The following is a 56,849-nucleotide window of genomic DNA, read 5'->3' as shown; positions in this document are numbered from 1 at the left end:
GCCAGCCAGTGGATCGACGCCGGCCTGCAGAACAAGCTGAAGATGGCCGACACAATCGCCGCCAAGTCGTATGTGAACACCAGCGCCGATGCGATCAACCAGCGCATCCTGGGCCGCTACCAGAACGGCCTGGGCAAGACCTGGGACGACCCCAACCACATGAAGTTCTTCAACGACGGGAAGGTCAACTTCCCGTACCTGAGCGATGGCATGTGGTTCCTGACGCAGCACAAGCGTTGGGGCTTGCTCAAGGACCACCCCGACTACCTGGCCGTGGCCAAGCAGATCAACCAGATCGACTTGTACAAGCAGGCAGCGAGCGGTTTGAAGATGAGCGTGCCCAAGGACGTCATGCGCACCAGCAAGCTGATCGATGGCACCGTGTGGGACGGTACGAATCCTGCGAAGTACGCCGACAGTTTCAAGATCAAAGCCTAAGTCAGGTCAGCAAAGGAGTCCACCATGGTCAGTGCCGTGTTTCACAGTCCCCTCGATGCCAGCGAGGCCCTCAAGGCTTCGAAGGCAGCCGCCGCTTCTTCAGGGTCCACACCAGCGGCCACACCGAAGGCTCCCGCCAATATCGCTGCCCTGCCCTTTGACTGGTCAGGGTTGCTGATGAAGGTGGTGCCGCCCCTGTTCGGTGCGGGCCTGCTGATCGGCATCTGGGCTTTGCTGACCATGAACAGCACCACCTTCCCGACGCCCGCGGCCACGTGGACGGAGGCCGTGAAGCTGTTCTCGGACCCTTTCTACCAAAACGGCCCCAATGACCAGGGCCTGGGCTGGAACATCTGGTACTCGCTGAAACGGGTAGCGCTGGGCTTTGGCCTGGCGGCGCTGGTCGGCATCCCGATGGGCTTCATCATCGGGCGCTTCACCTTCGTCAGCAACATGCTGAACCCGATCATCAGCCTGCTGCGCCCGGTGTCGCCTCTGGCTTGGCTGCCGATTGGTCTGATGGTGTTCAAGTCGGCCGACCCGGCCGCCATCTGGACCATCTTCATCTGCTCTATCTGGCCCATGATCATCAACACCGCTGTGGGCGTGCAACGTGTGCCCGAGGACTACCTGAACGTGGCCAAGGTGCTGAACCTGAGCGAGTGGAAGATCGTCACCAAGATCCTGTTCCCCTCGGTGCTGCCGTACATGCTGACCGGCGTGCGCCTGTCGGTGGGCACGGCCTGGTTGGTGATCGTGGCCGCTGAAATGCTGACCGGCGGCGTGGGCATCGGCTTCTGGGTCTGGGACGAGTGGAACAACCTCAACGTGGCCCACATCATCATCGCGATCTTCGTCATCGGCATCGTTGGCTTGCTGCTTGAACAGCTGCTGATGCTGGTCGCCAAGCGCTTCAGCTACGAATAACCCGACCCCCTTCAGGAGCCCCAACATGAGTCAATTCATCGACATCCACGGCGCCGAAATGGTGTTCCACACCAAAAAAGGGCATTTCCACGCCTTGCGCGACATCAACCTGGGCATCGACAAAGGCGAATTCGTGACCCTGATCGGTCACTCGGGCTGCGGCAAGTCCACCTTGCTGAACCTGATCGCCGGGCTGATCCGGCCCACCGAAGGCGCCTTGGTCTGCGACAACAAGGAGATCAATGCACCCGGGCCGGAACGTGGCGTGGTGTTCCAGAACCATTCGCTGCTGCCCTGGCTGACCTGCTTTCAGAACGTCTACCTGGCGGTGGAGCGTGTGTTTGGTGCCAAGGAGACCAAGGACCAGCTCAAAAAGCGCACGATCGATGCACTGGAGCTGGTGGGGATGGGCCACGCCATTGCCAAGCGCCCGCAAGAGATCTCGGGTGGCATGAAGCAACGTGTGGGCATTGCCCGTGCACTGGCCATGGAACCCAAGGTTTTGTTGATGGACGAGCCCTTTGGCGCGCTGGATGCCCTGACCCGCGCCCACCTGCAAGACGAGTTGCTGAAGATCGTGGCCCGCACCAAGAGCACCGTGGTGATGGTGACCCACGATGTGGACGAGGCCGTGCTGCTGTCGGACCGCATCGTGATGATGACCAACGGCCCGGCCGCCACCATCGGCGAGATCCTGACCGTGCCTCTGGCCCACCCGCGCAACCGCGTGCAACTGGCCGAAGACCCGACCTACGTGCACTGTCGCAAGGAAGTGCTGGACTTTCTGTACACCCGCCACGGCGTGGCCGACCGGAAAGCCGCCTGAATCTGGCATGGCCCTTGCGTACAGGATTTGTGATCGCCTGATTCGCCAGAGCCAGGTGGTCTTCCTCAGCGGGGGTCCGTGGGTCCGCGAAAACCTACCGGCCTCTTCACGCCTTCCGATCTTTGGGTCGGAAGGCGTCTTTTTTGGCCGCGACCCAGATCAGGGCGCCTGCCACGACCATGGGCACGCACAGCCACTGACCCATGCTCATGTTCAGTGCCAGCAAACCCAGGAAGTTGTCGGGCTCACGGAAGTATTCGGCCACGAAGCGGAACACGCCATAGCCCATCAGGAACATGCCCGAAACAGCACCGAGTTGGCGAGGTTTGCGGCCATAGAACCAAAGCAGGGCAAACAGGGCCAGCCCTTCCAGACCGAACTGGTAAAGCTGCGACGGATGCCGGGGCTCCATGCTGCCCGAGTCCGGAAAAATCATGGCCCAAGGCAGCGAGGGATCGGCGAAACGGCCCCACAACTCGCCATTGATGAAGTTGCCGATGCGGCCGGCGGCGAGACCCACCGGCACGCAAGGCGCCACCAGGTCGGCCACTTCGAAGAAGGCCCGACCATTCCGCTTGGCATACAGCCACATCGCCGCAATCACACCGAGCAGGCCGCCATGGAAGGCCATGCCGCCTTGCCAGACGGCCAGGATCTCGGCCGGGTGACTCAGGTAGTAACCGGGCTTGTAGAAAAACACATAGCCCAACCGCCCGCCCAGCACCACACCCAGCACACCAAAAAACAGCAGATCTTCCACCTGCTGGCGGTTCCAGCCGGCCTGCGCAAACGGCGCGCGCTTGGCCCGCCAGGTGGCCAGCAGGTAGAACAAGGTGAAGGCCGCCAGGTAGGTCAGGCCGTACCAGTGGATTTTCAAAGGCCCCAGTGCGAGGGCGATGGGGTCAATGTGCGGATGAACGAGCATGTGGGGGTCAGACAAGCCAATGACGTGGTCGAAGAGAAGCCGGGGCGAACGATAACCGATGCAAGGGCCATTGATAGGATGTGGTCATGAACCCAAGCACCCTGCAAATCGTGGCGACAGCCCTGGTCGACATCGCGAAATGTCCATGACCACCCTCTTACCCTGCGCTCAATGCAAGTCCCCATCATGGCCACAGAAGACCACCCCATCCCCGATGCACTGAGGGCCGAATTGTCAGACTGGCGCCGTTGGGTGTCGCGCGTGGTCGTGCTGAGTTTTGCCGCCCTCGCAGGCCTGAGCGTGGTGCTCATGACCCGTTTGAGCGAGCATGCCCTGGAGGTGTTCTTCAAGGTGCAGCAACAGTGGTTCTGGGCACCTTTGCTGTGGACCCCACTGTGCACCGTCGCCGTGGTCTGGTGCACACGTCGGTGGTTCCCAGGGGCGGCCGGCTCCGGCATTCCGCAAGTGATGGCGGCGCTGGACCCCGACACCCCACCAGCACAGCGCAGCCAACTGGTGTCCCTGAGGCTGGCGCTGGGCAAGATTGGCTTGACCTCGGCGGGTTTGATGGCTGGGCTGTCCACCGGGCGCGAGGGGCCGTCGGTCCAGGTGGCAGCGGGCGTGATGCACCATGCCCGCCGCTGGCTGCCGGATGGTTCGGGCGTGAAGAACCACGAGCTGCTGGTGGCGGGTGGCGCCGCCGGGATCGCCGCCGCTTTCAACACCCCGCTGGGGGGAGTGATGTTTGCCATCGAGGAGCTGTCTCGCCACCCCGAGCAACGCCGCAGCGGCTTGTTGGTCGCCGCCATCGTGCTGGCGGGCTTGATCGCCGTGTCCATCGATGGCAACGGCACCTACTTTGGCGTGATCAAGGTGCAGGCGCTGAGCTGGGCCCTGCTGTTGCCCGGCTTGCTGGTCGCCCTGTCGGCGGGCCTGCTGGGGGGCTTATTTTCGCGGCTGGTGATTCAGTCCTTCAGCGGCAACGCGGGCCGTTTCAGCCTTTGGCGCCGGGAGTACCCCTTGCGGTTCGCGGCAGGATGTGGCTTTGCCGTGGCCGCGATTGGCGTGGCCACCGGCGGACTCACCTTTGGCAGCGGCTACGACACCACCAAACAACTGCTGGAAGGCAAGGACACCACGCCCGGGCTGTATGTCGCGCTGCGCTTCCTGGCCACGTGGCTGTCCACCTGGAGTGGCGTACCGGGCGGCATATTTGCGCCCTGCTTGACGATCGGCGCGGGCATTGGCAGCGACATCGCCAACCTGACCGGCCACCCCTCGCAAGCGGCCTTGATCGCCCTGGGCATGGCCGGGTTCCTGGCCGCCGTCACGCAGGCTCCGATCACGGCATTCATCATCGTCATGGAAATGGTGGATGGGCACAGCATGGTGCTCAGCCTGATGGCTTGCGCCCTGACGGCCAGTGGCGTGGCCCGCCTGCTCAGCCCGCCTCTGTATGGCGCGCTGACTGCCAACTACAAAGCCAGTCCACCCACCCAAACGCCCCCGCCCGCGCCTGACCCCGAACGCTGAGCGACAATGCTGTTTTCGCCTCCAGCACCTTGTCGGCCGTTCTCGGCGCGGGTAAGGTGACTGGTCGTTTGCCCCACAGCACCACCCTATAAGCAGATCCGCCATGAGCCTGAACCGCCGCTCGAAGAACATCACCGAAGGCGTCGCCCGCGCGCCCAACCGCTCCATGTACTACGGCATGGGCTACAAAGAAGGCGACTTCGTCAAGCCCATGATTGGCGTGGCCAATGGCCATTCCACCATCACGCCCTGCAATTCCGGGCTGCAAAAGTTGGCCGACGCCGCCGTTGAAGGCATCAAGGAGGCCGGCGGCAACGCCCAGGTCTTCGGCACGCCGACGATTTCGGACGGCATGGCCATGGGCACCGAGGGGATGAAGTACTCCCTGGTGTCGCGCGAGGTCATCTCGGACTGCGTGGAAACCTGCGTGGGCGGCCAGTGGATGGACGGCGTGATCGTCATCGGCGGCTGCGACAAGAACATGCCCGGCGGCCTGATGGGCATGCTGCGCGCCAATGTGCCCGCCATCTACGTGTACGGCGGCACCATCATGCCCGGCCACTACAAGGGCAAGGACCTGAACATCGTCAGCGTGTTCGAGGCCGTGGGCCAGTTCACCGCAGGCAACATGTCCGAAGAAGACTTCTGCCAGATCGAGAAGCGCGCCATCCCTGGCACCGGCTCCTGCGGCGGCATGTACACGGCCAACACCATGAGCTCGGCCTTCGAGGCCCTGGGCATCAGCCTGCCCTACAGCAGCACGATGGCCAACATCGAAGACGAAAAAACCGTCAACACCAAGGAAAGCGCCCGCGTGCTGGTCGAGGCCATCCGCCAGGACATCAAGCCGCGCGACATCGTCACCAAGAAGGCGATTGAAAACGCCGTGGCCGTGATCATGGCCACCGGTGGCTCGACCAACGCCGTGCTGCACTTCCTGGCCATCGCCCACGCCGCCGAAGTTGACTGGACCATCGACGACTTCGAACGCATGCGCAAAAAAGTGCCCGTGCTGTGCGACCTCAAGCCCAGCGGCGAATACCTGGCCATCGACCTGCACCGCGCAGGCGGCATCCCGCAAGTCATGAAGATCTTGCTGAACGCAGGCCTGCTGCACGGCGACGCGCTGACCATCACCGGCCAGACCATGGCCGAAGTGCTGGCCCATGTGCCGGACGAGCCAAGGGCCGACCAGAAGGTGATCCATTCGATCGAACACGCGATTTACGCCGAAGGCCACTTGGCGATCCTGAAAGGCAATCTGGCGCCCGAAGGTTGCGTGGCCAAGATCACCGGCCTGAAGAACCCCGTGATGACGGGCCCGGCCCGCGTGTTTGACGACGAACAATCCGGCCTGGCCGCCATCATGGCCAAGCAAATCAAGGCGGGCGACGTGATGGTGCTGCGCTACCTGGGCCCCAAGGGTGGCCCGGGCATGCCTGAAATGCTGGCGCCCACGGGCGCGCTGATCGGCCAAGGCCTGGGCGAAAGCGTGGGCCTGATCACCGACGGCCGCTTCTCCGGGGGCACCTGGGGCATGGTGGTGGGCCACGTGGCGCCTGAAGCGGCTGCGGGTGGCTTGATCGCCCTGATTCAGGAAGGCGACTCCATCACCATCGATTCGCACCAGTTGCTGCTGCAACTGAATGTGGACGACGCTGAAATCGCACGCCGCCGCGCGCTGTGGAAGGCCCCCGCCCCACGTTACACCCGTGGCGTGCTGGCCAAGTTCGCCCACAACGCGTCCAGCGCCAGCACTGGCGCTGTGCTCGACAAATTTGAATGAAACACCGCGCCTGAATGCTCAAAGCCACCGCGAGGTGGCTTTTTTAATTGGTCGAAAGGGCATCCAGCCTGGGTCAGCGCTTTTTCTTCTTTGGCCCCAAGCCCAGGGATTCCAGGCTTTTCTGGCGCCGAGCATCACGCCTGGCATCGTCCTTGTCCATGGCTTTGCGCTTGGTCATGCCCGAGGCGTCTGCCCAGGCCCACCAGACGGCGGCCAGCGCGAAAGGCAGCAACATGGCCCACCAACGATCAGCCCAGGTCCATTCGCCAATGGGCCCAATGCCTGCAAAATTCATCAGCAGCATGGCCACGCCGATCACGATAAACCACATGCAAAGCCCCTTTAAAAAATAGTCCCGCCGCGGTCAACCGAAACCAGGCCTGTCCGCGTTACTAGAATACTGCTTAGACTTTACTTCACAGATTGCCCGAGGACCCTCCATGAAATTGCTACCTTCGTTGCTGGCTGGCACCGCTTTCGCCGTGGCCGCCTTGTCGCCCGCCCTGGCGAACCAGGAACTGGCCCAGAAAAAAGCCTGCATGGCCTGCCATGGCATGGACAAGAAGATCGTCGGCCCGGGCTACCTGGAAGTGGCGAAAAAGTACAAAGGCCAGAAAGACGCTGAAGCCAAGCTGGTACAAAAGGTGCTCAAGGGCGGTGGCGGCGTGTGGGGCACGATGGCCATGCCCGCCAATGCGCAAGTCAGTGAAGCTGAAGCCAAGCAATTGGTGAAGTGGATCCTGTCGCTCAAGTAAGACCGTCATCGGCGCTCCGCGCCCAGAAAAAAAGCCCCGCATGGCGACCATGCGGGGCTTTTTGCTGGCGTGTGACCGCCAGCCGGACCTTCAACATCAATCGTTGGCGTAGATGTCCACGTCTTTCGTCTCGCGCACAAACAGCAGGCCAATCACGAAGGTGGCACTGGCAATGATGACGGGGTACCACAGGCCGTTGTAGATGTTGCCCGTCTGCGCCACGATCGCAAAGGCGGTGGTGGGCAGCAAGCCGCCAAACCAACCATTGCCGATGTGGTACGGCAAGCTCATCGAGGTGTAGCGGATGCGCGTGGGGAACATCTCGACCAGCATGGCGGCGATTGGGCCGTAAACCATGGTCACGTAGATCACCAGCAAGCTCAGGATGGCCACGATCAAAGGCTTGTTCATCCTCTCGGGATCGGCCTTGGGTGGATAGCCCGCCGTCTTGAGCGCCCCGCCCACCGCCTTCTTGAACTGACCATCGATCACCTTGACTGCTGCGGCCTTGGGATCCTTGTCAAACGCGGCCAAGGCAGCACCAGACTCCTTGGCGTCCTTTTCGGCGGCCTTGAGCTTGTCTTCAGCTTCCTTGTCCATGGCCCCCATGGCCTTCAGATCCTCCAGCTTTTTGGCTGCGGCGTCCTTGCCTTTGATCGCCGCTTCCTTGGCCGCAGCGATGTCAGCCTCGGCCAGCTCGCCAGGGCTGTACACATTGATGAGCGTTTCGCCCACCTTGATCACGGCCGGGGTGCCAGCGGGTGCGTCCAAGTTCTCGTAGTTCACCGAGTTGTTCGCCAGATACTGCTTGGCGATGTCGCAGGAACTGGTGAACTTGGCGGTGCCCGTCGGGTTGAACTGGAACGAGCACTCCTTGGGATCCGCCGTCACCGTCACTGGCGCAGTGGCTTGGGCGTGGGCCAACGCAGGGTTAGCGGCTTCGGTCAAAGCCTTGAACAAGGGGAAGTAAGTCAAGGCCGCGACGAGGCAACCTGCCAGGATGATGGGCTTGCGGCCAATCTTGTCAGACAGCGTACCGAACACGACGAAGAACGGCGTGCCGATCAGCAGCGCGATCGCGATCATGATGTTGGCCGTGGCCCCATCGACCTTCAGCGCCTGGGTCAGGAAGAACAAGGCATAGAACTGCCCGGTGTACCAGACCACCGCCTGACCAGCGACCAATCCAAACAGCGCCAGGATCACGATCTTGAGGTTGCCCCACTGGCCGAAGGATTCCGACAAAGGCGCCTTGGACGTCTTGCCTTCGGCCTTCATTTTCTGGAAAGCCGGGCTTTCGTTCATGCTCATGCGAATCCACACGCTGACACCCAGCAAGGCCAGGGACACCAGGAAGGGAATGCGCCAAGCCCACTCGCCAAAGGCTTCTTCACCGAAGAAGGTGCGCGTGCCCAGGATCACCAGCAACGACAGGAACAAGCCCATCGTGGCCGTCGTCTGAATCCAGGCGGTGTAGGCACCACGCCTGCCGTGAGGCGCGTGTTCGGCCACGTAGGTGGCCGCGCCACCGTATTCACCGCCCAGTGCCAAGCCTTGCAAGAGTCGCAAGACGATCAGGATGATGGGCGCTGCCACGCCGATCGAGGCGTAGTTGGGCAAGATGCCCACGATGAACGTGGACATGCCCATCAACAGAATGGTGACCAGGAAAGTGTATTTGCGCCCGATCATGTCGCCCAAGCGCCCGAAGACCAAGGCGCCGAACGGCCGCACGATGAAGCCGGCGGCAAAGGCCAGCAGCGCGAAAATGAAACCGGACGTGGGGTCCAGGCCCGCGAAGAACTGCTTGGCGATGATGGCCGCCAAAGAGCCGTAAAGGTAGAAGTCGTACCACTCGAAGACGGTGCCCAGACTTGAGGCAAAGATGACTTTTCTTTCCTCCTTGGTCATGGGGGCGGTGGACGCCACTGCGCTTGAAGCCATGGTTTATCTCCTCATCCTTGGAAAATCTAAGCTCTCGTGAGCTATGCACCCCCCAATCTAGGGGGTACGTTTCGATTTGTAATAAGGGGGAATGCTAGTACCGGCTTTTATTTGTGCAAAACAACACAGTTCAAAGCCGCGTCACCCTGAGGGCAACCCCAAGGTCAATTGGTTTCGGCCAATTGATCGAGGATGGCGGGGTTCTCCAGGGTGCTGGTGTCCTGGGTCACTTTTTCACCCTTGGCCACGACCCGCAACAAGCGCCGCATGATCTTGCCGGAGCGCGTCTTGGGCAGGTTGTCGCCAAAACGGATGTCCTTGGGCTTGGCGATGGCACCAATCTGCTGAGCCACATGGCTGCGCAACTCGTTGGCGATTTGCTTGGCCTCTTCGCCGGTGGGTCGCGTGCGCTTGAGGACCACGAAGGCGCAGATGGCCTCGCCAGTGAGGTCATCAGGACGCCCCACCACAGCGGCTTCGGCCACCAGGGGATGGGAGACCAACGCGGATTCGATTTCCATGGTGCCCATGCGGTGGCCTGAGACGTTCAGCACGTCATCGATGCGGCCGGTGATGGTGAAGTAACCGGTGTCAACATCGCGGATGGCACCGTCGCCGGCCAGGTAGAGCTCGCCACCAAATTCAGGCGGGAAATAGCTGCTCTTGAAGCGCTCCGGGTCGCCCCAGATGGTGCGGATCATGGACGGCCAAGGTTTGCGCACCACCAGCACACCGCCCTGCCCCCATGGCACTTCCTTGCCGGTTTCGTCCACCACGGCCGCGTCGATGCCGGGGAAAGGCAGGCTGCAAGAACCTGGCGTGAGCGCATGGGCACCGGGCAAGGGCGTGATCATGTGGCCACCGGTTTCCGTCTGCCAGAAGGTGTCGACGATGGGGCAACGGCCACCACCGATCTCGCGGTGGTACCACTCCCAGGCGGCGGGGTTGATGGGCTCGCCCACCGATCCGAGCAGGCGCAGGCTGCTCAGATCGAAGTTGCGCGGGTGCACGGCAGGCGTGGTCTCTGCCGCCTTGATGAGGGCTCTGATGGCCGTGGGCGCGGTGTAAAACACGCTGACCTTGTGCGCTTCGATCATGCGCCAGAAACGCGCGGCATCCGGGTAGGTGGGCACGCCTTCGAAGACCACTTGCGTGGCAGCAATGGCCAAGGGGCCGTAGGTGACATAGGTATGGCCGGTGACCCAACCAATGTCGGCTGTGCACCAGAAGACGTCTTCGGGCTTGATGTCGAAGGTCCATTTGGTGGTCAGTGCCGCGTGCAGCAGGTAGCCACCGCTGGCGTGCTGCACGCCCTTGGGTTTGCCGGTGGAGCCGGAGGTGTAGAGCAAAAACAAGGGATGCTCGGCGCCAACCCATTCTGGCTCGCAGGTGCTGAGCTGCGCGGCCACGGCTTCGTGCAACCACAGGTCGCGCCCCGCCTGGAACGCCACATGGCCGCCGGTGCGTTGGTAGACAATGACCTGGCGGACGCTGCCCGTGCCTTCCATGCCCAAGGCTTCGTCAACGATGGCCTTGAGCGGCAGGCTCTTGCCACCGCGCATTTGCTCGTCGGCCGTGATGACCAGGACCGCGCCCGCGCCTTCAATGCGGTCGCGCAAGCTTTGGGCTGAGAAGCCGCCAAACACCACTGAGTGCGTGGCGCCGATGCGTGCGCAGGCCTGCATGGCCACCACACCCTCGACTGACATGGGCAGGTAGATGACGACGCGGTCGCCCTTCTGGACGCCTTGCGCTTTCAGCACATTCGCCAGGCGGCAGACGCGCTCCAGCAACTCGCTGTAGGTAACGCGGGCCACCTTGCCATCGTCGGATTCAAAAATGATGGCGACCTTGTCGCCCAAACCAGCCTCAACGTGGCGGTCCAGGCAGTTGTAGGACACGTTCAGCAGGCCATCGTCAAACCACTTGTAGAAAGGCGCCTGGCTGTCGTCCAGCGCCTGGGTGAAAGGTTTTTTCCAGGAGAGGAACTCTCGGGCCAATCGGGCCCAATAGCCGGCATGGTCGGCATTCGCCTCTGCGCACAGCTGGTCATAGGCCTCGCGGCTGCCGATGTGCGCTCCCTGGGCAAAGGCCGACGGCACTGGGTAGTGGCTGGGGGTGGTGGAGGTGTTGTCAGCTGCTGTTGTCATGGCATGGCTCCGAGGTGTCCACATGTGTACGTGGAGACCTTACCAGAACAAAACCCTGTGCGGACCTCTAGAATTCGGCCCTTCGGACTATCCCCTAAGGCCCCCATGAGTCAGTCGCCAGAACAAAACAGAATGCGCCATCTTCCCAACTGGATATTTGCCAGTCGCTGGCTGCAATTGCCGCTGTACCTGGGTTTGATTCTGGCGCAAGGTGTGTATGTGGTGCACTTCTGGGTGGAGCTGGTGCATCTGGTGCAGGCTGCTTTTGGCAACCAGGAGGCCCTGCAGATCATCTTTGCCGCCACCGGCCAGCAAGCGAGCGCCGCGCCCACTCACCTGACCGAAACCACCATCATGCTGGTGGTGCTGGGCCTGATCGACGTGGTGATGATCTCCAATCTGCTGATCATGGTGATCATCGGCGGGTATGAGACCTTCGTGTCGCGCATGAACCTTGAAAACCACCCCGACCAGCCAGAGTGGCTGAGCCATGTAAATGCCTCGGTGCTGAAGGTGAAACTGGCCACGGCGATCATCGGGATTTCATCGATCCACCTGCTCAAGACCTTCATCAATGCCGAGAACTATTCGGAAAAGGTGCTGATCTCGCAAACCGTGATTCACATCGTATTTTTGTTGTCAGCGCTGGCCATTGCCTTGACAGACAAACTGCTCCATCCCGCAGTGGTGGCCGGGCCCACCCCTCGTCATTGACTGGGTAAGTTGAACGCGGCGGGCTGGACGTGGCGGAGGCATCGCGCGGACAAGTCCGAGGCAAGCCTCAGTTCGGCTCGGGTGGACGTGGACTGGCTGGCGTCACGGGGGGCACTGCGTCTTTTTCAGCCTCGACAGGATCATGCCCCGCCTGGGAGGCCACCCGCAAATGCAATGCAGCCTTGGCCAGCAGGTTGGCCGACACGGGCGCCGTGACGAACACGAAGAACGTGATCAGCACTTCCGGCATGCCGCCGTTTCCACGGGCCAAGCTGTCCAGCAGGCTGGCGACGAGAACACCACCCAAGCCCAGCGTGGACGCCTTGGTGGGCGCATGCAGGCGCATGAAGAAGTCTTTGAAGCGAACCAGCCCGAGTGCGCCCACCAGCAGGAAGGCGGCCCCCACCAGCAGCATCAGGGCCACCGCGAGTTCGGCGATCATGGGCAGGTGGTTCATTCGATCACGTCGCCTCGGGTGATGAAGCGCGCCAGCGCCACGGTGGAGACAAAGCCCAGCATGGCCACGATCAGGGCGGCCTCGAACAGCACATTGCTGCGCCAGCACATGCCCAGCACGATCACCAGGGCCACCACGTTGACGTACAGCGTATCGAGGGCAAGCACGCGGTCAGGCGCATCAGGCCCCCGCCACAACCGCCAGGCGCACAACAACATGGACAAGGTGACCGCCCCAAGCGCCACTGCCAACGCAAATTCCATGATCATCCGAAGATCTCCATCAGAGGTTGCTGGTAGCGCTGATCCATGTCATGCGCCAGAGCCTGCGGGTCATGGCAGTCCAGCGCATGCACCCAGATCAGCGCGCGCTCCTCGTCCACGATGGCAGACACGGTGCCCGGGGTCATGGTGATGATGGACGCCAACAAGGCCTGGGCCGTGGGCGCGGTGAGTCGCAGCGGCAGGCAAACCCAGGCGGGGTGGGGCTCACGGCGAACATCGATCACCAGCCGCGCCACCGTGAAGTTGGAGACGATGATGTCCCAAACCACCGTGAGCGCCAGACGCCCGGCCGCCCCACCGATCCGGGCATGGGTGGCGGCCCCCAGGAATCCCGCCAACGCCCAGGGCAAGACCACCCCGATCAACGCCGCCATCAACAGGTGGGCGGGCGCGAGCGACTGCTGCAGCAAAAGCCAGCACGCGGACAGGGTGGCCGAAAGCACCGGGCGCCGGAGCCCAGGCCAACCGGTCTTGATCGGGCTCATGGTCGGTCCTCCGGCCTGATGGCTGCGGGCATGCGGTAGGGCCGCGTGGTGCGCAAGACCTCGCCGGTGCGCGGATCGGTGCCGAGCACAGCGTGACCATAAGCTTGCCGGTCTTGCAATTGGCGCGCGGCAGCATCGGTGAAGTGCTTGAGAGGGGCGGCAAAGACGCTCATGAGCACCCCCATCACCAGCAGCGACAAGGTGGCAATGATCAGCTCGGCACTCGCCCCCGATGACGAGGAAGGCAAGTCCGGCCGGACGTTCCAGAACAAGAGGCTGCCCGCGCGCGCCAGCGCCACCAGCGAGATGAACCCCACGATCAGCACCACCGACCACACCCACGCCTGCGCGATGCTACCTTGCGAGGCCATCAACACCATGAGCTTGCCCAAGAAACCCGGTAAAGGCGGCAAGCCGGCCATCGAGGCTGCCGCGAGCAACAGCATCAGGCCCAGCCGCACGGGTTGTGCCACCGGGCTGGCGGGCGCCAGTCGATCCCCGACGTCGCCCCGCTGGGCTGACACCAGTTCGACCAGCAGAAACAGGCCGGCCACCGCCAAAGTGCTGTGGGCCATGTAATAAAAAGCCGCCGACCAGGCCGCCACGCTGAACAAGCCCACGGCGGTCAGGATGGTACCCACAGAGGCCACGGTGAGCCAGGCCACCAAGGTGGGAAGCGTGCGCGCGGCCAGGGCGCCCAGCGCCCCCAGCACGCTGGTCCCCATCGCCAAGGGCAGCAACCAGGGTGCCACCACCATGGCGGATTCGCCGCCCCCGTCGCCAAAGACCACGCCATGCACCCGCACGATGGCATAGACGCCCACCTTGGTCATGATCGCGAACAGGGCCGCGACCGGCGCGCTGGCGGCCGCGTAGGTGGCGGGCAGCCACAGGGACAAAGGCAGCAGGGCGGCCTTGAAACCGAACACCACCAGCAAGATGAGCGCCGCGCTTTGAGCCAACACCGCTTCGGCCCCAGTGATCTGGGGAACGCGCAAAGCCAGGTCCGCCATGTTCAGGGTGCCGGTGACGCCGTACAGCAGGGACACCCCTATCAGGAACAGGGCCGAAGCCAACAGGTTCAGCACCACGTACTGCACGCCGACGCGAAAGCGCTCCTTGCCCTGGCCATGCACCAGCAGCACATAAGAGGCGATCAACAATATTTCGAAGAAGACGAAGAGGTTGAACAGGTCGCCTGTGACGAAGGCGCCGCACAAGCCCATCACCTGGAACTGGAAGAGGGCGTGGAAGTAGCGCCCATGGGCATCCCAACCACCGGTGGCGTACCACAGGACCGGCAAGGCCACCGCCTGGGTCAGGACCAGCATCAGCGCCGACAAACGGTCCACCACCAGCACGATGCCGAAGGGGGCGGGCCACTCTCCCAAGCGATAGACGTGAAGCACGCCGGCATCGGTGCGCTGAAACAACCACAGGGCCAGCAACAGCCCCAGTGAAAGCGAGGTCAGGCTGAGCCGACGCGCCCACGTCAACCTCACGTGGCCATGCGCTTCGCCGCCGTCATCGCCCAGCAGCAGCAAGGCCATGGCGCTGAACGCTGGCAGCAAAACTGGCAACACCGGCAAGTGGGCCAGCAGGAACAAACCCAGCGGGCCAGACTGGAAGGTGTCCAACCAGGCGGCCATCATGGTGCAGCCCCATCAGGGCCATCCGGGCGACCATCCACGTGGTCGGTGCCGGATTCATGGCGGCTGCGCAGGGCCATTTCAATGATGAAGCCCGTGGTGGCGAAGCCGATCACGATGGCCGTGAGCACCAGTGCCTGCGGCAAGGGATCGGCCACGCGAGGCAGCCCGACGACGGCCGGCGCGTTCCACCACAGGCGCCCCATGGCGAAAATGAACACGTTGACCGCGTAGCCGACCAATGACAGACCCAGAACCACCGGAAAAGTGCGGCCGCGCAGCATCAGGTAGATGCCGCAGGCCGTGACCCACCCCACCCCACTGGCCACCAAAAATTCAAGACTCAGACTCATGCGTGACCTTTGCGCGCCAGGCGAGGCGAGCCTGATTCCTTGCTGGCGTTGCCCAGCACCGACAACATCAGCATGGTGGCGCCCACCACCGTGATATAGACCCCGAGGTCGAACAAAGCGGCACTGGCCAGGGGCACTTCGCCCAGCACGGCCACGTGCGGGTGCCCATGGGCACTGCTGAGGAAAGGTCGCCCAAACAAAAACGCGCCGACACCGGTGCCCCCCGCGATCAGCAAGCCGCCACCGATCCAGCGGGTGAAACGCCGCCCCTGCGCGCCATGCAAGAGGGCCTCGGCCTGGCTTTGGCCCAGGGCCATGTACTGCAGCACCAAGGCAATGGCCGTGATCAGGCCCGCGATGAAGCCGCCGCCGGGCAGGTTGTGTCCGCGCCAGTAGATGTAGGCCGACACCACCAGGGCCAGCAACAAAATCATCCGGGAGGCCACGCGCAGCAACAAAGGCGGCGCCGCGAAGGCCCAGGCACGCCCCGCTTCGTCCTGGCGCGCACGCCGGGTCTTGAAGCCATCGAGCAGCGCCAACACCCCCACCGCCGCGATGCCCAGCACGGTGATCTCGCCAAAGGTGTCATAGCCCCGGAAATCCACCAGGATCACGTTGACCACGTTGGCGCCCCCGCCACCGGGAAGGGCCTGATCCAGGAAGTACCAGGCGATGGAATCATGGTCACGGGTGAGCACCAACCAGCACAACCAGGCCACGCCGAAACCAGCCAGGCCGGCCAGCGCCGCGTCGCGGCCACGCCGACCCGCCGACGACTCGCGGGGGGTTCGTGCAGGCAGCAATGCCAGCCCCATCAGCAGCAGCACGGTGGACACCACTTCGACCGCCAATTGCGTCAAAGCCAGGTCGGGGGCGGACAGGGCAATGAAGACCAGCGCCGTGACCATGCCAACCACGCCCGTGAGGATCACCGCCTTGAAACGATCATGATGCCCTGTTACCAACAGGCCACCACCGAGTAACACCAAGAGCCACACTGTGACAGCAAGCGGCGAGGCGGGCAGCAGTTCGCGCCCACCGGTGCCTGGCGCGGCGCCTTCGCCCCAGAAAGGCGCGGCCCCTACCACCAGCGCTGCCACCACCATCATGGCGACATACCGCTGCAGCGATCCGTTTTCCAGCACGCTGATCAGGGCCTGCGCCAGCCGCGTGAGCCCGTTCAGGCCGCGGGTGAACAACAGCCGCCCCGTCCAGCCGCGGGGATGGTGCAGGTGCAAGTTCCAATGGCGTTGCAAGCCGACGTAAAGCAAGACACCCCCGCCCACCGCCACACCACTCATCATCAAAGGCAAATTGAGGCCGTGCCACAGGGCCAAGTGATAGGCCGGTGGCGCCGTGCCCAGAACGGCGGTGGCCGCCACCTGCACCAGGGGACCCAGAATGACCGCGGGGAACATGCCCACCGCCAGACACACCACCACCAGAACGGCCACGGGCAGTTTCATGAACAGCGGGGGCTCGTGCGGATGCGGGTTGGGCATGGCCTTGGGCGGCCCGTTGAAAAACACGTCGTGGATGAAGCGCAGGGAATAGGCCACCGAACAGGCCCCGGCAAAGGTGGCGATCACCGGGACAAAAACCCCCCAGGCCAGGCCGGATTGAGCACCCACCGCCTCGGCGAAAAACATTTCCTTGGACAGGAAGCCGTTGAGCAAGGGCAAACCGGCCATGGAGGCCGCGGCCACCATCGCCAAGGTGGCCGTCCAGGGCAGAAGCGAGGCCAGACCGCCCAGTCGGCGCATGTCGCGCGTGCCGGTTTCATGGTCGATGATGCCCGCCGTCATGAACAGGGCCGCCTTGAACGTGGCGTGGTTGATGATGTGAAACACCGCCGCCACGGCCGACAAAGGCGAGGACAGTCCGAGCAGGAAGGTGATCAGGCCCAGGTGGCTGATGGTCGAGTAAGCCAACAAGCCTTTGATGTCGTGGCGAAACACCGCCACGTAGGCGGCGAATACCAAGGTGAGCAGACCCACACTGGACACCACCACCTCGAATAAAAAGGTGCCCCCCAGCACCGGGTACAAGCGGGCCAGCAAGAAGACCCCAGCCTTGACCATGGTCGCGGAGTGCAGGTAGGCCGACACCGGCGTGGGGGCGGCCATGGCCTCGGGCAACCAGAAATGGAACGGCCATTGGGCGCTTTTAGTGAAACACCCAACCAGGATCAGGCCCAAGGCCAAGGGATAGCGGGGATCGGACTGGATGCGGACGCCCTGGTCGAGCATCCCACTCAGGTCGAAGGTGCCCGCGATCTGCCCCAACACCACGATGCCGGCCAGCATGGCCAGCCCACCACCACCCGTGACCGCCAGCGCCATGCGCGCGCCTGCCCGAGCGTCCGCGCGATGCCCCCAGTAACCCACCAGCAGGAAAGACGAGACGCTGGTCAACTCCCAAAACACCACCAGCAGGAGCAGGTTGTCGGACAAGGCCACACCGAGCATGGCCGCCATGAACAGCATCAACAGGGTGTACAGCTTGCTGGGCGAATCGTCCGGGCCCAGGTAATAGTGGCCGTACACCACGATCAAGAAGCCGATGCCCGTGATCAGCAGGCCGAACATCAGCGCCAGGCCATCCAGCCGCAGGCCCAGATTGAGCCCCAACTCAGGCACCCAGGGGAGTTGCGCCAACAAGGTCCGCCCCTGGAAGACCTCAGGGGCCAGGATCAGCAAGCAACCCAAGGCCAAGGCCGTGACGGTGCCAGCCGCGACCGCAGTCCACCCCCGAGCCGCTACCGAAGGAAACCGACCCAGCCAAAAGCAAAGCGTCGTGCCGACCAGCAGGGGCAACAGCACGACCATGACCAGCAACCACGCCATTGACTACCAAGCTCTTGAGTCTGAATGGCGAGATTGTAGGGGGCCGTTGTCGAGACCTTGTCCACCCAAGATCTGGAAGGTGCCACGGTAGAATAGGCGACCAATTTCGAGCCTCACCACACACCATGTCCACGACCATTCACCACGACGATCTCGTTGAAAGCGTCGCAGCCGCCCTGCAGTACATCAGCTATTACCACCCCGCTGATTACATCGCTCACCTGGCCCGCGCCTACGAGCGCGAGCAAAGCGTCGCCGCCAAGGACGCGATCGCCCAGATCCTGACCAACAGCCGCATGTGCGCCGAGGGCAAGCGCCCCATCTGCCAGGACACCGGCATCATCAACGTCTTCCTGAAGATCGGGATGGACGTGAAGTGGGAAGGCTTCGGCCAAGGCAGCATCGCCGATGCGATCAACGCGGGCGTGCGCAAGGGCTACCTCAACCCCGACAACGTGCTGCGCGCTTCGGTGCTCGATGACCCGATCTTCGCCCGCAAGAACACCAAGGACAACACGCCCGCGGTGATCTTCATGGAAGTGGTCCCGGGCAACACGGTCGACGTGACCGTGGCCGCCAAGGGCGGTGGCTCCGAAAACAAAAGCAAGATGATCATGATGAACCCGGGCGACAACATCGTCGACTGGGTGCTCAAGACCGTGCCGACCATGGGTGCCGGTTGGTGCCCCCCGGGCATGCTGGGCCTGGGCGTGGGTGGCACGGCCGAGAAAGCCGTGTTGCTGGCCAAGGAATCGTTGATGGACGACATCGACATGCACGACCTGCTGGAGCGCGGCCCCCAGAACAAGCTGGAAGAAATGCGCATCGAGCTGTATGAAAAGGTCAACGCCCTGGGCATTGGCGCGCAAGGCCTGGGTGGCCTGACGACCGTGCTCGACGTGAAGATCAAGACCTACCCCACGCACGCGGCCTCCAAGCCCGTGGCCATGATCCCCAACTGCGCGGCCACGCGCCACGCGCACTTCGTGCTGGATGGCAGCGGCCCGACTTACTTGACGCCGCCCAGCCTGGACCTGTGGCCCAACGTGCACTGGGCCCCCGACTACAACAAGAGCAAGCGCGTTGACCTGAACACGCTGACCAAGGCAGAAGTGGCCTCCTGGAAGCCCGGCGACACCTTGCTGCTGAACGGCAAGATGCTGACCGGGCGCGATGCCGCGCACAAGCGCATCCAGGACATGCTGGCCAAGGGCGAGGCGCTGCCGGTTGATTTCACCAACCGCGTGATCTATTACGTGGGGCCGGTTGATCCGGTGCGTGACGAGGCTGTGGGCCCCGCCGGCCCGACCACGGCCACGCGCATGGATGGTTTCACGGACATGATGCTGTCCCAAACCGGCCTGATCGCCATGATCGGCAAGGCCGAGCGCGGCCCCGTGGCCATCGAGTCGATCAAGAACCACAAGTCGGCCTACCTGATGGCCGTGGGTGGCGCCGCCTACCTGGTGTCCAAGGCCATCAAGACCGCCAAGGTTGTGGGCTTTGCCGACCTGGGCATGGAAGCCATCTACGAGTTCGACGTGACCGACATGCCGGTGACGGTGGCCGTGGATGCGGGCGGCACCAGCGCCCACATCACCGGCCCCAAAGAGTGGCAGGCCAAGATCGCCAACATCCCGGTCAACGTGGCCTGATGAGATAACGGCATGATGGCGGGCATGAAGAAGAACCCCCACTTCAACCCCGCCAAGAAGCACCATCGGCCAGATGGCTTCCAGAACAACTACATGTCGTTTCGGGGCAAGCGCTGGCATGAATTGCTGCGCTGGAAGTGGCGGGCCTGGCGGGCCGGGCATCCCCGCCCGCCCACCGAGCCCATCGCCATCGTGGCACCTGACCTGGCCTTCATCCACGCCAATGCCCAGGCTGGCGCAGCCATGCAGCCCGCGGCCACCTGGATCGGGCACATCACGGTGCTGGCGCAAATCGGTGGCCTGAACATCCTCACCGACCCGGTGTTTTCAGACCGGTGCTCGCCGGTGCAATGGACCGGCCCCAAGCGCCACACGCCACCCGGCCTGTCGCTGGCCCAGTTGCCGCGCATTGACGTGGTGCTGCTTTCACACAACCACTACGACCACATGGACGAGGCCTCGCTGGTGGCCCTGTCGCGCCAGGCAGGTGGCAGCCCGCTGTTCATCACACCGCTGGGTCACCGGCACTGGTTTGCCCGGCGCGGCATCCACCATGTGATCGAGCTGGATTGGTGGGACACGCACGTGCTGGAAGCCACCGCCCATTCCGCGCGCATGCCCGTGACCTTGACGCCGGCCCAACACTGGTCGGCCCGCACGGCCACCGACGCCTTGCGCAGCCTTTGGGGCGGGTTCGCGGTGCGGTCACCCGACTGCCACTTGTTCTTCGCCGGTGACACGGCTTATTCGAAGGACTTCGTCGACATCCGCCATCACTTCGCCCGAGAGCACTCGCCCGAGCAAGGGGGTGGCTTCGACCTGGCCTTGCTGCCCATCGGCGCTTACGAGCCACGCTGGTTCATGAAGGACCAGCACGTGAACCCTGCTGAGTCGGTTCAGATCTTTCAGGATTTGGGTTGCAAACGGGCCATGGCGGTGCATTGGGGCACATTCCAGCTGACGGACGAGGCGCTGGACGAGCCGCCGCGTGCCTTGCACCAGGCGTTGAAAGCCCAAAACATCAATGGCCAGGATTTTCAGGTCCTGGCCATTGGTCAAACGTGGCACCTGCCATTGCGGCGGGCGCTCGGTTAACTTAACAAGTCATCAGTTTTGGCGACGGCGGCGAGCCACCCAACCCATCACGCCCAAACCTGCCAGCAGCAACAAATAGCTTTGTGGTTCAGGCACGGCAGAGGCGCGGGTGGCACCACCAACGACCAGAGCACCTGCAGCGACCAGACCCAGAATTGCTGGCTCCGGGACAACGGACGCAGTGCTTGCTTGACCAGAGACAGACACGGCCAAACCCAACGAAGCCACTTGAGCTTGCGACGACGAATTAGTGAACACACCCGTCAACACGTCGTTCAGACTCTTGGATTCGTCGGTGCCCGGCGTGGTGATCACCGCATACTCGTACCAACCAGTGATCGGGTTGTAGACGCTGGTGCCATAGGAGGACCCGCCTTGGGCCACGGCCTGGAGGGATTTGTTCTGCAGCGTGTTGTAGGAAGTGGAGCCCCCCTGCATGCCGTAGCTGTAGGACAGGTACAAGGACGCAGAGGCCGAGCCGCTTTCTGTGCCATTGCAATAGTAGTAATAAGAGCAAGCCGGTGCATTCTCGGCCGATGCGGACAACTCAATGTTGGCATTGATCAACAAGAGTGAATTGGCCGACAAGGACAGATTCAAGGGCTGGTTGTAATAGTACGAATTGACATTCGCACCCGTCGCAGCAGACGCGTTGTAAGACGTTTGCGGGCCGGCCGCCGAACCGCTGGCTGACAAGCTTTGCGTGCCGACGGAAGCCTTGACACTGCCGTTGGCCAAACTGACCAAGTAGTCCTTGGTGAACGTGAAAGTGCCCGCGCGTGTGCGCGAAGCGCTTTCACTTTCGCCCAAAGCGCCATCGGCGAGCGAAACCGACAAACCAGTGGAGCCGGTCGTGGTCAGGAAGCTGAAAGAGGCATCAATGCCATCATTCGGGTTCAGGTCGATCAAAGTGAACGACAAGCCGGTGATGGCAGCGGAAGATTGAGAAGCAGCCATGGAGGCCGATGCAGACAAGGCAAGCGCGCAAGCGACCGCAGCCGTTGAGAAACGAAACATGGAAATCTCCCTGAAAGGAATGCAAAAACAACGCTGAATTCAGCAACGTGTTTTTACATTGGTTTCAGAGATTGACACCCCCTTTGTTAAGGGGGTTATCCCAGAATATCGTTTCAATGCACCACACGCCCGAACTGGAAGCCACCTTCCTCGTTCACATCCACCGGGATCACGTCCTTCGGCCCGAACTTGCCCTGCAGGATCAGCTTGGCCACCGGGTTCTCGATCTGCTGCTGGATGGCCCGCTTCAAAGGCCGCGCACCAAAGGCCGGGTCGAAGCCCACCTTGGCCAACTCGGCCAGCGCCGCTTCCGACACGTCCAGCTTCATCTCCATCTTCTCCAGGCGTGACTCCAGGCCCTTGAGCTGGATGCGCGCGATCGATGCGATGTTGGCGCGGTCCAGCGCATGGAACACCACCACCTCGTCGATGCGGTTCAGGAACTCAGGCCGGAAATGCTGCTTGACCTCAACCCAAACGGCCGCCTTGATGTCCTCTGACGGCTCGCCTGCCATCTGCATGATCTGGTGCGAGCCCAGGTTCGATGTCATCACAATCACCGTGTTCTTGAAGTCCACGGTGCGGCCCTGACCATCGGTCAGGCGGCCATCGTCCAGCACCTGCAACAGCACATTGAACACGTCCGGGTGGGCCTTCTCGACCTCGTCCAGCAGCACCACGCTGTAAGGCTTGCGGCGCACGGCTTCGGTCAGCGTGCCCCCTTCTTCGTAGCCCACGTACCCAGGGGGCGCACCGATCAGGCGGCTCACCGAATGTTTCTCCATGAACTCGCTCATGTCGATGCGGATCAGGTGGTCCTCGCTGTCGAACAGGAAGCCGGCCAGCGCCTTGCACAGCTCGGTCTTGCCCACGCCCGTGGGGCCCAGAAACAGGAAGGAACCATAAGGCCGGCTGGGATCAGACAGCCCCGCCCGCGAGCGGCGGATGGCGTCGGACACGGCCACGATGGCCTCTTGCTGGCCCACCACGCGGTCATGCAGCTTGTCTTCCATGGCCAGCAGCTTGTCGCGCTCGCCTTGCATCAGCTTGGACACGGGGATGCCCGTGGCGCGCGCCACCACTTCGGCGATTTCTTCAGCGCCCACTTGCGTGCGCAGCAGGGTCGGACGCGAAGCATCCTTGCCTTTGGCATTTTCCTTATCCTGCGCTTCCTTCAGGCGCTTTTCCAACTCGGGCAGCTTGCCGTATTGCAACTCGGCCACCCTGTTGAAATCGCCCTTGCGCGTGAGCTCTTCGATCTTCTGGCGCAGCTTGTCGATTTCCTCGCGAACATGCTGGCTGCCTTGCGCCTGGGCTTTCTCGGCCTTCCAGATTTCGTCCAGGTCGGCGATCTCTTTTTGCAGCTTACTGATTTCTTCGTTGATCAGCTCGAAGCGCCTTTGCGAGGCCTCGTCCTTTTCACGCTTGACGGCTTCGCGCTCGATCTGCAACTGGATCATGCGGCGGTCCAGGCGATCCATCACCTCAGGCTTGGAGTCCAGTTCGATCTTGATCTTGGCGGCGGCCTCATCGATCAGGTCGATGGCCTTGTCGGGCAGGAAGCGGTCGGTGATGTAGCGGTTGGACAACTCGGCCGCCGCCACGATGGCCGGGTCGGTGATCTCCACGCCATGGTGCACTTCGTACTTTTCCTGCAGGCCGCGCAGGATGGCGATGGTCGCTTCCACCGTCGGTTCGCCCACGAGGATCTTCTGGAAGCGGCGCTCCAGCGCGGCATCCTTCTCGATGTACTTGCGGTATTCGTCCAGCGTGGTCGCGCCGATGCAATGCAACTCGCCGCGCGCCAGGGCGGGCTTGAGCATGTTGCCCGCGTCCATGGCGCCATCGGCCTTGCCCGCGCCCACCATGGTGTGGATTTCGTCGATGAAAACGATGGTTTGGCCTTCGTCCTTGGCCACTTCTTTCAGTACGCCCTTGAGGCGCTCTTCGAAGTCGCCGCGGTACTTGGCGCCTGCCAGCAGCAGGGCCATGTCCAGCACCAGCACACGCTTGTTGCGCAGCGAGTCGGGCACCTCGCCCGCCACGATGCGTTGGGCCAGCCCTTCGACGATGGCGGTCTTGCCCACGCCGGGCTCACCGATCAGCACGGGGTTGTTTTTGGTGCGGCGCTGTAGCACCTGGATGGCTCGGCGGATTTCTTCGTCTCGGCCAATGACCGGGTCAAGCTTGCCCTGCCGAGCGCGCTCGGTCAGGTCAAGGGTGTATTTCTTGAGCGATTCGCGCTGGCCTTCAGCTTCGGGGTTGTCCACCTTCTGGTCACCACGCACGGCCTGCACGGCCGCGTCCAGCGTCTTGCGGTTCAGGCCAAAGTCGCGCGCCACGGAGGCGGTATCGCCCTTGTGGTCGGCCAGGGCCAACAGGAACATCTCGCTGGCGATGTAGGGGTCGCCGCGCTTGTGGGCTTCCTTCTCGGCACCCTGCAGCAAGCTGACGGTCTCGCGGCCGGCCTGCACCTGTTCTCCCCCCTGCACCTGGGGCAGTTTGGCCAATTGCTTTTCAAGGGCGGTGGTCAAACCCGGCACGTTGACGCTGGCACGCTCCAGCAGCGCGCGGGGGCCGTCGTCCTGCTGGATCATGGCCAGCAGCAAGTGTGCGGGCTCAATGTAGGGGTTCTCGCGGGTGACGGCCAGGCTCTGGGCGTCGGTCAGCGCTTCCTGGAATTTGGTGGTGAGCTTGTCAAGTCGCATGGGGCAATCCTTTGGGGCCCTGCATGGGTGGGCCGATTGCTCACGCAGATGGGGCGCCCTGCCCCCATTTCAAGGCCCGAACGCCCGCTCAAGCTTGATGCACATCAACAATCGTTGTCGCCAAAGACCACGCGGTTGCGGCCATTTTGCTTGGCCTCGTACAGGCGCACATCGGCGCGCGACAGGTCTTCTTCCAGCGAACTGTTGGGGCAGTGAAAACTCACCCCAATGCTGATGGTGACCCGGATCGGCCCCACCCGGGTCTCGCAAGGCGTCGACTCGATGGCATGGCGCAGGCGCTCGGCCACGCCGTGGGCTTCCTGGATGGTGTGCACTGGCAGCAGGATGGTGAATTCTTCACCGCCGTAGCGCGCCAGCAAGGCATCCTCGCGCAGGCGTTCGCGCACCACGTGCGTGATGTGCTTGAGCACATCGTCGCCAATCAGGTGACCATAGCGATCGTTCACCGCCTTGAAGTAGTCCACGTCCAGCATCAGCACCGCCACCAGGCTGGGCTGGTGCTCCTGCATGGCCAGCATGCGTTCACCCAATTCGCGCAGACCGCGACGCGACAAGGCACCCGTCAACTCGTCGGACAAGGCTCGCGCGCGCAGTTGCTGATTCAAGCGGTCGTTGATGATGGCAAACACCACCGAGGCCACCGCCAGGGGCAGCAGCGCAAATCCGATCCCGCTGATCGGCAGCAACCAGGCGGGGCTGTGCAGCCAATGCGGCGGATAGGGCCCCGGCACGGTCAGCACATTGGCCAGGAAGAACACCCAGTGCAGGGCGAATCCACCGGCGACGACCAGCAAGGTCAATTCGCTGCCATTGACGCGTGCACTGCGCAAAATCAGCCAACCTTGGTCGATCGCCATGCCCAGGCTCACCAAGGTGAAGCCGATCCCCAAGGCCCGCTCATAGACTTCATCGCTGCCGAAAGCAAAACCCCACAGACCCGCGCCCACGGTCACGGTGATCAAAGTGCCGAGCCAAGGGGGCGTGCGTCGCCCGTTTAATTGACGAAAAGCCCAGCCCAGCAGGGTGACGCCCATGCCGGCAAACCCAATGGCCGCTTTGGTCACCCAGGGAATCAAATCGAGTGGGGCGAAGATGACCCCGCCCAGCGCGGCCAGGCAGATGAAAGCGCAGCGGTACAGGAACAGCGCGTAGGAGACTCGCGGCTGCTCAGTTTGGATGAGCGAGATGAGGCCCAGTCCCACCAGGGAACCGACACCCGCTACCGCATAGCAACTGAAGATATCGACAGAGAACATTCGCCCAGCTTGAAAGCAGTCAGATCAGACCATATCGGCAGTTTGGGCGCCGGGCTTCAATGCCAAATGGTGAAAAGAGGGCGAAATACCGGTCAGGGCGTTGACGGTTCGTTAAGCGAGGAACCAGCGCATGGCCCGAGCACCGACGGCGGCACAAGCCAGCGCGCCCAGCACGTGGGCGGTGGTGTGCAAGGCCGCCAGGTCGAAGCGGCCTTTTTCCAACAACGACAGCGATTCGGCCGAAAAAGTTGAGAACGTCGTCAAACCTCCAAGGAAACCGGTTACCAGCAACAGGCGCAGTGGCTCATTCGGGTAGCGGGCAAAGGCGACGAAGGCCATGCCCGCCAACAAACCACCAATGGCATTGACGGCCAGCGTCCCGATCGGAAAGCCCGCCCACACGGCATTGAGCATCAAACCGGCGCCCCAGCGGAGCAAGGCACCCAACACCGCGCCCATGGCCACGGCCGACCCCAATAGCCAGCTGCTCATGGCAGGGCGCCCCAGCGCGCCAGTGCTTCGTCGTCGCTGACTTTGGCCTCGACCCAGCGCGAGCCCGTGGCCGAGATTTCTTTTTTCCAGAATGGCGCCTGGGTCTTGAGCCAGTCCATCAGGAACTCGCACGCGTCGAAGGCCTGCCCTCGGTGGCTGGAGGCGGTTACCACCAGCACGATCTGCTCGCCCACGGCCAAGCATCCCACCCGGTGAATGACGCGCACGCCGCGCAGGTCAAACCGCCGCTGGGCTTCATCGATCATGGCTTCGATGGCAGATTCGGTCATGCCGGGGTAGTGCTCCAACTCCAGACAAGTGTCCGGGCTGCGCGCGGTGCCATCGGCCGGCAGCCATTCACGCACGGTGCCCACGAAACTCACCACCGCGCCAATCTGGCCATCCTGGGCACGCAGCCGCGCCACCTCGCTCGACAGGTCGAAATCATCCGTCTGCACCGACACACGCGCTGCGGCCATGCTCATCAGCCCCCCGTCACCGGTGGGAAGAACGCGATTTCAGCGCCCTCCGGCAAAGGCTCCTGGGCCGAACACATCAACTGATTGCAGGCGGCGCGCAGCGGCAAGCTGGCGTCCAGCGCCTGGGCATGTGTGGGTGAACGGCCGATCAGCCATTGGCGCAACTCGCCCACGGTGGCGGGCACGCCGGCAGCATCCGCCGGCCAATGCAGGTCTTCACCCGGGCCCAGCAACTCTCTGACCTGGGCGAAATAGCGCACGGAAACTTTCATGGTGGCGGCCTCAGGCTTGGCATTGCGCCGCTGGCGGCTGCAGCCAATCGGACAAGGCCACGAAAGACACCAGGTCGCCGCGCTGCACGGTTTGCCCGGGCGCCAGGTCCACCAGGCCGTCGGCCCACACGGCCGAGGTCAACACGCCCGAGCCCTGGTGCGGGTAGAGGCACACGCCACCGACCGCGTTGCGCCGTGCGCGCACGAACTCGCGCCGCTTGTCGGCCTTCGGCCAGTCAAACTCGGCGCGCAGCCAGGTGGGCACAGGCCAGCACCAGGGCTCGCCCGCCAGCACACCCAACACCGGTCGCACCAGGAGCAAAAAGGTGACGAAACTCGCGGCCGGGTTACCGGGCAGGCCCATGTAGAGCGCGTGCGAGCCATCCAAGCGCCGGATGCGACCGAACACAAAGGGCTTGCCGGGCTTGATGGCGAGTTGCCAGAAATTCAACTCGCCCTCGGCCTGCACGGCGGCTTTGAGGTGGTCTTCCTCGCCCACCGACACGCCGCCGCTGGTCACGATCAGGTCATGGTCTTGCGCGGCCTGGCGCAGCTTGGCGCGCGTGGCGGCCAACTCATCGGGGATGATGCCCAAATCACTGCTGGGCGCACCCGCCGCTTGAAACAAGCCCCGCAGCGTGTGCCGGTTGGAGTTGTAGATGGCGCCGGCCGGCAAGGGCTGGCCCGGCATGACCAGTTCGTTGCCGGTGGTGAACACCGCCACGCGGGGCTGCTTGAACACTGTCAAGTGGGCCGCACCCACTGACGCGGCCACCCCCAAGGCCGCTGGCGACAACCTCAAACCGCGCGACAGCACCATCGCGCCCTGGGCAATGTCTTCACCCCGGCGCCGGATGTTTTGCCCCAACTTGGGTGCGGTCAGGAAACGAACACCCTCGGGGCCGGCTTCGCACTGCTCCTGCATGACAACGGCGTCAGCGCCAGGCGGCACCGGGGCTCCCGTGAAAATGCGAGCACAGGTGCCTGCGGCCAGCTCGGCCCCAAACTGCCCCGCCGCCACGCGCTGCGACTGAAGCAACACAACGCCGTCGCTGGACACGTCCAAGCTTCGAACGGCGTAACCATCCATCGCGCTGTTGTCCAGCGGTGGCACGTCCACCGGGGACACCAGGTCTTCCGCCAGCACGCGGCCCAGGGCCTCGAAGCTGTCGACCACCTCGGTGGCCGGCCGTCCATGCGCCTGCAAGGCTTCGCGCAGCCCCCGCAGTGCATCGTCCAGCGGCATCAGGGGTTTGGGCACGTAGGCAGCCATGGCGCGACCTCAGTCCTGGCAATGGCGGATGACGTAGTCCTTGACCATGTCCACATCGGCCGGCACCACGGTGAAGCGCTTGGGGCGGTCTTCCAGGCCTTCCAGACCGGCGATCCAGTGCGGGCGCTCGGGATGGCGGCCCGTGGCTTCGAAAATGGTCTCGGCAAACTTGGCGGGCAAGGCGGTTTCGAGCACCAGCATGGGCACGCCGGGCGTGAGGTGCTCGCGCGCCACTTTCAGGCCGTCGGCCGTGTGGGTGTCCACCAGCACGTCAAAACGATCAAAGGTGTCTTTGATCGTTTTGAGGCGGTCGGCGTGCGTGCTCTTGCCCGACAAAAAACCGTATTGCGGCACTTGCTTGAACTCGTCAGCGCTGACCTGGAAGGAGCCCTTCACCTCGACCTCGTCCGTGAACAATGCCTTGACGCGCGTGCCATCGCGGCCCAGCAGATCGAACACGAATCGCTCGAAGTTGGACGCCTTGGAGATGTCCATCGAGGGGCTGGACGTTTCGTAGGTCTCGGCGCCCTTGCGCACACGGTAGGTGCCAGTGCGGAAGAACTCGTCGAGCACGTCGTTCTCGTTGGTGGCGGCCACCAAGTGGTGAACCGGCAGGCCCATCATGCGGGCCACGTGGCCGGCGCAGATGTTGCCAAAGTTGCCCGAAGGCACCGTGAAGCTGACCTTCTCGGCATTGGTCTTGGTGGCCTGGAAGTAACCGGCAAAGTAGTACACCACCTGGGCCAGCAAGCGCGCCCAGTTGATGGAGTTGACCGTGCCGATCTTGTACTTGCGCTTGAACTCGAGGTCGTTGGACACAGCCTTGACGATGTCCTGGCAATCGTCGAACACACCCTCAACCGCCAGGTTGTGGATGTTGGGGTCTTGCAGGCTGAACATCTGCGCCTGCTGGAAGGCGCTCATGCGGCCATGCGGCGACAGCATGAACACGCGCACGCCGTGCTTGCCACGCATGGCGTATTGGGCCGCGCTGCCGGTGTCGCCCGAGGTGGCGCCCAGGATGTTGAGTTGCTCGCCACGGCGTGCCAGTTCGTACTCGAACAGGTTGCCCAGCAACTGCATGGCCATGTCTTTGAAGGCCAGCGTGGGGCCGTTGGACAGGGCTTCCAGGTAGACGCCGTCTTCCAGCTTCTTCAAAGGCACGATCGCGTCAAAGCCATACACCGCCTTGGTGTAGGTCTTGGCCGTGATCGCTTTCAAGTCGCTCAAGGGGATGTCGTCGATGTACAGCGAGAGGATTTCGTAAGCCAGCTCGGCGTAGCTCAAGCCGCGCCATTTGGTCAGCGTGGCATCGTCGATCCTGGGGTAGGACGTGGGCAGGTACAGGCCGCCATCAGGCGCCAGGCCCTCCAGCAGGATCTCGGAGAAACCACGCTCAGTTTTGTCGCCACGGGTGCTGATGTACTTCATGCCAGTTCTTCCTTGCGCAGGCGCACGATGGGGGCCAGCACGGTGGGCAGGGCCTGCACCTGGGCCAGGGCCTGGTTCATGCGGCCTTCCTTGGTGTCGTGCGTCAGGATGATCAGGTCGGTCTGGTTGCCGCCCTCGCCGCTGACCTCGTCGGCCTCGCGCTGGATCACGGCGTCGATCGACACCTGCTGCTCGGCCAGGATGCCGGTGATCTTGGCCAGCACGCCGGTTTGATCCGCCACCCGCAAGCGCAGGTAGAAGGCGGTGACCACTTCTTCGATCGGCAGGATCGGCATGGCCGACAACTCATCGGGCTGGAAGGCCAGCGACGGCACGCGCGCGGCGGGCGCGGCGTCCAACAGGCGGGCGATGTCGACCAGGTCAGCCACCACGGCGGATGCGGTGGGCTCGGCGCCAGCGCCCTTGCCGTAATACAGCGTGGTGCCCACGGCATCACCCTGCACCATCACGGCGTTCATCGCACCTTCCACATTGGCGATCAGGCTGCGCATCGGCACCAGCGTGGGGTGCACGCGCAGCTCGATGCCATTGGCCTGGCGGCGCGCGATGCCCAGCAGCTTGATGCGGTAGCCCATCTGCTCGGCGTACTTGATGTCGGTGGCCGACAGCTTGGTGATGCCTTCAATGTGCGCCTTGTCGAACTGCACCGGCACGCCGAATGCGATCGCGCTCATCAAGGTGATCTTGTGCGCGGCGTCTACGCCTTCGATGTCGAAGGTGGGGTCGGCCTCGGCGTAACCCAGGCGTTGCGCTTCTTTCAGCACCACGTCAAAGTCCAAACCCTTGTCGCGCATCTCGGACAGGATGAAATTGGTGGTGCCATTGATGATGCCCGCGACCCACTGGATCTGGTTGGCAGTCAGGCCTTCGCGCAATGACTTGATGATGGGAATGCCCCCCGCCACGGCCGCTTCAAAGGCCACGATCACGCCCTTGGCGCGCGCCGCGGCAAAAATTTCGGTGCCGTGCACGGCCAGCAAAGCCTTGTTGGCCGTGACCACGTGCTTGCCAGCGGCAATCGCTTCCAGCACCAAGGCCTTGGCGATGCCATAGCCACCAATCAGCTCCACCACCACGTCGATGTCAGGGTTGGCAATGATCTGGCGGGCATCGCTCACCACGGTCACGCCCTCGCCGACCACTTCACGGGCACGCTCGACGTTCAGATCGGCCACCATCGAAATCTCGATGCCACGGCCGGCACGGCGGCGGATTTCCGCCTGGTTGCGGCGCAGCACGGCGAAGGTGCCGCCGCCCACGGTGCCGATGCCCAGCAGGCCAACTTGAACGGGTTTTTGCGAAGTGGAGCTCATGGAATCTTTGAAGGTCTTGGTCGTCATTCGGATCGGGGAAAGTGCCGCTCAGGCGTGGCGCTTGCGGTAGTTCTCAAGGAAGCGCGCGATGCGCCCAATGGCTTCGGCCAGGTCATCGCTGTTGGGCAGGAACACCAGGCGGAAGTGGTCCGGGTGCGCCCAGTTGAAGCCGGTGCCCTGCACGATCAGCACTTTTTCTTCGGCCAGCAATTCGTAGGCAAACTGCTGGTCATCGGTGATGGGGTAAATCTTGGCGTCCAGGCGCACGAACATGTACAACGCCGCCTTGGGCTTGACCACGCTCACGCCCGGAATCTTGGACAGCAACTCGTAAGCCAAGTCGCGTTGGCGGCACAGGCGGCCGCCGGGCGCCACCAACTCCTTGATGCTCTGGTGGCCACCCAGCGCGGTCTGGATCGCCAATTGGCCGGGCGTGTTGGCGCACAAGCGCATGGAGGCCAGCATGTTCAGGCCTTCGATGTAGTCGCCAGCGTGCTTTTTCTCGCCCGACACCACCATCCAGCCTGCGCGGTAGCCGCAGGAGCGGTAGTTCTTGCTCAGGCCGTTGAAGGTCAAAAAGAACACGTCGTCGGCCAGCGAGGCGATGCTGGTGTGCGTGTGGCCGTCAAACAGCGTCTTGTCGTAGATCTCGTCGGCGAACACCATCAACTCGTGCTCACGCGCGATGTCGACCATGCCCTGCAGGATGCTGTCGGGGTACAACGCGCCGGTCGGGTTGTTCGGGTTGATGACGACGATGGCGCGGGTAGCGGGCGTGATCTTGGCGCGGATGTCGTCCAGATCGGGATACCACTCGTTAGCCTCGTCGCACAGGTAGTGCACGGGCTTGCCACTGGACAGCGCCACGGCTGCCGTGTAAAGCGGGTAGTCGGGTGCGGGGATCAGCACTTCGTCGCCATCATTGAGCAAGGCGTTGAAGGCCATCACGATCAGCTCAGAGGCGCCATTGCCCAGGTAAACGTCGTCCACCGCCACACCGGAGATGTTTTTTTCCTGGCAGTAATGAACGATGGCCTTGCGCGGCGCGAACAGGCCTTTGGAATCGGTGTACCCGGCCGCGTTGGGCAGGTTGCGGATCATGTCCTGCACGATCTCGTCGGGCGGCTCCAGCCCGAACACGGCCAGGTTGCCGATGTTCAGCTTGATGATCTTGTGCCCATCCTCCTCCATCTGCCGGGCCTTTTCCAGGACCGGCCCACGGATGTCATAACAGACGCTGGCGAGCTTGCTGGACTTGGTGATCGGCTTCAAAACGGGTCTCCGGGAACGGGATTGCGAGGGCATGGCCCGGTCGCAAGGGGCAAAGAAATAGAATTTAACCACACCCCCTCATTTTTGCGCCCCCATGAAACTCCAAGCTGACCTCCCTGAAGGCGTCAATGTCATCAATGCCTACACCCGCCAATCGGTGTCGATCAATGGTCAGGAATACCTGGGCAGCGTGCTGGTGCCCCCCAGCGGCGCGCCGGTGCCTTGGCCGTTGACCAGCATGACTGAACTGACCGAGGCCCATTTCGAGCAAATTTTGCTGATGAACCCCGAATTGGTGGTGCTGGGCAGCGGCCCGACCCTGAAATTCGCCTCGCCCGCCCTGATGAAATCACTGATGAAAAAACGCATCGGGGTGGAAACCATGGACACCCCCGCTGCGTGCCGCACTTACAACATCCTGGTGGGTGAAGGGCGTCGGGTGGTCGCGGCCTTGCTGGTGGAGCCTTGAAAACGCCCTTGAAAAGTGCATTCAGGGCCCTAATTTGGGGGAGATCTCCCCACGCCTTGGGGGTAGACCCATAAGCACTTTATAATCTCCGGTTATTCACGCAGGCTGATCAATAGTAGAACATGACACCCGCCCTCAACAAACCTTTGCCAGAATTCGAAGCTGTCGCCACGGGTGGAGTCAAATTCACTCCCCAGGCCTTCGTCGGTCAAACCGTGGTGCTGTACTTCTATCCCAAGGATCACACCCCTGGCTGCACCACCGAAGCCATGCAATTCCGCGACAAGCACAAGGAATTCATCAAGGCTGGCGCCATCGTGTTCGGTGTCTCCCGAGACAACCTCTTGTCGCACGACAAGTTCAAGGAAAACCTTGAATTGCCCTATGACCTCATCGCCGACACCGAAGAAAAGCTTTGCCACATGTTCGGTGTGGTCAAGAACAAGATCATGTACGGCAAAAAGGTCAAGGGCATTGAGCGCAGCACCTTCCTGATCGACTCCAGCGGCATTCTTCGCGAAGAATGGCGCGGCATCAAGGTGGCCGACCACGTCGACGCCGTGCTCACGGCCGTCAAGGAACTGAACAAAGAAGCGGCCTGACTGAGGTAGGCGAGCCGGTCGGCTTCACAAAGCGTGACAAAGAGGCGTGTTGCACGCCTCCGACACCACCACGCGTCAGGCATGGAGTGTGCATAATCAAGTCATGCTTCTGAGCTTGTACCGACTCAGCCCCCTTTGTGAACCCCGAATGGCAAGCCCTGCTTGCCTGCAAGATCAGCGTGAGGCCGCACAGTGTTCTGTGCGGCCTTTTTGTTTGTGCCCACCCTAGGAACGGAAACACCATGCCCCTGCCCAAGCCGCCTGCCAAACGTGCTGACATGCTGAACGCTGACGACTACTCGTCGCAGCCCAAACCTGCCAAGGCCAGTGCCCGCAGCAGCACTCGCGCCACCCCCGCCAAACCAGCCCGCGCACCGGTGCTGGAGCTGGTGGGCAAAGAGCCTTTGAACACGCCGGCTTTCCAGCAAACTGTCAATGATCTGACCCCGCCAACGCGCACCGCGTCGCCGGCCCGAAAACGTGCCGCCTCCACGCCGGTCGTGGCCGAGAAGATCAGCGATGGCAGTCCATCCTTCCCGATGCGCAACACCCCGGCCTCGGCCTCCAATCCTTCACTGAGTGGCACGCGCCGCCGCAAGGGCGCCGCAGGCCCTGCCAAGCTGTTCGTGCTGGACACCAACGTGCTGCTGCACGATCCGATGTCGCTGTTCCGCTTCGACGAGCACGATCTTTACCTGCCCATGATCACGCTCGAGGAGCTGGATGGACACAAAAAGGGCATGACCGAAGTGGCGCGCAACGCCCGACAGGTCAGCCGCGACCTGGACGCGCTGGCCGCCGACATGGGCCGCGGCCAGTCTGACCCTTCGGTCGGCATTGAGCTGTCCAAGACCGGTCACAAGGATGCGCGCGGCAAGCTGTACTTCCAGACCATGAACCTGGACGCGCAGTTGCCCATCGGCCTGCCCCAAGGCAAAGCCGACAACCAGATCCTGGGCGTGGTGCAAGCCCTGCGCACGCAACAACCTGATCGCGATGTGGCGCTGGTGTCCAAGGACATCAACATGCGCATCAAGGCGCGTGCCTTAGGCCTGCCCGCCGAGGACTACTTCAACGACAAGACGCTGGAAGACGGCGACCTGCTGTACACCGGCGTGTTGCCCCTGCCCGCCGACTTCTGGGAACGCCACGCCAAGGGCATGGAAAGCTGGCAGCAAGGCGGCATCACCTTCTACCGCATCAGCGGGCCGATGGTGCCGGTGCTGTTGATCAACCAGTTCGTCTACCTCGAGACGCCCGGCGCCTCGCCCTGGTACGGCAAAGTCACCGAGATCACGGGCAAAACCGCCGTCATCAAGACGGTGCGCGACTTCAGCCATCAAAAGCAATCCGTGTGGGGCGTGGCGGCGCGCAACCGTGAGCAAAACTTTGCGCTGAACCTGTTGATGGACCCCGAATGCGACTTCGTGACGCTGACGGGTTCGGCAGGCACCGGCAAAACGCTGATGACGCTGGCCGCCGCCCTCAGCCAGGTGCTGGACGACCGCCGCTACACCGAAATCATCGTCACCCGCGTGACGGTGCCCGTGGGTGAAGACATCGGTTTCCTGCCCGGCACGGAAGAAGAGAAGATGTCGCCCTGGATGGGCGCGCTGGATGACAACCTGGAAGTGCTGGCCAAGGGTGGCGACAACAACGCGGGCGAGTGGGGCCGCGCGGCCGCCAACGATTTGGTCCGCAGCAAGATCAAGATCAAGAGCATGAACTTCATGCGCGGGCGCACCTTCCTGAACAAGATCGTCATCATTGACGAGGCGCAAAACCTGACGCCCAAGCAGATGAAGACCTTGATCACGCGGGCCGGGCCGGGCACCAAGATCATCTGTCTGGGCAACCTGGCACAGATCGACACGCCCTACCTGACAGAGGGCAGCTCAGGCCTGACTTACGCGGTGGACAAGTTCAAGGGCTGGCCTCACAGCGGCCACGTCACCCTGGCGCGTGGCGAACGCTCGCGCCTGGCGGACTTCGCCTCCGAGGTGCTCTGATGCCCAGCTGAATCGCTGATTTGATACCAGAAAAGGCCGGGCGGCAACGTCCGGCCTTTTGCTTTGCAGGCATCAAGACTTGGGGGTATGCTTTCCCAAAATCAAATCGCGAGGCCTCATGAGCTCGAACCTCACGCTGTACGTTGACAGTCGTTTCTTCAGCCCTTACGCCATGTTCGTCTTCGTGGCATTGAGCGAAAAGAAGATCCCTTTCGCCATCGAGAAAATCGACCTGGTCAACAACGCTCACCACACCAGCGCTTACCAGCACTTGTCGCTCACCGGCCGTGTGCCCACGCTGGTTCATGGCAACTTTTCGGTGTCCGAGTCCTCGGCCATCATTGAGTACCTGGAGGATGCTTTTCCCGCGCCGCATCACCCCGCCGTGCTCCCGGCCTCCGTGCGCGACCGCGCCAGGGCACGGCAGTTGCAGGCCTGGTTGCGCAGCGATTTGGCACCACTTCGCGAAGACCGGCCCACCACGGTCATCTTCCAGCAACCCAGCGCCCTGCCCTTGTCGCCCTCTGGGCAAGCCGCTGCACAGCAATTGATCACGGCAGCCTCGTCCCTGCTCAATGACATGAGCGACAACCTGTTCGGTGCGTGGTCGATTGCAGACACCGAGCTGGCGCTGATGTTGAACCGGCTGGTGGTCAACCAGGACCCCGTGCCGCCCAAGCTCAAAGCCTACGTGACGAGGCAGTGGCAACGGCCCTCCGTGCAGGCCTGGATCCAGCAACAGGGCTGACCTCCCCGCGAACAAGGGGCACACAAGCTGCACTAGTTCTCATTTCGCAGGTGCAACCCTGACAGAACGACTGTCAAGGTATTTCAAAATGGAAAACACAGGGCCTCGGACAAGCTGAGGCCCTGCTGATCCAGACACTGCCTTGAAATACCTGCCCGAATTCACCTTTTCCGATCTGCACAGCCCCCAGGCACACTACCTGATTGCATGGGCAGTGCTGATCACCGCCGTCGTGGTCTGCGTGACCGCCATGATCCGCTGCAACACCTTGTGGTTGCACCGCTGGTTGAGCCTGGGCTGGCTGAGCGACATCTTGTTCACCCAAGACCCCAAGCAAAAAACCATCGGACTTCGCTACATGGTGGGTGTGGTCAATTGCACGACCGGCCTGGTGGCCTTGAACTATGGCGCGAGCATCGGCGTGATTGATCTTGAGGGCTGCCGACAACTGACGTGGGCTGCCGTGCTGGTCATGGGCACGTTTTACGGTCTGCTGCGCACACGTTGGAACCAGAAGCTGGCCAACCCTTCCATGTCGGAAGCCCAGATGGCCGCGGCCATCGGCTTTCTGGGCTGGGGCTACCTGATCGGGGGGCCCGGCGCACCAGTCGCTTTGATGCTACTTTTCATCATCCTGATGTTCGGCATGTTCACCGCCACCTCGCGCCAACTCATCCGCTCCAGCGTGTTGGCCGGGATTGTGTTTGCCACCGTGTTCCTGATGACCGCGGTGCGCGAATCAGCCTCTCCCACCACCGTGCGGATGCAGATGGTGTATTTCGGCGTGCTGGTGATCATGCTGGTGAGCGTGTGCCTGCTGGTCAACGAAATGGCCCGCTTGCGCGCGCGCCTGACCGAGCGCAAGGCAGACCTGACCGCCGCGCTGGCACAGATCAAGGAGCTGGCCATTCGTGATGAATTGACCGGCCTGTTCAACCGGCGCCACATGGTCAGCGTGCTGAATGCCGAAGGGCAACGGACCGACCGCAGCCAGGGCAGGTTCTGCTTGTGCCTGATCGACGTGGACCACTTCAAGGCCATCAATGACGAATGGGGCCACGGCACGGGGGATGAAGTGCTGCGATCCCTGTCCAACGTGATCGCGGCGGGCCTGCGCGAAACCGACGTGGTGGCGCGTTGGGGCGGCGAAGAATTCCTGGTGCTGTTCACCGAAACCGACTGTGAAGACGCCACCGTGGTGATCGAACGCATTCGGCTGATGCTGAGCAACACAGTGGTGAGTTCCGCCTTGCCAGAACTGCGGGTGACCTTCTCTGCCGGCTTGACCACTTACCAGGTGGACGAATCCATCGTGGCCACCATCGAGCGGGCCGACCAGGCCTTGTACCAAGCCAAGGCCACGGGCCGCAACCGCACCGAGCGGCACACCTTCTGCGGCGGCGATTACCTGGCCTGAGGCTGGGTGCTCAGGCCTCGTCCCGTTCAAACACGGCCATGCTCTCGACGTGCGCGGTGTGCGGAAACATGTTGACCGCCCCCGCCGACACGCAGCGGTAGCCCCCCAGGTTCACCAGCAAACCGGCATCGCGGGCCAGGGTGGCCGGATTGCAGCTGACGTAGACGATGCGCTTGGGCGCGACCCAGCCAGGCGCCAGGCTGGAATCCTGGTGCAGGTCGGCCACGGCCTTGGCCAAGGCAAACGCGCCTTCGCGGGGTGGGTCGACCAGCCACTTGTCAGCGTGTCCATAACTGGCCAGCTCCGTCGGCGTCAACTCGAACAGGTTGCGGGCGACAAAACTGGTGCGCTTGGCATGGCCGTTGAGCAGCGCGTTCTCGCGTGAGCGAGCCACTAATTGCTCGCTTCCTTCGATGCCCAGCACCTCGCGCGCCTGCGTGGCCAATGGCAAAGTGAAATTGCCCAAGCCGCAGAACCAGTCGATCACCCGCTCATCAGGCTGCACCTGCAACAGGCGCAGGGCACGCCCCACCAGCACCTGGTTGATGGCGTGGTTGACCTGGGTGAAATCGGTGGGCTTGAACGGCATGGTCACGCCGAACTCCGGCAGCGTGTAATCCAGGCCAGGCTGGGAGTCGTCCAGCGGCTTGACGGTCTCAGGGCCCTTGGATTGCAGCCACCAGGCGATCGGAAAGCGCCCGCCGTCATGCGCACTTTGCTTGGCCGCAAAATCGCGCAGCAGCTTGATGTCCCGAAAGCTCAAGGCCTCCAGGTGACGCAGCACCAGGGCAGTCACGTGCGACCCGACGGCCACCTCGATTTGAGGCACGCGGTCGCAGTGGTCCATCGCGGCAATCAGCTCGCGCAAAGGCATCAGCAGGCGTGAAACATGCGGCGGCAGGATCTCGCAGGATCGGATGTCGGCCACATAGCGGGATTTGCGCTCGTGGAACCCCACCAGCACCGTGCCCTTTTTGACCACGTGACGCACCGACAGTCGGGCACGGTAGCGGTAGCCCCAGGCCGGGCCTTCAATGGGCCGAAGCAGGGTTTCAGACTTGACCTTGCCCAGGTGCCAGAGGTTGTCCTCCAGCACGCGTTGCTTGACGGCCACTTGCGCCGCCGCGTGGAAGTGCTGCATCTTGCAGCCGCCGCACAGGCCAAAGTGGGTGCATTGGGGCACCACGCGCTGCGAACTTTCGCGGCGCATCTCGGTCATCAAGCCCTGCTCCCAATTGTTCTTGCGGCGGAACACGTTCGCGCGAACCTCTTCGCCCGGCAAGGCGCCCTCGATGAACACCACCTTGCCATCGGCTCGGTGGGCCACGCCCTGGGCTTCCAGGTCCAGGGACTCAACCTTCAACCACTCATCAGACGGGCGAAGGGAAATGGGTGCTTCAGGCATCAAACAGAACGATCAACGGGTAGGCAGTTGGCGCGCCGGGTCAACGGGCTTGCCTTGTTTTCGGATTTCAAAGTGCAGTTGCACGCGCTCGGCATCGGTCGAGCCCATTTCGGCGATCTTCTGGCCCTTGCGCACCGCTTGGTCTTCCTTGACCAGCAAGGTCTGGTTGTGCGCATAAGCCGTCAGGTACTCGGCGTTGTGCTTGATGATGACCAGGTTGCCGTAGCCGCGCAGGCCCGAGCCAGCATAGACCACGCGGCCATCGGCCGAGGCGAAAACGGGGTCACCCGCCTTGCCACCAATGGCCAGTCCTTTGCGCTTACCTTCTTCAAAGCCGCCCAGCAAGGGGCCATTGGCCGGCCACTGCCAATTGGGTTCGTCGGCCTCGCGAGGGTCTTTGGGGGTCGGCTCCTTGGGGGTTTCTGTCGCCGAGGGCGCTTGGCTGGCCGCCGCCGAGGAACCAGAGGCCGCCGAGGCACCGGGCTTGACGCCAGAGGCGGCGGTCGACGCCGGGGCCTTGGGATCAATGGCCCGCGCCTGGATGTTGGGCGAGGCGATGGGCTTGGTGGACGACGCCCCATTGGCGGCGCTGGCCGTGGCTTCCGGAGGCTCCACGCGCAACACTTGCCCGACCTCGATCAGGTTCGGGTTGTCCAGGTTGTTCCAGGCGGCCAGATCACGCCAGTTTTGTCCCGTTTCCAGGCTGACGCGAATCAGGGTGTCGTTGGGCTTGACCGTGTAGTAGCCGGGCTTGCCGACGTTCTCGGCACCCGGCAGCACGCGCGCAGGCGCAGTGGAACCGCCCGTGGCGTTGCCAGAACGGCTGCGGTCTTCAACAGGCGCACGCTGGTTGTGCGTGGCGCACCCCACCAAGGACAACACGACAGCAGCGCTGGCCAACAAGCGGTGATTCAGAATGATTTGCATGTGCGGAAGACTCAAAGCGGGCCGCGTGTCAGCCACGGCCAAGGCATCAGGTGATGCCGGATTTTAAGGGAACGAACAGGACCGCCCCAGACGAAGTCTGTTGGAGCCGACCATCGAGGTGTCGATCGACCACGGTGAGCACCTGCCCTTGGCCTCGGCCATCGTCCATGGGGGCCACCAAGCGCCCCCCTGGGGCCAACTGGTCCAACCACGCCTGGGGCAGGCTGCGACCACCTGCCGCCGCGATGATCGTGTCATAGGGCGCAGAAGGGGCATGGCCCAGCATGCCGTCACCATACACCAGTCTGACATCGGGCGAACCAGGCAGCTGCCGCCGGACCGAGTCGAGGTTGTGGCGGGCTTTCAGGTGCAGATCGCGCAAGCGTTCGATGGAGATCACCTGGCGGGACAGGTCGGCCAAAAGCGCCGCCTGGTAGCCGCAGCCCGTGCCAATTTCCAGGCACATGCCCAAGGGACGCGTGGCATCGGCCGCCAAGCCAGGCCGGGTGCACAGCAAGGCAATCATGGCCCCGACCACCGAGGGTTTGGAGATGGTCTGGCCCAGGCCGATGGGCAGACTGGTGTCTTCATAAGACTGGTTGACCAAAGCCGTGTCGACGAACAGGTGGCGCGGCACGCGGGCGAACGCCGCCAACACGCGAGGGTTCTGCAGGCCGTCGGCTTTCAGGCGCTCAACCATGCGCATGCGCACGTGGACTGAATCCAGGCCCAAGCCTTGCGGGGCCATGACGGCCTTGCGGTCACGCTCGGCGGCTTGCAAAGGGGCCTGGGGTCGCAGCAAGAGGCTGTCGCGGCTGACCACAGGGCGGGCCGCCCCGACCATCTGGTCCAGCCGCAGGGGGAACCGGCTGGCTTTGCGCTCAGGCGCCTTGTCGCTCATGGCTGCTGGCCCAACCAGGATTGCCATTGCGGCAGGGCAGCGTGGTGCGTCATGTCAACCTGCAGGGGCGTGATGGACACCACGCCCTGGCGAGTGGCCTCGAAATCGGTGCCTTCGCCCACATCACGGGCCTCACCCGCTGGCCCGATCCAGTAAATGGGCTCGCCCCGGGGATTGGTCTGCGCGATGGCGGGGAAGCTGGCGTGGCGGCGGCCCAGGCGGGTGGTGCGCCAGGGGGCTGAATCGGCCTGGGCGTCGGCGGGGATGTTCACATTCAGCAGGTAATGGCCCTGGGCGGGCGGCCTGGCCAGCACGGCTTCAACCAAGCGGCGGGCCACGCGGGCGGCCACGTCCAGGTGAGCCCAGCCTTTGTCGGTGAGAGAAAAAGCGATGGAGGGGATGCCAAACAGGTAGCCCTCGGTGGCCGCAGCGACCGTGCCTGAGTACAGGGTGTCGTCGCCCATGTTGGCGCCGTTGTTGATGCCGGACAGCACCAGGTCGGGCTTGGCGATCAAACCCGACGTCAAGGCCAGGTGAACGCTGTCGGACGGGGTGCCCGTGACGAAGCGAAAGCCGTTGGCGGCGGTGTGAACGCTCAACGGCTGGTGCAAGGTCAGGGAGTTGGAGGTGCCGCTGGCGTTGCGCTCAGGGGCGAAAACGTCAATGGTGCCCAAACCCTGGCAGGCATCGACCAAAGCCTGGAGGCCGGGGGCCAGGTAGCCGTCGTCGTTGGCGATCAATATGTGCATGTTGCCAATTGTAGGAGTGCGGACCACCCATCTCGGTGTTGGAACGATGCGATTTCGAATGACGGCATGTGAAGACATGCGGATAATCGAGGATTGTTCGCCCCGGGTCGTCAGGGGCGCAGATCAACCCCGGCTTGCCGCTTTTGGCAGCAAGCTTCGGGAGGGGCTCCATGGCTGTCAAGGTTCTGATTCTCGAAGACAACCCGGTCGCCCGGGGCTTTTTATGCCGCGTGGTGCGCGAAAGCTTCAGCGACATCAGCAGCATCGCCGAGGCCGGCGATCTGGAAGCCGCGCGTCGGCTGCTGGGGCACCAGGCACGCGGTCGTGCCGTCGCCTGCGACGATCCCTACCAATTGATCATGGTGGACCTGGAACTGCCCGACGGCAGCGGCCTGGAGTTGCTGACCGAACTGGCCAACTACCCGGCCACGCGCATCGTGACCACGCTTTATTCTGACGACGAACACCTGTTCCCAGCCCTGCAATGCGGCGCCGACGGCTACCTGCTGAAAGAAGACCGGTTCGAGGTCCTGGTGGAAGAACTGCAAAAAATCGTGCGCGGGCAGCCTCCCCTGTCGCCCGCCATCGCCCGCCGCCTGCTGACCCATTTCCGCACGGGCGATGGTTTGCTGGCGGGCCATGCACCGGCCGCACCTGCCGCCGCCCCTGCGCCCGCTCCCCTTGCCCCGCTGGACCACGAACGCCTGACGCCGCGTGAAAGCGAAGTGCTCACTTACCTCAGCAAGGGCTTCACCATCAAGGAAATCGCCGCCTTGATGGGCATCAAATGGTTCACGGTCAACGACCACATCAAGTCCATCTACAAAAAACTGAACGTGTCCAGCCGTGCCGAAGCGGCGGTGCTGGCCAGCAAGCAAGGCTTGGTCTGAGTTTCGCGCCATGTCGGCCATGGACACCTCGCCGCCCCGCGCGGCACCAGATTTACTGATCGGCGGCTCCGGCTACATCCCCACGCTGGACGAGGTACTGCAGGGCTCGCACGACCTGCCGCGCTGGATTGGCTGGCGTCTGCGCATGCTGGTGGGCGCGGTGCTGATGGGCTTCGTGCTGGTATTGCTGGTGGGGCAATGGTTGTCCAGCCAACCCCGCTTGCCCGTGTCATTGCGGGCCACGTCGGAAGGCACCGTCAGGCTGCACTCGGTGGACAACCCGGCCATGCAGCGCCTGGAAGGCCATATCCTGGAGGGCTTGCGCAGCGAGGTGCTGCAGCCCGGTGGCGGCACCCAAGTCCTGGAAACACCCATCGAGATGCTGGCTTTGCAACGCTCGGGCCGCTGGATCAGCGATGCCGAGCAACGCCAGCATTTTGTGAACTTGCACCTGGGCGTGGCACGGCTGCTGGACGCCTTGCCTGCGGACGGCAAGGTGCTGCAATTGCAACTGGTCAATGCGCCGGATGAACCCGTGCTGATCACCCCACGAGGCTGGTCGGGTTTGAGCCCCTTGTTCTGGTTGCTGTCGGCCTTGGCCCTGACGCTGTTCGCCGTGGGCGCCGTGGTGGTGCTGGCCGGACCGCAGTTGCGCAACCTGGCCTACCTGGCCTTGGCGCTGAGTCAGGCCGGCCAGTTGATGTTCATCGCTGTGGAGACCAATCTGGACCTGTTCCTGCCGGAGTGGTTCATGAACCTGGACATGCGCGCACGGGGCGGTCTGGACCTGGTCACGGCGGCGGCGATGATCCAGGTGGCCGTGTTGCACCCCCGCCGCCTGAAAGGCTGGCCCTATTTCATCGCCTTGGGCTGGGCCGCAGCCGCGGGTCTGGGCATCACCGCCATGAGCCTGGACCACCCCAACAGTTGGCTGTGGCTGCACGTTGGCTGCACGCTCATGACGGCAGCGGCAGTCTTGCTGATGGGAGCGGCCTACCGCGCCTCGCCGCATCCTTTCACGCTGGTCTTGCAGCGCTTTTCCATCATCACGCTGGCGACCTGGGTGTTGCTGAGCGTGGCCGTGGCCCACGGCGGTGCGCGCCCCGACATGCTCCTGAACATCACCACGTTCGGCGTCATGACGTGGCACGTTTTCTTCGCCTCCCAGTTACTGCTGGCGCCCTACCTGTCGCGCTCCAAGCAGATCCTTCAGGAGTTCTCGCTGCTGGCCGCGTCCAGCACCGTGGCCGCCTCACTGGACCTGTTGTTCGTGGCGGTGTTCTCGCTGGGCCAGTTCACATCGATGACCTTGTCGCTGTTCCTGTCCTTCGGCGTGTACATGTCGATCAGGCGCTGGCTGATGACCCGCCTGCCCGGGCGCGATCCGATCACGATGGAACGGCTGTTCGAGCGCCTGTACCGCATGGCGCGCGAACTGGAGCGCCGCCCGGCCAAGACCGATGATTTGCTGGCCCGCCTGATGCGCGAATTGTTCGATCCCTTGGAAGTGACCGTGGCCCGGGGCGAGGTGTTCGCGTCCGAGTTGCGCGGCAACGGTTCGGTGATGTTGGTGCGCCTGCCCTCTTTGCGCCTCAACCGGGAAACACCATCGAAACACGCCCTGGTGCTGAAGCACTCGAACAAGGGCCGGAGACTGTTCACCTCGGAAGACGCGCGGCTGGCCGACCGCATCATTGACCAGTTGCACCGCGTGCTGAGCTTTGACCAGGCCGTGGAGCAAGGCCGCAGTGAAGAACGCGTGCGCATCGCGCAAGACCTGCACGACGACATCGGCGCCCGCCTGCTGACCCTGATGTACCAGGCCCCCAATGCCAACATCGAAGAATACATCCGCCACACGCTGCAAGACTTGAAGACGCTGACACGCGGGCTGGCCGCGCAAAGCCATGGCCTGAGCGAAGCGGCGGGCGAATGGAAACGCGATCTGCACCAACGCCTGGGCTTTGCGCAATGCGAGCTGACCTGGCAGATGACGCAGGACTGTGACGTGAGCTTGTCGATGGGCCAATGGTCGGCACTGACCCGCATCCTGCGCGAACTGGTCAACAACACCATCAGCCACGCGAAAGCCTCGAAGGTGCAGGTGCAACTGGTGCTGGCCAACGACCGACTGTCCCTGACCGTGACCGACAACGGCGTGGGCCGAGCCCCCGAGACCTGGTCCCATGGACTGGGACTGGGCGGTGTGCGCAAGCGCGTCAAGCAACTGGGTGGCACGGTGCGCTGGAGCGAGGCCGAACCCAAGGGCGTGTGCTGCGAGGTGGTGGTTGAAAACTTCTCCGCCACGGCAGGACCGGCGGCAGACAGCGAGCTATGACCAGGCCAGAAATCCAAATGGGTTTTTGGTGATCGCCACCGAGACGATCCAGCCGAACACCCCGAGCGCCGCGACCCACGCTCCCGCCCGCACGGCCACCGACCGACCCGGCCTCAGCGCCACCACACCCAGCGCGATGTAAACCAGCAGCCCCGCCAACTTGGCCAGCAACCAAGGGGCGTTGCCCGGCGTGATCCGCAGCGTCCAGGCCAGCCACAGGGCCGCCACGAGCAGCACCGAGTCGATGAGGTGCGGCAGTGTTTTGGCGAGCCGACCCCGCACCCAACCGGCGCTCAGCAACGATGCCAGGCCGCGCACGAAAAAGCCTGTGATCGACAGGACGACCGCCGTTTGATGGACTGTTTTGATCAACCAATAATCCATGCGCTCAACCCGGCTTGCCGTCCAGTCGCGGCCTGGTGAGCACAGGCCAGTAGCGCACGGCGTACAGCCCGAAGGCGCCAGACCACAGGGCGGCCGACCACAGCACGGCATGGACCAGTTGAGCGGGGGCGACGAGCGGCACGAACACACGCACCAAGGCGGCCAGGAGCACCAGCACGTAGCAGAAGACCTCGGCGCGATCAGCTTTGAGCGGCCGACCCGTGTGCCCCCGCGCCGTGCGCGTCATCATGCCGATGATGAGCCCGCCAATGGCCCCCACCGTCAGCGCATGGGTTGCCGCCGAGGGCTGGACCCAGCCCAGCTCGGCCATGCCGCGCAGCACCAGATGCACAGGAATCCACAGGTAGGCGATGTGCAGCACCCACACGATGGGGGTGCGACTCGTCTTCAAGGGTTGCCACAACACCCACCGCGCCAGGTGAGCCAAGGCCCCAATGCCCACGAGCACGATGAGCGCCGGGCCATGCCATTGCAGTCCATCGGCCAGCAGCAGGGCCAGCACCGAACCCAGGGCGAGCTTCTCGACCACCGGCTGGCGGGTCGCGTTCGCACCGGGCACGCCGTTGTTGGTGAACATCGGGACCACGCGGCCGGCCATCACCGCCATGATGAAGAGGATCACGTCCAGCGCCATTTGAATGCCGACCCAGGCAGGCATCTGCACCACGCCCAATTGCGCCAGATGGACCATGCCCACGGCCACCGCCATCAGCAGCAGCAGCCCGATGAAGAAGTAGTTGCGCCGATTGCCTGCGGCGATGAAGGGTATGGCTAGGGCAATCGCCGAGGCCAGCGGAAAAGCGACATTGGCCGCAGCGGCCGCCCAAGCGAAAGGCGTTAGCACGAGCACGCGGGCCACCACCCACAGCACGGCCAGTGCGGCCAGCGAGGCGCCCGTGGGCGTGGGCCGATTGCTCCAGTTGCGCCCCGCCGTGAAGAGGAAGCCCACCACCACCGCGAGCGTGAAGCCAAACAGCATTTCATGCGCGTGCCACATTGGCCCCGACAGGTAAGGCGTGCTCAGCCAACCCGCAAACTGCAAGGCCCACAAGGCGATCGACAGCGCGGCAAAGGTGCTGGCCAACAGGTAAAAGGGCCGGAAGCCGAGTTGCCACAAGGCAAAGCTCGGTGTGGGGGGCGAGGCCCCGCGAGGTTCTTTGAGGTTGATGGGTTGGCTCATGCTGAGGAGGTCTCGGTGATGGCGGGGGGGAACAACACCTGGGCCAGCGCTGGCCCGTTGCGGGTCAGATCAGCCAAGGTGTAGCGGTCCAGCACAGCATGGAAGGCCTCCACCGCCTCGCCCAACACGCCGCGCAATCGGCAGATGCGCGCGATGCAACAGTGTCCGCCTTCAACGCCAAAGCACTCGGCCGGCATGGCGGCTCCCTCGGTCTGGCGCACCACCTCCCCCACGCGGATGGCGTCGGGGGTTTGGGCCAAACCCAACCCGCCGCCTTTGCCGCGCACGGTGGCCAGCCACCCTTTCTTACCCAGAAAATGCACCACCTTGGTCAGGTGATGCTCCGACACACCAAACGAGGCCGCGATCTCGGCGATCGTCGCTCGCCGCCCGGGCTGTGCGGCCAGGTACATCAGCACACGCAGGCTGTAGTCAGTGAAAGCGGTCAGCTTCATGTGAGGCTCAGGTGCCACCACACAAGCCGCAGCATTGGCCATCGCCATGGGCTGCCTTGAGCTTGGCAATGCTGGAATCATCCTGCACAGGCACGGTGCGAACGTCGATGGTGGGCGTGGTGCTGCTCATGGCGATCCATTCATAAGATGTATTTTCAATACACCTATGCTAGAGCCAACGCTGCGCGGACCCTTGACTTGGGTCAAGGGCGGGGCTGGGCGGTGTGCAACAACAGCGTGACCAGCACGGACGAATCCTCCAATGCCTTCAGCGCATGGGGCACGCCACCCGCCAGACACATCAGGTCGCCAGGACGCATGGATTCAGTGCGGCCCGAGGCCATCATCTCGATGCACCCCTCAAGACATTGCACGGTGAGTTCACCCGCCACGCGGTGATCTGGCAGCCCCTTGCCGGCCAAGAGGACCAGGCGAAACACCTCCAGGTGGTCCGACTTGTAAAGCGTTGTCGTGCTGACGGTTTTGAGGTCGCCCTGGAGGGGGCGTATGTCAATCAATTCGCCGGAAAAAGCGTGATGCAGGGCCATGGGGTTTCTCGGGATGATTTTTGAACGATGCGGTCAAATATCCAGCAATAATCAAATCCTGCCACCATCGTGAGCAGGCATGTCAAGCTGGTATAGACCGCCACAGGTAAAGGAGCCATTGTGCAGGCGACATCCAAACTTTGAGAAACAATTACCACACGGCAAGTAGTGAAATAGATAGGCCGCCAAAAAACTTCTTAGGTTATTGATTTTAAATGTTTTTTTATCAATGCCCAAAAATGGTGCAACTTAAAATACTGCGGTGCTAGTATCGCCCCTCAACCACCGGAGCCAGATATGCAAAAATGGTCCAGTTCGCTGAAGATATTCAGTCATGTGGTGTTGCTGTTAATGTTGGCGGCCATTGTTTATGCCGCTTATATTTCGATCACATATTGGTCCGGCATCAGCGTCTGAAAGGGCGAACACCATGAATAAACGACAAGCTCGTCTGTTTGCCATCGGGGCCACGGTGATCTCGGCGGCGGTCTTCATCGGCATGACCATCGACAGCCATCGGCAGTTCGCAACCCTGACGCACTCGGACCAGATCACGCCGGCAGTCATTCGTGGCAAGAATGTCTGGCACAAGAACAACTGCATCAATTGCCATACCGTGTTTGGCGAGGGCGCCTACTACGCCCCAGACCTGACCAAAATCACCAAGCTGCGCGGTGAGGCCTACCTCAAAGCGTACTTGCACGACCCTTCCCAGTTTTACGACGAAAAACGCCACCGCCGCTTGATGCCCAAGCAGGATTTGAGCGCCACGGACATCACAGACCTGATCGCCTTTTTGGACTGGGTCAGCAATGTGGACAACCAGGGTTGGCCGCCTCGCCCGCTTCTGGTGACGGGGGCTTCTATCTCGCCCACGGGCCCGGCCCTGTCGGTTGTCAGGCCTGTGAGCGGCGCAGAGAACCCCATCGCCTTGGGCGAAAGCGTGTTTCGCACCTCCAGCCCGGCGTGCGTGGCCTGTCACTCAACGACACCGGACGTGAACATGGCGGGCCCATCGCTGGCGGGCCTGACGGCGCGCACTGAAAAGTTGCTGGCTTCCGGGGGCTACAAGGGCAGCGTGAAGACCGTCGAAGGCTACATCCGGGAGTCCATCACCCACCCGAGCGCCCATGTGTTACCGGGCCCCATGTACTCGGCCAGCGGCGTGTCTTTCATGCCGGCCACCTTCGCCAAGGACCTGCCATCAGCGCAAATCGACCAGTTGGTCGCCTACCTGACGTCGCTCAAATAAGCGCTGCCTGCACCCCATGAACAACAAACACCGTTCCGTCGGAGGTCCGCCATGAGATACAAGTCCCAATCCGTCGCCTACTGGTACTTCGCCGTGGCCATGGCCTTGTTTGGCCTGCAACTGGTGTTCGGCTTGCTGTCGGCCGCCAAGTACTTGGGGCCGGACCCCCTGCTCTACATCCTGCCTTTCGACGTGACCAAGGTGATCCACACCAATTTGCTGATTGTGTGGGTGCTGACCGGCTTCATGGGGGCCACGTATTGGATGGTGCCGGATGAATCGCGCACAGAGCTTCACAGCACCAAGTTGGCCTATGTGCAATTGGTGTTGTGGACCGTCATGGGTGTTCTCACCGTCATCGGCTATCTTTTCCGCTATGGCACGGGCAACAAGTTGCTGGAGCAGCCCTTGCCATCCAAGATCGTCATCGTCATCGTCATGCTGATGTTCCTCTACAACATCGCGATGACCATCAAGAAGTCGGGCCGACTGACCACCACCGAAGGGGTGTTGATGGGGGGCTTGGGCTTGGCTGCCCTGCTGTACCTGCCTGCTCTGCTGGAGTTTGAAAACTACACCGTGGCCATCTTTTACCGCTGGTGGACGATTCACCTTTGGGTCGAAGGCGTCTGGGAAATGATTCAGGGCGGCTTCCTGGCCTATCTTCTGATTCGCCTTTCAGGCGCGGACCGCGAGGTGATGGAGAAGTGGCTGTACGTCATCGTCGGCCTGGTTTTCATCGCAGGCATCCTGGGCACCGCGCACCACTATTACTGGGTGGGCGTCCCCTCCTACTGGCTGCCCATTGGCGGTGTGTTCAGCGCCCTGGAGCCGGTGGCCTTGATCGGCATGTCCATCTACGCGTACTCGGCCATCCGCCGATCTGGCCTGGCGCACCCCAACAAGTTGGCGCTGCACTGGACGGTGGGCAGCGCGGTGTTCACCTTGTTCGGCGCGGGCTTGTTGGGCCTGGCGCACACCTTCCCGAGCGTCAACAAGTGGACGCACGGCACGCTGATCACCGCCATGCATGGCCACGCCGCGTTCTATGGAGCCTACGCCATGATCGTGCTGGCCATGATCACCTACGCGCTGCCTGCCATGACACGCCGGCCGGAGGAGGGTACCGCGCTGGGCTATGCCTCCTTCTGGATGCAGATCGCGGGCATGTTCGGGATGACCTTGTCGTTTGCCACTGCCGGCATCGGGCAGGTCTACCTGGAACGCATCATGGGCATGGGCTACCTGGACGCCCAATTGAAGATTCAGATCCACTTCGTGATGCTGATCATCACCGCGTCCATCTTCACCATTGGCGTGGCCCTGTTCATCATTGATTTCTTCCGACACGCGCCGAGCTTCGAGCTGACTCGGGACCCTGATGCGGAACGGCAACGAGCGCGCCCGCAGGCAGCCTGATTTGGACGCGCCGTATTACCTGGCCACTGGTGATGAGGTGGCCCTGTTCGAACAGTGCCATGCGCGCCAACTGGCGGTCATGCTCAAGGGCCCCACCGGCTGCGGCAAGACACGCTTCGTCGAGTACATGGCCTGGCGGCTGGGCCGCCCGCTCGTCACCATCTCGTGCCATGACGACCTCACGGCCAGCGACTTGGTGGGGCGCTTTTTGATTCGCCATGACGGCACGGCCTGGCAGGACGGCCCCTTGACCCGCGCCGTGCGCGAAGGTGCCATCTGCTATCTGGATGAAGTGGTCGAGGCCCGGCAGGACACCGTGGTGGTGCTGCACCCACTGACCGACCATCGGCGCATGCTGCCCATCGACAAGACTGGCGAGACGGTGGAGGCCGCCCCGGGGTTTCAACTTGTGGTGTCGTACAACCCGGGCTACCAGCGCATGCTCAAGGACATGAAGCCCAGCACGCGCCAGCGATTTGTGACCCTCGACTTTGCATTTCCACCGCCCGACCGCGAGACCGCCATCGTTGAGCGCGAAGGTGGCGTGGACCACGCCATGGCGCACGCGCTGGTCGGCCTGGCCCAGCGGCTGCGGGGCCTGCACGACCGGGGCCTGGCCGAGGTGCCCAGCACCCGCTTGCTGATCGCTGCGGCGCACCTGATCGCCAGTGGCATCGGGGTGCAAGCCGCCTGCCGCGCGGCCGTCATCGCCCCCTTGTCCGACGACCCATCGCTGGTCGGGGCCATGCGCGATCTGGTGGACGCCACCTTCGTGTAGGCCCGGCGCGCCATGGCCGAAGCAGAAGATGTCATCACCGACGCGGCGCGGCACGCCACGGTCTTCACCCGCGATCTGTGGCGTCGCCACCGTGCCGCGTCGGGTGAGCCGGCGCCGTTGCGGTTGAGCGATGTGGCTCAACGGCTCGATTTGCTGATCGAGGCCGTGTGGGGCCATCGCTTTGCCTTGCGCGCAGCGCAGCCTCCAGCACCGCCTTCGTGGCTGGCCAGGGTGATCTTTCCGCATCGCTTGCCGCCAGGGCTGGAGGCGGTGCCCGCCACGGATGACCACAGCATCTGGTTGCCCGAGTCGTTTGGTCAGCGTGGCAAATTCGCCGAGGACACGATCACCGCCTCCCAGCGATTTCGCACCATGGCGCTGCTGCAGGCTCAGCGCGCCGAGCGCGGGAGTGCCCGCCATTGCCCGGTGAACGCGCCACCCCTGCTGCGCGAGTTGTACCTGGTGCTGGAAGCCCATGCCGCAGACGACGCGCTGGCGCGTCTGTTGCCCGGCATGACCGCGCCTTTGCAAACGCTGAGGCAAGAGGCCCTGGCAAGGCGTCCTCGGCTGGCGATGTTCCCCACCCCGTTGCAGTGGATCGAAGGCCTGGTTCGCGCGGTGCTGAACACCCGCATTGGCCAAGCCATGGCGCCAGGGGCCATGCCGTCAGGCGCCCCTCCCCTCGTGCTGCCCGCCTCACCGGTGGAGGTGCTGGATCACGCGCGAAGCTGGTGCGAGGCATTCGATGGCCTCTCCGCTCCTCACTTGGTCGGCGGCCAGCGCCTGGTGTGGCGCGACTGGTGGACCGGCGATCTGCGCGCGCCACCAGCTCCGCTTCGCGCGGCGTGTCCGCCCGACAGCGACCACGCTGATGGCCCCGACTCGGCCAAACCGCGCAGCGCCCATCTGGCCCGGCGCCCCGAAGTGCGCGAAGCCGAGGACGACGAAGACGAAGACGACCCGCACGTTGGCGCGTGGATGGTGCAAACCGCCCAACCCCATGAGAAGGCCGAAGACCCCCTGGGCCAACAGCGCCCCACCGACCGCGACACCACCACGGCGGCCGAGGATTTCGCCGATGCGCTGTCCGAGTTGCCCGAGGCTCGTTTGGTCTCCACGCCGGGCCAAGCCAAGGAGGTCCTCCTGTCGGATGACCCGCCCGAGTCACAGAGGCGGCAGGCCTGGCGCGGGTGGAAAGCCCCAACGGAGCCAGCCCTGGACCGCTTTCACTACCCCGAATGGGACTGGCAAATTGGCGCCTACCGAGACCCGGGCGCCACCGTGCTGATTCGGACCGCCTCGGCGGGTCCGCAACAGTGGGTGGAGGACACGCTGACCCAGCGCCGCGGCATGCTGCACGATATCCGCCGACGCTTCGAGCTACTGCGCGCCCAGCGGGTGCGGGTGTGCAGGCAACTCGATGGCGACGACATCGACTTGCAGGCCTACACCGAGGGCCATGCCGACTTCCGAGCCGGCCTGCCGCTGTCTCAGCGGCTTTACCAAAGCGAACGGCGCGGTCGACGTGACATGGCCATCATGCTGCTGATCGATGTCAGCGGCTCCACCGACGGCTGGATCGCCCCTAACCGGCGCGTCATCGACGTCGAACGCGAAGCGCTGCTGCTGGTGTGCATTGCCCTGGAGGGGCTGGCCGATCCCTACAGCGTGCTCGCGTTCTCGGGCGAAGGCCCGCAGGGCGTGGTGGTGCGCAACATCAAGCGGTTCGACGAGCGGTACGGTGATGCAGTGGCCCAGCGGATCGCCGGCCTGGAGCCAGAACACTACACGCGCGCCGGTGCGGCGATTCGCCATGCCAGCGCCTTGCTGATGGGGGAGCCAGCGCAACACCGCCTTTTGCTGCTGCTGTCGGACGGCAAGCCCAATGACGTCGATCACTACGAGGGCCGCCATGGCGTGGAGGACATGCGCCAAGCGGTGAGTGAAGCCAAGCTGCAAGGCATCTCGCCGTTTTGCCTGACCATTGACCGGCAAGCACCGAACTACCTGCCCGCCGTGTTCGGCCCACACCAGTACGCGCTATTGCACCGCCCCGAGTTGCTACCGACCGTGCTGCTCGACTGGTTGCGCCGCCTGATGGGTGCCTAGCCTTCCCACTGGGGCGTGTTGCGCAGGATTTCGTCCAGCGTGGTCACCCCCTCGGACACCTTCATCACCCCTGACAGACGCAGAGGACGAAGCCCTTCTTGCGCCGCCGCCTGGCGCAGCTTGGCCATGTCCACCGTGGGATTCATGGCCGCGCGCAAAGGCTCGGTGATGGGCAGCAGTTCGTACAGGCCCACGCGCCCCTTGAAGCCCGTCATGCGGCACTCCAGGCACCCCACCGGTTGATACGGCCGCAAGGTGCCATTCATGCGCCAGGGCTTGATGGAGGCGGCCAAGGTCTCGGGCGCCAGGGCCTCGTCTGGCTTCTTGCACACCGGGCACAAGGTGCGCACCAGGCGCTGGGCGAGCACGCCGATCACCGTGGCGCTGATCAGGTAAGGCGCCACGCCAATGTCGGTCAGGCGCGTGATGGCCGAGACCGCGTCGTTGGTGTGCAAAGTCGAGAACACCAAGTGGCCCGTCAGCGCGGCCTGGATGGCCATCTCGGCGGTTTCCAGGTCGCGGATTTCGCCGACCATGATGATGTCCGGGTCTTGACGCATCAGCGCGCGCAGGCCATCGGCAAAGTTCAGGTCGATGTTGGACTGCACCTGCGTCTGGTTGAAGGAGGCCTCGATCATTTCGATCGGGTCTTCAATGGTGCAGACATTGACGTCGTCGGTGGCGATGCGCTTGAGGGTGGAGTACAGCGTGGTCGTCTTGCCCGAGCCGGTGGGGCCGGTCACCAGGATGATCCCGTGCGGGCGCGACACCAGGCCTTCCCAGATGGCTTGTTCGCCGGGCGCAAAACCCAGGGCCTCCAGCGACTTGACGGTGTTGTCGGGATCAAAAATCCGCATCACCAGCTTCTCGCCAAAGGCGGTGGGCATGGTGGACAAACGCATTTCGATTTCGTCGCCCGCCGGGTTGCGGGTCTTGATGCGGCCGTCCAGCGGCCGGCGCTTTTCAACGACGTCCATGCGGCCCAGCAGCTTGATCCGGGCCGTCATGGCCTGCATCACCGACAGCGGCACCTGGTAGACCGTGTGCAGCACGCCGTCGATGCGGAAGCGGATGGCGCCCATCTCGCGGCGCGGCTCCAGGTGGATGTCGGAGGCGCGCTGGTCGAAAGCGTATTGCCACAGCCAGTCGACGACCTGGATGATGCCCTGGTCATTGGCGTCCAGCTGGCGGTTGGTCTTGCCCAGCTCCACCAACTGCTCGAAGTTGTGGGCCACGCTGTCGCCGGTCTTCTTGTTGGCGTCCTTGACCGACTTGGCCAGGGTATAGAACTCGGTACGATAACGCTGCAAGTCCAGCGGGCTGGACACGACCAGGCGCACATTCTTCTTGGTGTGCGACAGGATCTCATCGATCCAGGCCACGTCCAGGGGCTCGCTGGTGGCGATGGTGATTTCGTTCAGGCCCACCTGAACCGGCAGGCACTTGCGCCGCTCGGCATAGTTGATGGACATGACCTCGGACACGCGGGCCACGTCCACCTTCAAGGGATCAATGCGCAGGTAGCCCAAGCCCAGGTGCTTGGCCAGCCATTCGGTCAGGGCTTCCAGTTCCAGCACATGGTCGTTGTCGGCCCGCTTCAGGCCCATGGTACCCAGGCGCACCAGCGGGTGCTGAGCACTGGTGCCCGCCGCAAATCGCTGGGCGACCCGCTCACCCTCCTTGACCGTGATGATGCCGTCCTCGGTCAACCAGGCCAACAGCCACTTCCAGTCCAACGGCCCCTTGTGCGTCAGGGAGCGCTTTTTGGCGGGCTTGGCGGGTGCGGACGGGCTTGACGTGGTCATGTCGTCGGTCGGGGGGTGAAAGTGGACAAAAGCTTGAGCCATTTTCCCGCCGGCAGCTCGAATCTGTTTTGTAAAGTTTCGGCGCGTTCCGCCAGTATTTCTCGGCTTGGCAGGTCGAACCCCTTCCAGGCCAGGACGATGGTGTTGCCTTCGCGGGTGGGTTTGAGCATGGCCGTGCGGCCGGGGCCGAAGGCAGCAGCGATGCGGGCCGAGCTGACCGCAAAGCTGGCATCGCGGCCAAACAGGTTCACGCTCATCACGCCGCCATCGTCCAGCAGGCGCCAGCAATCGCGGTAAAAGGCCTCGTCGTCCAGCACGGGGCTGGCCGCTTCCTGGTCGTACAGGTCCACGCACAGGGCATCGGCGCTGGCAGCGTGGTCCGGGTTGGCCACGTACTTGGCGGCGTCAAGCTGCACTACGTTCAGGCGCTCGTCGTTGTCCGGCAGGTTGAACCAGTTGCGGCACACGCCGATCACGGTCGGATTGATCTCGACCGCCGTGGTGCTGGCCGCTTTCAGCACGGCGTGGCAATGTTTGGTGATGGCCGCCGCGCCCAGGCCCAGTTGCACGCAACGCGTGTCTGGCAAGGCGGCCAGGTCGCGCAGCAACAACCAGGACATCATGCGCTGGATGTACTCCAACTCCAGCTTGAGCGGTTTGCTGACACGCATGGCGCCCTGGATCCAGGGCGTGTCCAGGTGAAGGCATCTCACACCACGGGATTCCGACAGCGTGGCTTCGGGCAATTTAAGTTTGCGCTTCACAGGTCGATAAGTAGAAACAGTCAAGAGCGTGGCCATCAGTGTCGCACGGGGTGGAAGCCACCCAGGGAGATTGCGAACGCCAAGGTCGCCAGGTAAGCAAGTTTGACTGCGTCCACTTTTGTCATAAGGGATCATTCATGCGACTGACATCGACACTGGGCCGAAGCATTTCGGCCCTGGTGCTGGCCATTGGCGCCAACACCCTGGCCCAAGCGGCCGACCCCATCCTTCACACAGACCAGGGCCAGGCGCGAGGGATCGCCAGCGGTGGCGTCTCCCGCTTCGTGGGCCTACCGTTCGCAGCGCCACCTGTGGGCGACCTGCGTTGGAAGGCACCGCAGCCGCCAACAACCTGGGCCCACGTGCGCGATGCCACGCAGTTCGCCAACGTCTGCCCGCAAGAGCCCAGCGCCTTTTCGGGGCGATCAGAAACCGAGGACTGCCTCTACCTGAATGTTTACCGGCCCGACAACAGCAGTGGCCAACCCTTGCCCGTGATGGTGTGGATCCACGGCGGCGGCTATGTGCTGGGCGCCGGCTCTTACTACGACGGCGCCCCCCTGGCCCGCCAGGCCAAAGCGGTGGTCGTGACCGTGAACTACCGCCTGGGCGTGTTCGGCTTCATGGCCCTGCCCGGCTTGCAAGCGGAAAACGCCGCCGCCAACTACGGCATCCAGGACCAGCAAGCCGCCTTGCGCTGGGTCAAGCAACATGCCAGCCGGTTGGGCGGCGATCCAAACCGCGTCACCCTCTTCGGGCAGTCTGCGGGCGGCAACAGCGCCTGTGTGCACGTGGTGTCGCCTGGCTCTGCAGGACTGTTCAATGGGGCCATCTCAGAAAGCGGCCCTTGCGTGCTACTGCGCAATGTGCCACTGGCACAAATCCATGACCAATCCGAAGTGCTGGCCCAGGCCATGGGCTGCCCCAACGGCGCCCATCAAGTGGCTTGCATGCGCCAGCAGAGCACGGTGGCCTTGATGAACGCCACCCCGCCTGATCTGGACATCATCTACAGCAAGCCACCTTGGGTGCCCGCCATCGACGGAGTGATCCTGCCGGAAGCGGCGGACAAGCTGCTCCAGTCCGGGCGCATCAACAAGGTGCCTGTGATGTTCGGTGGCAACCACGACGAGGGCCGCCTGTTCGTGGCACTGACCTTTCACCTGGGCCAGCAACGGGGCGTGACGACCGCGGACCACCGCCAGGCCCTGCGCGGCATGGTTGGCCCCACCTTGGCGCCCTTGTTCACCGACGTGCTGTACTCGCCCGCCCGTTACGGATCGCTCGACAAAGCCCTGGCCG

The 56,849-nt window shown here is 63.3% G+C and carries 52 protein-coding genes (2 of these 52 cut by a window edge); 21 read left to right on the top strand and 31 right to left on the bottom strand.

The features are described 5' to 3' along the window. The 3 genes in view from PSV38_RS15860 to PSV38_RS15850 are tightly spaced (at most 25 nt apart) and all read left to right on the top strand, a layout consistent with a single transcriptional unit that may run on beyond the window. Window positions 1-438, top strand: partial view of a CmpA/NrtA family ABC transporter substrate-binding protein gene (locus tag PSV38_RS15860; protein WP_300549056.1) — the 3' end only. 786 nt of this gene lie to the left of the window's left edge; the window shows 438 of its 1,224 coding nt (coding positions 787-1,224); its start codon lies beyond the left edge, outside the window; the stop codon is at window positions 436-438. A gap of 24 nt (window positions 439-462) precedes the next feature. Continuing rightward, entirely contained in the window at window positions 463-1,365 is a 903-nt protein-coding gene (gene ntrB / locus PSV38_RS15855; protein WP_300549054.1) for a nitrate ABC transporter permease, read from the top strand. A 25-nt stretch (window positions 1,366-1,390) separates the two neighbouring features. Then, window positions 1,391-2,191 carry an ABC transporter ATP-binding protein gene (locus PSV38_RS15850; RefSeq protein ID WP_300549052.1) on the top strand — a complete coding sequence of 267 codons (801 nt, stop codon included), beginning with the start codon at window positions 1,391-1,393 and terminating at the stop codon, window positions 2,189-2,191. A 106-nt stretch (window positions 2,192-2,297) separates the two neighbouring features. On the opposite strand, the gene lgt is transcribed toward PSV38_RS15850, so the two are convergent. Next, complete coding sequence (gene lgt / locus PSV38_RS15845; protein WP_300549049.1) at window positions 2,298-3,116, bottom strand: prolipoprotein diacylglyceryl transferase; 819 nt, start codon at window positions 3,114-3,116, stop codon at window positions 2,298-2,300. A 186-nt stretch (window positions 3,117-3,302) separates the two neighbouring features. Here lgt and PSV38_RS15840 point away from each other — a divergent pair, with 186 nt between their 5' ends. Continuing rightward, complete coding sequence (locus PSV38_RS15840; protein ID WP_300549047.1) at window positions 3,303-4,649, top strand: chloride channel protein; 1,347 nt, start codon at window positions 3,303-3,305, stop codon at window positions 4,647-4,649. Window positions 4,650-4,752: 103 nt separating this feature from the next. Then, window positions 4,753-6,435, top strand: coding sequence for a dihydroxy-acid dehydratase (ilvD, locus tag PSV38_RS15835; protein ID WP_300549045.1), 1,683 nt, complete (start codon window positions 4,753-4,755; stop codon window positions 6,433-6,435). Between the two features lie 73 nt (window positions 6,436-6,508). Here the strand turns inward: ilvD and PSV38_RS15830 are convergent, their stop codons facing one another. Continuing rightward, window positions 6,509-6,766 carry a TIGR04438 family Trp-rich protein gene (locus tag PSV38_RS15830; protein WP_300549044.1) on the bottom strand — a complete coding sequence of 86 codons (258 nt, stop codon included), beginning with the start codon at window positions 6,764-6,766 and terminating at the stop codon, window positions 6,509-6,511. 109 nt (window positions 6,767-6,875) lie between these two features. On the opposite strand from PSV38_RS15830, the gene PSV38_RS15825 reads away from it, so the two are divergent. Continuing rightward, window positions 6,876-7,190: a c-type cytochrome gene (locus tag PSV38_RS15825; protein WP_300549042.1), complete on the top strand. Its 315-nt coding sequence runs from the start codon at window positions 6,876-6,878 to the stop codon at window positions 7,188-7,190. A 96-nt stretch (window positions 7,191-7,286) separates the two neighbouring features. On the opposite strand, the gene PSV38_RS15820 is transcribed toward PSV38_RS15825, so the two are convergent. Together PSV38_RS15820 and acs are read right to left on the bottom strand one after the other, a co-directional pair. Then, window positions 7,287-9,134 (bottom strand): MFS transporter, encoded by a 1,848-nt coding sequence (locus tag PSV38_RS15820; protein ID WP_300549041.1) that lies wholly within the window; start codon window positions 9,132-9,134, stop codon window positions 7,287-7,289. A 164-nt stretch (window positions 9,135-9,298) separates the two neighbouring features. Then, window positions 9,299-11,284 carry an acetate--CoA ligase gene (gene acs / locus PSV38_RS15815; RefSeq protein ID WP_300549040.1) on the bottom strand — a complete coding sequence of 662 codons (1,986 nt, stop codon included), beginning with the start codon at window positions 11,282-11,284 and terminating at the stop codon, window positions 9,299-9,301. Between the two features lie 132 nt (window positions 11,285-11,416). Between acs and PSV38_RS15810 the strand changes: the two genes are divergently transcribed. Continuing rightward, window positions 11,417-11,998 carry a TIGR00645 family protein gene (locus PSV38_RS15810; protein ID WP_300549038.1) on the top strand — a complete coding sequence of 194 codons (582 nt, stop codon included), beginning with the start codon at window positions 11,417-11,419 and terminating at the stop codon, window positions 11,996-11,998. A gap of 67 nt (window positions 11,999-12,065) precedes the next feature. On the opposite strand, the gene PSV38_RS15805 is transcribed toward PSV38_RS15810, so the two are convergent. Genes PSV38_RS15805 through PSV38_RS15780 form a run of 6 tightly spaced genes read right to left on the bottom strand, consistent with a single transcriptional unit; the run spans window position 12,066 to window position 18,072 of the window. Beyond that, window positions 12,066-12,455: a Na+/H+ antiporter subunit G gene (locus PSV38_RS15805; protein ID WP_300549036.1), complete on the bottom strand. Its 390-nt coding sequence runs from the start codon at window positions 12,453-12,455 to the stop codon at window positions 12,066-12,068. Continuing rightward, window positions 12,452-12,724 (bottom strand): K+/H+ antiporter subunit F, encoded by a 273-nt coding sequence (locus PSV38_RS15800; RefSeq protein ID WP_300549034.1) that lies wholly within the window; start codon window positions 12,722-12,724, stop codon window positions 12,452-12,454. Before PSV38_RS15800 ends, PSV38_RS15805 begins: the two co-directional genes overlap by 4 nt. Further along, window positions 12,721-13,224 carry a Na+/H+ antiporter subunit E gene (locus PSV38_RS15795; RefSeq protein ID WP_300549032.1) on the bottom strand — a complete coding sequence of 168 codons (504 nt, stop codon included), beginning with the start codon at window positions 13,222-13,224 and terminating at the stop codon, window positions 12,721-12,723. The genes PSV38_RS15800 and PSV38_RS15795 overlap by 4 nt, the downstream gene beginning before the upstream one ends. Then, window positions 13,221-14,876: a monovalent cation/H+ antiporter subunit D gene (locus PSV38_RS15790; RefSeq protein ID WP_300549031.1), complete on the bottom strand. Its 1,656-nt coding sequence runs from the start codon at window positions 14,874-14,876 to the stop codon at window positions 13,221-13,223. The genes PSV38_RS15795 and PSV38_RS15790 overlap by 4 nt, the downstream gene beginning before the upstream one ends. Beyond that, window positions 14,873-15,226, bottom strand: a complete 354-nt coding sequence (locus tag PSV38_RS15785) for a Na+/H+ antiporter subunit C (RefSeq protein ID WP_300549030.1) — start codon at window positions 15,224-15,226, stop codon at window positions 14,873-14,875. The genes PSV38_RS15790 and PSV38_RS15785 overlap by 4 nt, the downstream gene beginning before the upstream one ends. After that, on the bottom strand, window positions 15,223-18,072 hold the full coding sequence (locus PSV38_RS15780; RefSeq protein ID WP_300549029.1) for a monovalent cation/H+ antiporter subunit A: 2,850 nt from the start codon (window positions 18,070-18,072) through the stop codon (window positions 15,223-15,225). The genes PSV38_RS15785 and PSV38_RS15780 overlap by 4 nt, the downstream gene beginning before the upstream one ends. Before the next feature lie 125 nt (window positions 18,073-18,197). On the opposite strand from PSV38_RS15780, the gene PSV38_RS15775 reads away from it, so the two are divergent. Further along, the gene (locus PSV38_RS15775) at window positions 18,198-19,727 is read left to right on the top strand and encodes a fumarate hydratase (RefSeq protein WP_300549028.1); all 1,530 of its coding nucleotides are present in this window, start codon (window positions 18,198-18,200) and stop codon (window positions 19,725-19,727) included. 24 nt (window positions 19,728-19,751) lie between these two features. Further along, the gene (locus PSV38_RS15770) at window positions 19,752-20,822 is read left to right on the top strand and encodes an MBL fold metallo-hydrolase (protein WP_300549027.1); all 1,071 of its coding nucleotides are present in this window, start codon (window positions 19,752-19,754) and stop codon (window positions 20,820-20,822) included. Window positions 20,823-20,834: 12 nt separating this feature from the next. Here PSV38_RS15770 and PSV38_RS15765 read toward each other — a convergent pair whose 3' ends face one another. From PSV38_RS15765 to PSV38_RS15720, 10 genes are all read right to left on the bottom strand, one after another. Continuing rightward, window positions 20,835-21,839: a PEP-CTERM sorting domain-containing protein gene (locus PSV38_RS15765; protein ID WP_300549026.1), complete on the bottom strand. Its 1,005-nt coding sequence runs from the start codon at window positions 21,837-21,839 to the stop codon at window positions 20,835-20,837. 113 nt (window positions 21,840-21,952) lie between these two features. After that, window positions 21,953-24,547: an ATP-dependent chaperone ClpB gene (clpB, locus tag PSV38_RS15760; protein ID WP_300549025.1), complete on the bottom strand. Its 2,595-nt coding sequence runs from the start codon at window positions 24,545-24,547 to the stop codon at window positions 21,953-21,955. A gap of 104 nt (window positions 24,548-24,651) precedes the next feature. Beyond that, window positions 24,652-25,824 carry a GGDEF domain-containing protein gene (locus PSV38_RS15755; RefSeq protein ID WP_300549024.1) on the bottom strand — a complete coding sequence of 391 codons (1,173 nt, stop codon included), beginning with the start codon at window positions 25,822-25,824 and terminating at the stop codon, window positions 24,652-24,654. Window positions 25,825-25,935: 111 nt separating this feature from the next. Continuing rightward, entirely contained in the window at window positions 25,936-26,316 is a 381-nt protein-coding gene (crcB, locus tag PSV38_RS15750; RefSeq protein WP_300549023.1) for a fluoride efflux transporter CrcB, read from the bottom strand. Further along, window positions 26,313-26,795, bottom strand: coding sequence for a molybdenum cofactor biosynthesis protein MoaE (locus tag PSV38_RS15745; protein WP_300549070.1), 483 nt, complete (start codon window positions 26,793-26,795; stop codon window positions 26,313-26,315). The genes crcB and PSV38_RS15745 overlap by 4 nt, the downstream gene beginning before the upstream one ends. Before the next feature lie 5 nt (window positions 26,796-26,800). Then, on the bottom strand, window positions 26,801-27,067 hold the full coding sequence (locus PSV38_RS15740) for a MoaD/ThiS family protein (RefSeq protein ID WP_300549022.1): 267 nt from the start codon (window positions 27,065-27,067) through the stop codon (window positions 26,801-26,803). A gap of 10 nt (window positions 27,068-27,077) precedes the next feature. After that, window positions 27,078-28,340, bottom strand: coding sequence for a gephyrin-like molybdotransferase Glp (glp, locus tag PSV38_RS15735; protein WP_300549021.1), 1,263 nt, complete (start codon window positions 28,338-28,340; stop codon window positions 27,078-27,080). A 9-nt stretch (window positions 28,341-28,349) separates the two neighbouring features. Continuing rightward, window positions 28,350-29,771, bottom strand: coding sequence for a threonine synthase (thrC, locus tag PSV38_RS15730; RefSeq protein WP_300549020.1), 1,422 nt, complete (start codon window positions 29,769-29,771; stop codon window positions 28,350-28,352). Continuing rightward, on the bottom strand, window positions 29,768-31,105 hold the full coding sequence (locus PSV38_RS15725; protein ID WP_300549018.1) for a homoserine dehydrogenase: 1,338 nt from the start codon (window positions 31,103-31,105) through the stop codon (window positions 29,768-29,770). The genes thrC and PSV38_RS15725 overlap by 4 nt, the downstream gene beginning before the upstream one ends. Window positions 31,106-31,153: 48 nt before the next feature. Next, window positions 31,154-32,377: a pyridoxal phosphate-dependent aminotransferase gene (locus PSV38_RS15720; protein ID WP_300549016.1), complete on the bottom strand. Its 1,224-nt coding sequence runs from the start codon at window positions 32,375-32,377 to the stop codon at window positions 31,154-31,156. 94 nt (window positions 32,378-32,471) lie between these two features. Between PSV38_RS15720 and PSV38_RS15715 the strand changes: the two genes are divergently transcribed. From PSV38_RS15715 to PSV38_RS15695, 5 genes are all read left to right on the top strand, one after another. Continuing rightward, a complete protein-coding gene (locus PSV38_RS15715) occupies window positions 32,472-32,846 on the top strand; it encodes an Mth938-like domain-containing protein (RefSeq protein WP_300549014.1) in 375 nt (124 codons plus the stop codon). A 122-nt stretch (window positions 32,847-32,968) separates the two neighbouring features. After that, entirely contained in the window at window positions 32,969-33,448 is a 480-nt protein-coding gene (locus PSV38_RS15710; RefSeq protein WP_300549012.1) for a peroxiredoxin, read from the top strand. A gap of 242 nt (window positions 33,449-33,690) precedes the next feature. After that, window positions 33,691-35,457 carry a PhoH family protein gene (locus tag PSV38_RS15705; RefSeq protein WP_300549010.1) on the top strand — a complete coding sequence of 589 codons (1,767 nt, stop codon included), beginning with the start codon at window positions 33,691-33,693 and terminating at the stop codon, window positions 35,455-35,457. A 118-nt stretch (window positions 35,458-35,575) separates the two neighbouring features. Next, window positions 35,576-36,205: a glutathione transferase gene (yfcF, locus tag PSV38_RS15700; RefSeq protein WP_300549008.1), complete on the top strand. Its 630-nt coding sequence runs from the start codon at window positions 35,576-35,578 to the stop codon at window positions 36,203-36,205. A 142-nt stretch (window positions 36,206-36,347) separates the two neighbouring features. Then, on the top strand, window positions 36,348-37,622 hold the full coding sequence (locus PSV38_RS15695; protein WP_300549006.1) for a diguanylate cyclase: 1,275 nt from the start codon (window positions 36,348-36,350) through the stop codon (window positions 37,620-37,622). A 10-nt stretch (window positions 37,623-37,632) separates the two neighbouring features. Here PSV38_RS15695 and rlmD read toward each other — a convergent pair whose 3' ends face one another. From rlmD to surE, 4 genes are read right to left on the bottom strand one after another with little or no spacing between them, the layout of a single operon-like run. After that, the gene (rlmD, locus tag PSV38_RS15690) at window positions 37,633-39,027 is read right to left on the bottom strand and encodes a 23S rRNA (uracil(1939)-C(5))-methyltransferase RlmD (protein ID WP_300549004.1); all 1,395 of its coding nucleotides are present in this window, start codon (window positions 39,025-39,027) and stop codon (window positions 37,633-37,635) included. Window positions 39,028-39,039: 12 nt separating this feature from the next. Continuing rightward, window positions 39,040-39,954: a peptidoglycan DD-metalloendopeptidase family protein gene (locus PSV38_RS15685; protein WP_300549002.1), complete on the bottom strand. Its 915-nt coding sequence runs from the start codon at window positions 39,952-39,954 to the stop codon at window positions 39,040-39,042. 46 nt (window positions 39,955-40,000) lie between these two features. After that, window positions 40,001-40,882 (bottom strand): protein-L-isoaspartate O-methyltransferase, encoded by an 882-nt coding sequence (locus PSV38_RS15680; protein WP_300549000.1) that lies wholly within the window; start codon window positions 40,880-40,882, stop codon window positions 40,001-40,003. Continuing rightward, window positions 40,852-41,604: a 5'/3'-nucleotidase SurE gene (surE, locus tag PSV38_RS15675; protein WP_300548999.1), complete on the bottom strand. Its 753-nt coding sequence runs from the start codon at window positions 41,602-41,604 to the stop codon at window positions 40,852-40,854. Before surE ends, PSV38_RS15680 begins: the two co-directional genes overlap by 31 nt. 170 nt (window positions 41,605-41,774) lie before the next feature. Between surE and PSV38_RS15670 the strand changes: the two genes are divergently transcribed. Further along, window positions 41,775-42,494, top strand: a complete 720-nt coding sequence (locus tag PSV38_RS15670; protein ID WP_300548998.1) for a response regulator transcription factor — start codon at window positions 41,775-41,777, stop codon at window positions 42,492-42,494. A gap of 10 nt (window positions 42,495-42,504) precedes the next feature. Beyond that, window positions 42,505-44,832 (top strand): ATP-binding protein, encoded by a 2,328-nt coding sequence (locus PSV38_RS15665; protein ID WP_300548996.1) that lies wholly within the window; start codon window positions 42,505-42,507, stop codon window positions 44,830-44,832. On the opposite strand, the gene PSV38_RS15660 is transcribed toward PSV38_RS15665, so the two are convergent. The 5 genes from PSV38_RS15660 to PSV38_RS15640 all read right to left on the bottom strand — a co-directional run bounded on the left by PSV38_RS15660 (window position 44,827) and on the right by PSV38_RS15640 (window position 47,420). Further along, window positions 44,827-45,204 (bottom strand): SirB2 family protein, encoded by a 378-nt coding sequence (locus PSV38_RS15660; protein ID WP_300548994.1) that lies wholly within the window; start codon window positions 45,202-45,204, stop codon window positions 44,827-44,829. The two genes, PSV38_RS15665 and PSV38_RS15660, sit on opposite strands and share 6 nt — an antisense overlap. Before the next feature lie 16 nt (window positions 45,205-45,220). Then, entirely contained in the window at window positions 45,221-46,417 is a 1,197-nt protein-coding gene (locus PSV38_RS15655; protein WP_300548992.1) for an NnrS family protein, read from the bottom strand. Further along, on the bottom strand, window positions 46,414-46,872 hold the full coding sequence (locus PSV38_RS15650; RefSeq protein WP_300548989.1) for an Rrf2 family transcriptional regulator: 459 nt from the start codon (window positions 46,870-46,872) through the stop codon (window positions 46,414-46,416). Before PSV38_RS15650 ends, PSV38_RS15655 begins: the two co-directional genes overlap by 4 nt. A gap of 7 nt (window positions 46,873-46,879) precedes the next feature. Then, entirely contained in the window at window positions 46,880-47,002 is a 123-nt protein-coding gene (locus tag PSV38_RS15645; protein ID WP_300548988.1) for a hypothetical protein, read from the bottom strand. Window positions 47,003-47,075: 73 nt separating this feature from the next. Next, window positions 47,076-47,420, bottom strand: coding sequence for a cupin domain-containing protein (locus tag PSV38_RS15640; protein WP_300548986.1), 345 nt, complete (start codon window positions 47,418-47,420; stop codon window positions 47,076-47,078). 430 nt (window positions 47,421-47,850) lie between these two features. On the opposite strand from PSV38_RS15640, the gene PSV38_RS15635 reads away from it, so the two are divergent. From PSV38_RS15635 to PSV38_RS15620, 4 genes are read left to right on the top strand one after another with little or no spacing between them, the layout of a single operon-like run. Further along, window positions 47,851-48,672 (top strand): c-type cytochrome, encoded by an 822-nt coding sequence (locus PSV38_RS15635; protein ID WP_300548984.1) that lies wholly within the window; start codon window positions 47,851-47,853, stop codon window positions 48,670-48,672. Between the two features lie 51 nt (window positions 48,673-48,723). After that, window positions 48,724-50,091: a cbb3-type cytochrome c oxidase subunit I gene (locus PSV38_RS15630; protein WP_300548983.1), complete on the top strand. Its 1,368-nt coding sequence runs from the start codon at window positions 48,724-48,726 to the stop codon at window positions 50,089-50,091. Further along, on the top strand, window positions 50,054-50,869 hold the full coding sequence (locus PSV38_RS15625) for a CbbQ/NirQ/NorQ/GpvN family protein (RefSeq protein ID WP_300548981.1): 816 nt from the start codon (window positions 50,054-50,056) through the stop codon (window positions 50,867-50,869). The genes PSV38_RS15630 and PSV38_RS15625 overlap by 38 nt, the downstream gene beginning before the upstream one ends. A gap of 12 nt (window positions 50,870-50,881) precedes the next feature. Then, on the top strand, window positions 50,882-52,978 hold the full coding sequence (locus PSV38_RS15620) for a VWA domain-containing protein (protein WP_300548979.1): 2,097 nt from the start codon (window positions 50,882-50,884) through the stop codon (window positions 52,976-52,978). Here PSV38_RS15620 and PSV38_RS15615 read toward each other — a convergent pair. Next, a complete protein-coding gene (locus tag PSV38_RS15615; protein WP_300548978.1) occupies window positions 52,975-54,783 on the bottom strand; it encodes a type II/IV secretion system protein in 1,809 nt (602 codons plus the stop codon). The genes PSV38_RS15620 and PSV38_RS15615 overlap by 4 nt on opposite strands. Continuing rightward, complete coding sequence (locus PSV38_RS15610) at window positions 54,780-55,547, bottom strand: spermidine synthase (protein WP_300548976.1); 768 nt, start codon at window positions 55,545-55,547, stop codon at window positions 54,780-54,782. Before PSV38_RS15610 ends, PSV38_RS15615 begins: the two co-directional genes overlap by 4 nt. A 137-nt stretch (window positions 55,548-55,684) precedes the next feature. On the opposite strand from PSV38_RS15610, the gene PSV38_RS15605 reads away from it, so the two are divergent. Further along, a protein-coding gene (locus PSV38_RS15605) for a carboxylesterase/lipase family protein (protein ID WP_300548974.1) crosses the window boundary here: on the top strand, window positions 55,685-56,849 show its 5' portion. 440 nt of this gene lie beyond the right edge of the window; only the first 1,165 of its 1,605 coding nucleotides appear in the window; the start codon lies at window positions 55,685-55,687; its stop codon lies beyond the right edge, outside the window.

Source organism: Aquabacterium sp., from assembly GCF_029946005.1.
In the GTDB taxonomy this organism is placed as follows: domain Bacteria; phylum Pseudomonadota; class Gammaproteobacteria; order Burkholderiales; family Burkholderiaceae_C; genus Aquabacterium.
This window is presented reverse-complemented; position numbering and strand designations above follow the sequence as displayed.

Coding starts and splice junctions, on each gene's coding strand:
- ntrB (WP_300549054.1), top strand. CDS start 463: ATGGTCAGTGCCGTGTTTCACAGTCCCCTCGATGCCAGCGAGGCCCTC.
- PSV38_RS15850 (WP_300549052.1), top strand. CDS start 1,391: ATGAGTCAATTCATCGACATCCACGGCGCCGAAATGGTGTTCCACACC.
- lgt (WP_300549049.1), bottom strand. CDS start 3,116: ATGCTCGTTCATCCGCACATTGACCCCATCGCCCTCGCACTGGGGCCT.
- PSV38_RS15840 (WP_300549047.1), top strand. CDS start 3,303: ATGGCCACAGAAGACCACCCCATCCCCGATGCACTGAGGGCCGAATTG.
- ilvD (WP_300549045.1), top strand. CDS start 4,753: ATGAGCCTGAACCGCCGCTCGAAGAACATCACCGAAGGCGTCGCCCGC.
- PSV38_RS15830 (WP_300549044.1), bottom strand. CDS start 6,766: ATGTGGTTTATCGTGATCGGCGTGGCCATGCTGCTGATGAATTTTGCA.
- PSV38_RS15825 (WP_300549042.1), top strand. CDS start 6,876: ATGAAATTGCTACCTTCGTTGCTGGCTGGCACCGCTTTCGCCGTGGCC.
- PSV38_RS15820 (WP_300549041.1), bottom strand. CDS start 9,134: ATGGCTTCAAGCGCAGTGGCGTCCACCGCCCCCATGACCAAGGAGGAA.
- acs (WP_300549040.1), bottom strand. CDS start 11,284: ATGACAACAGCAGCTGACAACACCTCCACCACCCCCAGCCACTACCCA.
- PSV38_RS15810 (WP_300549038.1), top strand. CDS start 11,417: ATGCGCCATCTTCCCAACTGGATATTTGCCAGTCGCTGGCTGCAATTG.
- PSV38_RS15805 (WP_300549036.1), bottom strand. CDS start 12,455: ATGAACCACCTGCCCATGATCGCCGAACTCGCGGTGGCCCTGATGCTG.
- PSV38_RS15800 (WP_300549034.1), bottom strand. CDS start 12,724: ATGATCATGGAATTTGCGTTGGCAGTGGCGCTTGGGGCGGTCACCTTG.
- PSV38_RS15795 (WP_300549032.1), bottom strand. CDS start 13,224: ATGAGCCCGATCAAGACCGGTTGGCCTGGGCTCCGGCGCCCGGTGCTT.
- PSV38_RS15790 (WP_300549031.1), bottom strand. CDS start 14,876: ATGATGGCCGCCTGGTTGGACACCTTCCAGTCTGGCCCGCTGGGTTTG.
- PSV38_RS15785 (WP_300549030.1), bottom strand. CDS start 15,226: ATGAGTCTGAGTCTTGAATTTTTGGTGGCCAGTGGGGTGGGGTGGGTC.
- PSV38_RS15780 (WP_300549029.1), bottom strand. CDS start 18,072: ATGGCGTGGTTGCTGGTCATGGTCGTGCTGTTGCCCCTGCTGGTCGGC.
- PSV38_RS15775 (WP_300549028.1), top strand. CDS start 18,198: ATGTCCACGACCATTCACCACGACGATCTCGTTGAAAGCGTCGCAGCC.
- PSV38_RS15770 (WP_300549027.1), top strand. CDS start 19,752: ATGAAGAAGAACCCCCACTTCAACCCCGCCAAGAAGCACCATCGGCCA.
- PSV38_RS15765 (WP_300549026.1), bottom strand. CDS start 21,839: ATGTTTCGTTTCTCAACGGCTGCGGTCGCTTGCGCGCTTGCCTTGTCT.
- clpB (WP_300549025.1), bottom strand. CDS start 24,547: ATGCGACTTGACAAGCTCACCACCAAATTCCAGGAAGCGCTGACCGAC.
- PSV38_RS15755 (WP_300549024.1), bottom strand. CDS start 25,824: ATGTTCTCTGTCGATATCTTCAGTTGCTATGCGGTAGCGGGTGTCGGT.
- crcB (WP_300549023.1), bottom strand. CDS start 26,316: ATGAGCAGCTGGCTATTGGGGTCGGCCGTGGCCATGGGCGCGGTGTTG.
- PSV38_RS15745 (WP_300549070.1), bottom strand. CDS start 26,795: ATGGCCGCAGCGCGTGTGTCGGTGCAGACGGATGATTTCGACCTGTCG.
- PSV38_RS15740 (WP_300549022.1), bottom strand. CDS start 27,067: ATGAAAGTTTCCGTGCGCTATTTCGCCCAGGTCAGAGAGTTGCTGGGC.
- glp (WP_300549021.1), bottom strand. CDS start 28,340: ATGGCTGCCTACGTGCCCAAACCCCTGATGCCGCTGGACGATGCACTG.
- thrC (WP_300549020.1), bottom strand. CDS start 29,771: ATGAAGTACATCAGCACCCGTGGCGACAAAACTGAGCGTGGTTTCTCC.
- PSV38_RS15725 (WP_300549018.1), bottom strand. CDS start 31,105: ATGAGCTCCACTTCGCAAAAACCCGTTCAAGTTGGCCTGCTGGGCATC.
- PSV38_RS15715 (WP_300549014.1), top strand. CDS start 32,472: ATGAAACTCCAAGCTGACCTCCCTGAAGGCGTCAATGTCATCAATGCC.
- PSV38_RS15710 (WP_300549012.1), top strand. CDS start 32,969: ATGACACCCGCCCTCAACAAACCTTTGCCAGAATTCGAAGCTGTCGCC.
- PSV38_RS15705 (WP_300549010.1), top strand. CDS start 33,691: ATGCCCCTGCCCAAGCCGCCTGCCAAACGTGCTGACATGCTGAACGCT.
- yfcF (WP_300549008.1), top strand. CDS start 35,576: ATGAGCTCGAACCTCACGCTGTACGTTGACAGTCGTTTCTTCAGCCCT.
- rlmD (WP_300549004.1), bottom strand. CDS start 39,027: ATGCCTGAAGCACCCATTTCCCTTCGCCCGTCTGATGAGTGGTTGAAG.
- PSV38_RS15685 (WP_300549002.1), bottom strand. CDS start 39,954: ATGCAAATCATTCTGAATCACCGCTTGTTGGCCAGCGCTGCTGTCGTG.
- PSV38_RS15680 (WP_300549000.1), bottom strand. CDS start 40,882: ATGGCAATCCTGGTTGGGCCAGCAGCCATGAGCGACAAGGCGCCTGAG.
- surE (WP_300548999.1), bottom strand. CDS start 41,604: ATGCACATATTGATCGCCAACGACGACGGCTACCTGGCCCCCGGCCTC.
- PSV38_RS15670 (WP_300548998.1), top strand. CDS start 41,775: ATGGCTGTCAAGGTTCTGATTCTCGAAGACAACCCGGTCGCCCGGGGC.
- PSV38_RS15665 (WP_300548996.1), top strand. CDS start 42,505: ATGTCGGCCATGGACACCTCGCCGCCCCGCGCGGCACCAGATTTACTG.
- PSV38_RS15655 (WP_300548992.1), bottom strand. CDS start 46,417: ATGAGCCAACCCATCAACCTCAAAGAACCTCGCGGGGCCTCGCCCCCC.
- PSV38_RS15650 (WP_300548989.1), bottom strand. CDS start 46,872: ATGAAGCTGACCGCTTTCACTGACTACAGCCTGCGTGTGCTGATGTAC.
- PSV38_RS15645 (WP_300548988.1), bottom strand. CDS start 47,002: ATGAGCAGCACCACGCCCACCATCGACGTTCGCACCGTGCCTGTGCAG.
- PSV38_RS15640 (WP_300548986.1), bottom strand. CDS start 47,420: ATGGCCCTGCATCACGCTTTTTCCGGCGAATTGATTGACATACGCCCC.
- PSV38_RS15635 (WP_300548984.1), top strand. CDS start 47,851: ATGAATAAACGACAAGCTCGTCTGTTTGCCATCGGGGCCACGGTGATC.
- PSV38_RS15630 (WP_300548983.1), top strand. CDS start 48,724: ATGAGATACAAGTCCCAATCCGTCGCCTACTGGTACTTCGCCGTGGCC.
- PSV38_RS15625 (WP_300548981.1), top strand. CDS start 50,054: ATGCGGAACGGCAACGAGCGCGCCCGCAGGCAGCCTGATTTGGACGCG.
- PSV38_RS15620 (WP_300548979.1), top strand. CDS start 50,882: ATGGCCGAAGCAGAAGATGTCATCACCGACGCGGCGCGGCACGCCACG.
- PSV38_RS15615 (WP_300548978.1), bottom strand. CDS start 54,783: ATGACCACGTCAAGCCCGTCCGCACCCGCCAAGCCCGCCAAAAAGCGC.